Raw genomic sequence first — 57671 nt, 5'->3', positions numbered from 1 at the left:
CCTCGTGCAGCGCGGCGCGACGTCGGCATACCCGTGCCCGAAGCACAGTCCCGTCATGCGGTCGCCGGCCCGGAAGCGGGTGACGCCCGCGCCGGCGGCCAGCACCTCGCCGGCGATCTCGCCGCCGAGCGGGATCGGCTCGGCGGCCTCGGTGACCTTGCGTACGACTGGCAGGGTGACGCCGACGGCCTCGCAGCGCACGAGGAGCTCACCGGGGCCCGGCTCGGGAAGCGGGACCTCTTCCAGGAAGAGGGGGCCGCCAGTGGATTCGTACCGGATGCGGCGCATCGCACCTCCAGAGGGCGCAGGGGCTCGACAGGGATCGTTGGAACCTTCGAAATCGTTGGGCGTCCCAACGGTAGCCACGATTCGTAGAGAAGTCCAATGACTTTTTCGTTAGGCTTCCGTCATGGCCGAAGCCCAAGCCCCCCTCGCCGCGATCCGCTCCCTCCCCAGCTGGCTCCTCGGCCGGGCCGCCGCCCGCGGCCGGGCCCTGGTCGCCGAGGCGCTGGCCGCGGAAGACATGAAGATGTGGCACCACGTGGTGCTCTCCGCCGTCCGGGACCTCGCCCCCGTAGCCCAGGCCGACCTCGGCCGCAGCGTCGGGCTCGACCCCAAGGACCTGGTCGGCGTCCTCAACGACCTGCAGTCCGCCGGCCTCGTCGTGCGTGAACCGGACCCGAAGGACCGGCGCAAGAACGCCGTGTCCCTCACCGACGAGGGCGGGCGGCTGCTGACCCGCTGCGAGAAGGCGGCGCGCGAGGCGAACGACGCGCTGCTCGCGCCGCTGTCCGCGGCCGAACGGGACCAGTTCATGGGCATGTTGACCCGGATTTCCGGCACGGACGGGTGACGGCGGCTAACGTTCCGTCATGACCGCACCTGACGCACTCGATCCCGCGCGCTGCGCCCTCGTCCTCGTCGATCTGATGGACCGCATCGTCGCGCTGCCCCTGGAGCCCCGGAAAGGCACCGAAGTCCTCGCCGTGGCCGAGGAACTCGCCGCCGCCTTCCGCGCGGCCCGGGCGCCCGTCGTACTGATCCGCGTGGAGCGCCCCGGCGTCGCCGAGCAGCCGCCCGGCAGCGGACTCGCCCCCGGACTCCGCCACGACGGCGACCTCGAGATCGTGAAGCGGACGATCGGCGGCTTCCACGGCACCGGCCTGGACGAACGCCTGCGCGAGCGCGGCGTCACCACCCTGGTGTTCGGCGGCATCGCCACCAACCTCGGCGTGGAGTCCACCGCCCGCGCCGCCGCCGACCTCGGCTACGACCTCGTCTTCGTCGAGGACGCCATGGCCGCCTTCACGTCGGCCGAGCACGAGGCGTCGGTCGGGCTCGACTTCCCCCGGCTGGGATCGGTGGTGCGCGCGGCCGGCGTACGCTTCGCGACCGGGTGAGCCGCCGGAACGGGCAGTGAACCCGACAGCGGCCCGGCGACCGTCACACCAGCACGCCGCCGCCGTCCACGACCACCACCGTCCCGGTGCTGTAGCCGCCGCGCATCAGATACAGGTACGCCTCGGCGACGTCCTCCGGCTCGCCCACCCGCCCCACCGGCAGCGACTCGGAGGACGACCGGAACAGCCCGTCGCGCTCCGCCACGGGCAGGTCCCGCCACAGCTCGGTGCGGACCACTCCGGGCGAGACCACGTTGACCCGGATCGGTGCGAGCTCCAGGGCCAGCGCCCGGGTGAGCGACTCCACCGCCCCGCACACGCTCGCCGCAACCGTCGTGCCGGGCATCGGCCGGCGCCCCGCGGTCCCCGTGGTCAGCACCACGGAACCGCCCTTGCGGATCGACCAAGCACCGTGCTTCACCGCCGTGTACGCGCCCCACAGCCGGGTGTCCAGGAAGCGCCGGGCCCGCGGGAGGTCCGACTCCGCGAGGCTCTCCAGCAGCAGCGACTCGCCGGCCGTGTAGACCAGGTGGTCGAAGCCGCCGATCCGCCCGAAGAAGGCACGCACCGCCTCCTCGTCGGTCGCGTCGAGGACATCGCCCCCGGCGCCCTGCGGCAGCTGCTTCAGCGCCGCGTCCACGCTCTCCTGCCGCCGGGAGGCGACCACCACCTCGGCGCCCTCCCGCGCGGCCGCCTCCGCGACCGCGAGCCCGATGCCCGACGTACCGCCGATGACGACGACGCGCTGTCCTTGCAGGCCCATGAGGGTTCCCCTTTCTCGTTCGTCCGACTTTCTCGTTTGTCCGACGTGATCCAGCCTGCGGGCGGCGACGCCCGCCCGTCCAAGACCTCTTTCGGCAGCGGCGATACCCTCGAGGTATCGCCACCGGTCGACGGAAGGGGCGGCCATGGACCTCGACCTGCGAAAGGTCGGCTACTTCGTGACGGTCGCCGAGCTGCTGCACTTCGGGCGCGCCGCGGAGCGGCTGCACATCGCCCAGCCGGTGCTGAGCCGTCAGATCCGGGCGCTGGAGAAGGACCTGGACGCCGAGCTCTTCGTACGCGACGGCCACGGCGTGACCTTGACCGCGGCCGGACGTCAACTCCTCGACGACGCCCGCACCTTGCTCGCGTCCGCCGACGCTACGCGCCGCCGGGTGCACCGTGCCGCCCGGGGACCCCGTCGCCTGGTCGTCGGCTTCCGGGCCGGGGTCGTCGTCACCCACGCCCTGCGCGCCTTCGGCGCCGCCCATCCCGACGTCGAGGTCAAGGCGCGCCGGGTCGAGTGGGATGACCAGGAGCAGCTGATCCTCGACGGAACGGTCGACCTCGCCTACGTCCGCCGGCCGATCCGGGAGCAGGGCCTGACCCTGCTGCCGCTGTTCACCGAGGAGCGCGTGGCGATGCTCCCGGCGGACCACCGGCTTGCCGGGAAGCAGGAGCTCGCCCTGGCCGACCTGGACGGCGAGACCTGGCTGCGCTACTCCGACCCCCGACCGGAGGACCTGCCGATCCGCACCATCGAGGAGAAGTTCGAGTGCGTGGCGGCCGGGACCGGCATCACCCTCGTACCGCAGTCGGTCGCCGAACAGTACTCCCGCCCCGACATCACCTACGTGCCCGTGCCGGACGCGCAGCCCGACCAGGTGTTCCTCGCCTGGGAGGCCGGCCGCCGCTCACCCCTGATCGCCGCGTTCGCCGAGGTGGCGCAGGCGCGGGGCTGAGGCGGGGCCCCTGCGGCGGAGGGGGCGCTTCCCGCCGGTCGGGGCCCCGCCGCCGTGTCGCGGGGAGCCGGTCAGCCCTGGGCGGCCGCGGCCCGCAGGGCGATGCGGTTCTCGCCCGCGTACACGTTCATGGAGCTGCCCCGCAGGAAGCCCACCAGGGTCAGGCCGGTCTCCGCGGCCAGGTCCACCGCCAGCGAGGAGGGCGCCGAGACCGCGGCCAGCACCGGGATGCCCGCCATCACGGCCTTCTGCGCCAGCTCGAACGAGGCCCGGCCGGAGACCAGCAGGATCGTCCGGGACAGCGGCAGGCCGCCGTTCTGCAGGGCGCGGCCGACCAGCTTGTCGACCGCGTTGTGCCGGCCCACGTCCTCGCGTACGTCCAGCAGCTCCCCGTCCTCGGCGAACAGGGCCGCCGCGTGCAGGCCCCCGGTCCGGTCGAAGACCCGCTGGGCCGCCCGCAGCCGGTCGGGGAGGCTCGCGAGCAGTTCGGGGCCGACGCGAACCGGGGGAGTGTCGGCGATGGGCCAGCGGGCCGTCGTACGGACCGCGTCCAGGCTCGCCTTGCCGCACAGGCCGCAGGAGGAGGTCGTGTAGACGTTGCGTTCGAGGGTGATCTCCGGGATGGCGACGCCCGGGGCCGTCTTCACGTCCACCACGTTGTACGTGTTCGAGCCGTCCGCGGTCGCGCCCGCACAGTAGACAATGTTCAGCAGATCGGATGCGGCGGCCAGCACGCCTTCGCTGACCAGAAAACCGGCGGCCAGCGCGAAGTCGTCGCCGGGCGTGCGCATGGTGATCGCGAGCGGTTTGCCGTTCAGCCGGATCTCCAGCGGCTCCTCGGCGACCAGCGTGTCCGGGCGGGACGAGACGGCGCCGTCCCGGATGCGGATCACCTTGCGTCGTTCCGTGACTCGTCCCATGTTGTCCTTCAGTCCCGGTTCTGTACGTGCTGGTAGCCGAAACGGCCCTTGATGCAGAGGTTGCCGTGGGTCACCGGGTTGTCGTGCGGTGAGGTGACCTTGACGATCTCATTGTTCTGCACGTGCAGGGTGAGATTGCAGCCCACTCCGCAGTAGGCGCAGACCGTGGTCGTCCGCGTCTGCGCCGACTCGTCCCAGGTACCCGCCGCCCGCATGTCGAACTCCGACTTGAACGACAGCGCCCCCGTGGGGCACACCTCGATGCAGTTGCCGCAGTACACGCACGCCGAGTCGGTGAGCGGCGCGTCGTGCTCGACCGCGATCCGGGCGTCGAAGCCACGCCCGGAGACGGAGATGGCGAAGGTGTTCTGCCACTGCTCGCCGCATGCGTCCACGCACTTGTAGCACAGGATGCACTTGTCGTAGTCGCGCACGTACAAGTCGTTGTCGATCTTCGGTTCCTCGTTGAGCCGGGCCGCGTCCGGGCCGAAGCGGTCCGGCTTCGCCTCGTACTCCTTGATCCACTCGGCGACCTTCGGGGTCGTCGACAAGTCGACCGACGAGGCGAGCAGCTCGAGGACGATCTTGCGGCTGTGCCGGACCCGTTCGGTGTCGGTCCTCACCTCCATGCCGGGTTCCGCCGTGCGGGAGCAGGCCGGGACGAGGGTCCTGGACCCTTCGACCTCGACGACGCAGACGCGGCAGGCGTTCTTCGGGGTGAGCGTGTCGCCCTGGCAGAGGGTCGGGACGTCCTTCCCGGCCGCCCGGCAGGCATCGAGGATGGTGGATCCCTCGGGGATCCTGGCCTCCTGCCCGTCGATGGTGAACTCCACCAGCCGGCGCGGCACGCCCAGTGGTACGGCGGTCATACAGCGCCTCCTGTGCGGCTGATCGCGGTCATTCGTACGCCCCCAGACGGTCGATGGCGGATTCCACGGCGTTCCATGCGGTTTGCCCCAGACCGCAGATCGAGGCGTCCCGCATGGCGCGGCCGACCTCTCGGAGCAGGGCGATGTCGTCGGCCGCCGCCGGACCCGAGCGCTCGACGATCCGGTGCAGCGCCTCCTCCTGGCGTACGGTTCCGACCCGGCAGGGCACGCACTGACCGCAGGACTCGTCGCGGAAGAACCCCGCGATCCGCAGGAGGAGCCGGGGGAGCGGGACCGTGTCGTCGAAGGCCATGACCACCCCCGAGCCCAGCGTCGTGCCCGCCTCCCGGGTGCCTTCGAAGGTGAGCGGGATGTCCAGCTCGTCGGGGCGTACGAAACCGCCGGCCGCGCCGCCCAGCAGCACTGCCCTGAGCCGCTCGCGCACCCCGGCCAGCTCCAGCAGCTCGCCGAGGGTGGCGCCGAACGGCAGCTCGTAGATGCCCGGCCGGTCGACGCTCCCCGACACGCAGAACAGCTTCGGCCCGGTGGACCTCTCCGTGCCGATCGCCGCATACGCCTGCGCGCCCGTCGTCAGAACGGGCAGGACGTTGACCAGCGTCTCCACGTTGTTCTCGACGGTGGGTTTGCCGAACAGGCCCTTCTCCACCGGGAAGGGCGGTTTCGACCGGGGCTCCCCCCTGTACCCCTCGATGGAGTTGAAGAGGGCCGTCTCCTCGCCGCAGATGTACGCGCCCGCACCCCGGCGGATCTCGATGTCGAAGGCGTACCCCTGGCCGAGGATGTCGTCGCCCAGCAGCCCGCGCGCGCGTGCCTGCGCGATGGCGTGCTCCAGTCGGCGCAGCGCCCGGGGGTACTCGCCGCGCAGATAGAGGTAGCCCCGGTGCGCGCCGGTCGCGTACGCGGCGATCGTCATGGCCTCGACGAGCGCGTACGGATCGCCCTCCATGATCACGCGGTCCTTGAAGGTGCCCGGCTCGGATTCGTCGGCGTTGCACACCAGATAGTGCGGATGGTCGGGCTGGGACGCCGTGGCCTGCCACTTGCGGCCGGTGGGGAAGGCGGCGCCGCCGCGCCCGACCAGGCCGGAGTCGGTGACCTCGCGGATGACCCCGGCGGGGCCGAGCTCGAAGGCCCGGCGCAGGGCCGCATAGCCGCCGTGGGCGCGGTAGTCGTCCAGCGAGGACGGGTCGACCACGCCGACGCGGCGCAGCAGGACGAGGCCGTCCCGGCCGGCCTGGGGAACCGCCATCGCGGCCGGCGGCTCCTCGGGTGCCGAGTCGGGTGCGCTCGCTGCGAGGACGGCTCGGTCAACGGTCGCCGGCGCCGACACGGCCGTACGCACCGGATCGCCCGCCTTGATCGCGAGCGCGGCCGGGGCCCGCTCGCACAGGCCCAGGCAGGGGCTGCGCTGCACCGAGACGCCGCTGCCCAGGCCCAGCCGGGACTCGATCCCGGCGCACAGGTCCAAGGCCCCCGCTGCCGTGCACGCGAGGTCCGTGCAGACGTGCAGCACGGTCGCCGGGCGGGGCTTGACCGAGAACATCGCGTAGAAGGTGGCGACGCCGTACGCCTCCGCGGGCGGCACGGTCAGCCGCCGGCACAGGTAGGCGAGGGCGCCCTCGCTGACCCAGCCGATCCGGTCGTTGAGGGCGTGCAGCCCCGGCAACAGCAGGTCGCGGCGGTCCCGGGCCTCACGCCCGCCGCGGGCCCACCTGAGGTCGGCGTCGGAGCGGTCGGCACCCTCCCACGAGGAGTCCGGAGGGCCGAGCAGGGCGTCGACGGCCGCCCGTTCCTCGTCCGTGGGCTTGCTGTCGCCGAAGTGCAGGTCCACGACATCACCTCACACAGGTCGGGGCCGGAAGCTTCTCGATCCGGATCGCCGACGCCTTGAACTCCGCCGTTCCCGCGATCGGGCAGTTGGCCTCGACCGTGAGCTGGTTGGTGTCCACCTCGTCGGGGAAGTGCATGGTCATGAAGGCGAGCCCGGGGCGCAGGGCCGTGTCGATCCACACGGGCGCCACCACGGATCCACGCCGTGAGGTCACCCGGACCTCCTCGCCGACGACCACCCCGTAGCGCTCGGCGTCCTCCGGGCACAGCTCGATGTGCTCGCCGCGCCGCAGCGGGGAGGCGAAACCGCCGCTCTGCACCCCGGTGTTGTAGGAGTCCAGGCGTCGTCCGGTGGTGAGCCGGATGGGGTACGTCTCGTCGGTGAGGTCGACGGGCGGATCGTGCTGCACGATCCCGAAGGGCGCGGGCATGCCGCGGCCGGCAGGGTCGGTCTCCCACAACCGGCCGTGCAGGTAGGTCGGTTCGAGCTTGTCGGTGCTCGGGCACGGCCACTGGATGCCCTGGTACCGCTCCAGCCGTTCGTACGTCATCCCGTAGTGGTCCGGCGACACCGACCTGAGCTCGTTCCAGACGGCCTCGGCGTCGGCGTACTTCCAGTCGTGGCCGAGCCGCGCCGCCAGGTCGCAGATGATGTCGATGTCCTCGCGGGCCTCACCGGGCGGGGTCACGGCCCGGCGGACGCGCTGAACCCGCCGTTCGCTGTTGGTGGTTGTGCCGTCGGTCTCGGCCCAGCCGGCGGTCGCGGGCAGGACGACGTCCGCCAGCTCGGCGGTCTTCGTGAGGAAGATGTCCTGGACGACGAGGAAGTCCAGCTGCTTCAGCCGTCGTACCGCCTGCCCGCTGTCCGCCTCCGACTGCGCCGGGTTCTCGCCGATGCAGTAGACCGCCCGGAGGCTGCCCTCCTCCATCGCCTCGAACATCTCCGTCAGGTTCAGCCCGTAGTGCGGCTGGATCACGGTGTCCCAGGCGGACTCGAACTTGTGCCGGGTCTCGGGGTCGAGGATGTCCTGGAAGCCGGGCAGGCGGTTGGGGATGGCGCCCATGTCGCCGCCGCCCTGCACGTTGTTCTGTCCGCGCAGGGGCTGCAGTCCCGAGCCGTAGCGGCCGACGTGGCCGGTGAGGAGGGACAGGTTGATCAGCGCGCGGACGTTGTCGGTGCCGTTGTGGTGCTCGGTGATGCCGAGGGTCCAGCACAGCTGGGCGCGCTCGGCGCGGGCGTAGGCGTGCGCCAGCTCCCGTATGGCGCGGGCCGGTACGCCCGTGACCTTCTCGGCGAGCGACAGTGTCCACGGCTCGACCAGCGCCTTGTACTCCTCGAAGCCGGTCGTCGCCCGCTCGATGAACGCCTCGTTCGCCAGGCCCGCGTGGATGATCTCGCGGCCGATCGCGTGCGCCATCGGGATGTCGGTGCCGACGTTCAGGCCGAGCCAGCTCTCCGCCCACTCGGCGGTCGACGTACGCCGTGGGTCGACGGCGTACATCCGGGCGCCGTTCCTGATCCCCTTGAGTACGTGCTGGAAGAAGATCGGATGCGCGAAGCGGGCGTTGGAGCCCCACATCACGATCACGTCGGTGTGCTCGATCTCCTCGTACGACGACGTCCCGCCGCCCGAGCCGAACGCGGCCGACAGCCCGGCGACGCTCGGCGCGTGGCAGGTGCGGTTGCAGGAGTCGACGTTGTTGGTGCCCATGACGACCCGGGCGAACTTCTGCGCCACGTAGTTCATCTCGTTCGTCGCACGGGCGCAGGAGAACATGCCGAACGCGCCGCGGTTGCGGTGCAGGCCCCGGGCGGTGCGGTCCAGCGCCTCGTCCCAGGTGGCCGGGCGGAAGGGTTTGTCGCGGGAGTCGCGGACGAGCGGGTGCGTGAGCCGGGTGTAGGTCCTGGGTTCGCGTTTCCTCATGCGGCGCTCCTCAGCGCGAGCAGGTCCGAGATGGCGTGCACGGTGCGCAGGGTGGGCACCTCGACGCCGGTGATCTCCGCCAACTCGACGACCGCGGCGAGGAGTACGTCGAGTTCGAGCGGTTTGCCGCGCTCCAGGTCCTGGAGCGTGGAGGTGCGGTGGTCGCCGACGCGCTCGGCGCCCGCGAGGCGCCGTTCGACGGAGACGCCGACCTCGCAGCCGAGAGCCTCGGCGACGGCGAGCGTCTCGCGCATCATGGTCTCGATGACCCGGCGGGTGCCGCCGTGCAGACACATCTGCCGCATGGTCGCGCGGGCCAGCGCGCTGATCGGGTTGAAGGAGATGTTGCCGAGCAGCTTGACCCAGATGTCGTTGCGCAGGTCGGGCTCGACCGGGCATTTCAGACCGCCGGCCTGCATCGCCTCGCTGAACGCCAGACAGCGCGCCGAGACGCTGCGGTCGGGCTCGCCGATGGAGAACCGGGTGCCTTCCAAGTGGCGTACGACGCCCGGTGCTTCGAGCTCGGTCGCCGCGTAGACGACGCAGCCGACGGCCCGTTCGGGCGCGAGCACCGCACTGACCGCGCCGTCCGGGTCCACGCTCTCGACGCGGTGGCCGTCGTAGGGGCCGCCGTGCCGGTGGAAGTACCACCAGGGGATGCCGTTCTGGGCGGCGACGACCGCCGTGGTGTCGTGCAGCAGCGGCTCGATCAGCGGCCCGCACGCCGCGTACGAGTGGGCCTTCAGGCCCAGGAAGACGTAGTCGACCGGGCCGATCCCGGCCGGGTCGTCGGTGGCGTGGGCGCGGGCGGTGAAGTCGCCGCGCGGGCTGCGCACCTGCACTCCGTGCTGCCTCATGGCCGCCAGATGCGGTCCACGGGCGATGAGGTGCACGTCGGCGCCCGCGCGGTGGAGCGCGGCGCCGACGTAGGCGCCGATCGCACCGGCGCCGAGGACTGCGACTTTCACGGGAACACTCCGTTCGGTTTGAGGGATACCGCGGAGGTGGTCGGGGGTGCTCTGGGTGATCGGAGGTGGTCGGGGGGATCGGGGGTATCGGGGTGATCGGGGTGATCGGAGGCGATCGGGGATGGCCGGGGCGGCCCGCGAGAGTTGAGTGCCGTGTCCGGGAATCCGTCGACGAAATATTGTCTACAGTATGGAGGTTGCGTCAGCAAGAGTTCGTACAGCACCGGTTGTCCGCTCCGGAAGCCGGCCGGTCCGACCGTTCGTCGCGTGCTGCATACCGCTCACCGCATACGGTCGACCCGACTCCTTCCCCCATTCCTTTGTCGCTTCCTACCGTTCGGGGTCATGAGCCCCCCGGTCGCACCCCCGGGATGGAGCCGCTGGCTGGTGCCGCCCGCCGCGCTCTCCGTCCACCTCTCCATCGGCCAGGCCTACGCCTGGAGCGTCTTCAAGCCGTCCCTCGAATCCGCACTCCACCTCGACGGCACCCAGAGCGCGCTGCCCTTCCAGCTCGCCATCGTGATGCTCGGTCTGTCGGCCGCGTTCGGCGGCACGCTCGTCGAGCGCAACGGGCCGCGCTGGGCCATGACGGTCGCCCTGGTCTGCTTCTCCTCCGGCTTCCTGATCTCCGCCCTGGGCGCGCGGACGCAGCAGTACTGGCTGATCGTCCTCGGCTACGGCTTCGTCGGCGGAATCGGCCTCGGCATCGGCTACATCTCACCCGTGTCCACCCTGATCAAGTGGTTCCCGGACCGGCCCGGCATGGCCACCGGCATCGCCATCATGGGCTTCGGCGGCGGCGCGCTCATCGCCTCGCCCTGGTCGGCGCAGATGCTGCAGTCGTTCGGCGCCGACCACTCCGGGATCGCCCTGGCGTTCCTCGTCCACGGTCTGTCGTACGCAGTCTTCATGTCGCTCGGTGTCCTGCTGGTCCGGGTGCCGCGCACCGACAAGCCCGTCGACGGCGGCCCGAGCGCGGTCGAGGGGGTGCAGGTGTCGGCCCGCAGCGCCGTGCGCACCCCGCAGTTCTGGTGCCTGTGGATCGTGCTGTGCACGAACGTGACCGCCGGCATCGGCATCCTGGAGAAGGCCGCCCCGATGATCACGGACTTCTTCGCGGACACCTCCACCCCGGTCTCGGCCTCGGCGGCCGCGGGCTTCGTCGCGCTGCTGTCGGCGGCCAACATGGCGGGCCGCATCGGCTGGTCGTCCACGTCCGACCTGATCGGACGCAAGAACATCTACCGCCTCTACCTGGGCGTCGGCGCGCTGATGTACCTGCTGATCGCCCTGTGCGGGGACACGTCGAAGCCGCTGTTCGTGCTGTGCGCGCTGGTGATCCTCTCCTTCTACGGCGGTGGCTTCGCCACGGTCCCCGCCTACCTGACGGACCTCTTCGGCACCTACCAGGTCGGCGCGATCCACGGCCGGCTGCTCACCGCCTGGTCGACGGCCGGCGTCCTCGGGCCGCTCATCGTCAACTGGATCGCCGACCGCCAGGAGGCGGCCGGCCGGCACGGTTCGTCCCTGTACGGGCTGTCGTTCGCCATCATGATCGGGCTGCTCATGGCCGGCTTCGCCGCCAACGAACTCGTCCGGCCCGTCCACGCCCGCCACCACGTCCCCGCTCCGAGGAAGGACGCCGATGTCGCACGACAGCAGCCCGAGTCCGCCTGACCGGCGGGCGTTGACCGCCTTCGCCTGGCTGTGGGTGGCGGCGCCGCTCGCGTACGGGCTGTACGAGCTCGTACAGAAGGCGACGCAGCTGTTCAGCGGGTAAGTGTTAGGGCGTCCGAGTGTCTGACGGAAGCCGACAAGCCGGGCGCCCGATTCCTGTGGCTTCGCCTGCCGCCCTACCCGCGAGTCACTGATCAGACTGGTGGATCCCGCTACCCACGGCAACGAGGGGGACCACCCAATGAACGGCTCGCGCATCGCCGCCGTCGGCCACTACCAGCCCGCCAAGGTGCTCACCAATGAGGACCTGGCGGGCATGGTCGACACCAGTGACGAGTGGATCAGATCCCGGGTGGGCATCCGGACGCGCCACATCGCCGGGCCCGACGAGCCCGTCGACGAGCTGGCCGCGCACGCCGCCGCCAAGGCGCTCGCGGCGGCGGGCCTCGCACCCGGCGACATCGACCTGGTCCTGGTCGCCACCTCCACGGCCGTCGACCGCTCCCCGAACACGGCCGCCCGCGTCGCGGCCCGGCTCGGCGTCCCGCAGCCGGCCGCGATGGACGTCAACGTCGTCTGCGCCGGCTTCACCCACGCCCTGGCCACCGCCGACCACACCGTGCGTGCCGGTGCCGCGGCGCGGGCGCTGGTCATCGGCGCCGACAAGATGTCCGACGTGACCGACTGGAGCGACCGGTCGACCTGCGTGCTCGTCGGCGACGGGGCGGGTGCCGCCGTGGTCGAGGCGTGCTCTCCGGGCGAGGAGCCCGGGATCGGGCCGGTGCTGTGGGGCTCGGTGCCGGAGATGGGGCACGCGGTGCGGATCGAGGGCACGCCGCCGCGGTTCGCGCAGGAGGGGCAGAGCGTCTACCGCTGGGCCACCACGCAGCTGCCGCCCCTGGCCCGGCAGACCTGCGAGCAGGCGGGAATCGAGCCCGAGGACCTCGCCGCGGTCGTCCTGCACCAGGCGAACCTGCGCATCATCGAACCGCTGGCCGAGAAGCTGGGGGCCGTCAACGCGGTGGTCGCCCGCGACGTCTCGGACTCCGGCAACACCTCGGCCGCGAGCATCCCGCTCGCCTTCTCCAAGCTCGTCGAGCGGGGCGCCGTCACCACGGGCGACCCGGTGCTGCTGTTCGGCTTCGGCGGCAACCTGTCGTACGCCGGGCAGGTCGTGCGCTGTCCCTGAGCTGCGGCGCCGCGGACCGTGTGCCGTGGTGCGACGGCTTCACACAGTGGTGTGATGCTCCCAACTCCCGCTTTCCCTGGCCTTTGTGCACTGTAGACTGTAGACGAAAGACAATCGATACTGGCCTACCAGTGAACCGGCTTTCCGCCTGCTGTGCACGGCCCGGCCGAGGAGGGGACCGCGATGTTGTCGACAGGACTGCCGCAGGGGGCGGTGCCCAAACTCGAACGGCCCGGCCCGCTGCGCGAGCGCGTCTACGAGGCGCTGCTCGAACTCATCACCACGCGCGCCCTCCAGCCTGGCCAGCACCTCGTCGAGAGCGAACTCGCCGGACATCTCGGGGTCTCCCGGCAGCCGGTGCGCGAGGCGCTGCAGCGCCTGAACACCGAAGGGTGGGTCGACCTGCGCCCCGCGCAGGGCGCGTTCGTGCACGAGCCGACGGAGGAGGAGGCCGACCAGCTCCTCAGCGTTCGTATGCTCCTGGAGGCCGAGGCCGCCCGGCTCGCCGCGGCGAACGCGGACAGCGACGGTATCGCCGCCCTGGAGGGGCTGGTGACGCAGGGGCTGACGGCCGTCGCCTCCGACGACGTGGACGCCGCCGTCGCCCTGAACGCCCGCTTCCACGCGAAGATCATGGAGCTGGCCGGCAACGCCGTGCTCGCCGAGCTCGCCGCGCAGGTGGACCGCCGGGTGCGCTGGTACTACACGCCGGTCGCCCGCCTGCGCGGAAGGCAGTCCTGGAGCGAGCACCGCGACCTGATCGCGGCGATCGCCGACCACGACGAGCAGCGCGCCACGCAGTTGATGCGCGAGCACACCGAGCACACGCGACGGTCTTATCACGAGCGGGCGAAGTCCTGAACCTGAACCCTCCGGTCGGAGACGCTCCAGCGCGCCCCGGTGCCGGGCATCGCCACCAACACGCCGACGACAGCGAGGAGTTCGGCGACCGCTGACACGCGGACGTAGAGCAGCGCCGTGGCCGGGGTCACGGCGACGCCGAGCAGCGCCGTGGCCGGGGTCACGGGGGCCGCCGCGATGCGGAAGTGCGCGGGAAGCAGGCGCATGGCCGCGCCGAAGGCCGCGTCCCGGGCAGGAAGAGCGCGACCCCGCCCGTCGGCGCCGCAGAGGTGTGCAGGTGCTCGTTCATGCGGTTTCCCCCTCGGCCGATCGGAGCGCCGATCGTAGGGGGACGCGCGTTCGCGGAGCGGCTTTGTCCTGTGAGTGGAGAAAGTTGGCGGCAATTCGTGCGTGACTTCTTCCCACTCCCGGCAGCCGCTGCTACGTTCCCCTCGAAAGCAAGCCGGCGATGTGGCCGGAACCCGGTGCGTACAGGCCGAATCGAGGCGGGGAGGGGCTCGTGAGACGCATGACGGCACGACCCGCCAACGCGCACCAGGCCCGGCTGCTGAAGCTCCTGCGCGACGGGGGACCCAGCTCCCGTGCGCAGCTCGGCGACCGGGTCGACCTGTCGCGGTCGAAGCTGGCCGTGGAGGTGGACCGGCTCCTGGAGACGGGACTGGTCGTCGCCGACGGGCTCGCCGCCTCGCGCGGCGGCCGCCGCTCCCACAACGTCCGGCTCGCGCCGGGCCTGCGCTTCCTGGGCGTCGACATCGGCGCGACCTCGGTCGACGTCGCGGTCACCAACGCCGAACTGGAGGTGCTGGGGCACCTCAACCAGCCCATGGACGTGCGCGAGGGCCCCGTCGCGGTCTTCGAGCAAGTCCTCACCATGGCGGCGAAGTTGAAGACGTCGGGGCTCGCGGAGGGCTTCGACGGCGCCGGCATCGGCGTGCCCGGACCGGTCCGCTTCCCCGAGGGCGTCCCGGTGGCGCCCCCGATCATGCCGGGCTGGGACGGCTTCCCCGTGCGGGAGGCACTCAGCCAGGAACTCGGCTGCCCGGTCATGGTCGACAACGACGTGAACCTCATGGCGATGGGGGAGCAGCACGCGGGCGTCGCCCGCTCCGTGGGCGACTTCCTCTGCGTCAAGATCGGCACTGGCATCGGCTGCGGCATCGTCGTCGGCGGCGAGGTCCACCGCGGTACGACGGGCAGCGCGGGCGACATCGGGCACATCCAGGCCGTGCCCGACGGACGACCGTGTGCCTGCGGCAACCGGGGCTGCCTGGAGGCCCACTTCAGCGGCGCGGCCCTCGCCCGCGACGCGCTGGAGGCGGCCCAGCAGGGCCTGTCGGCGGAGCTCGCGTCCCGGCTGGAGACCAACGGCAGCCTCAGCGCCGTCGACGTCGCCGCCGCGGCCGCCGCGGGCGACGCCACCTCGCTCGACCTGATCCGTGAGGGCGGCACCCGCACCGGCCAGGTCATCGCCTCACTCGTCTCCTTCTTCAACCCGGGCCTGGTGGTGATCGGCGGCGGGGTGACCGGCCTCGGCCACACCCTGCTCGCCGCGATCCGCACCCAGGTCTACCGTCAGTCGCTGCCGCTGGCGACCGGCAACCTGCCCATCGTCCTGGGCGAGTTGGGCCAGAAGGCCGGCGTCATCGGCGCGGCCCGGCTCATCAGCGACCACCTGTTCTCGCCCGCGTAAGCCCTCGCTCGCCCGCGTAAGCGCCCGTAAGCCCCCGTAAGCCCCCGTAGCCCCCGTAAGCCCCCGTAAGGCCTCGTCAGCCCTCGTTCGAAGACGCGACCGTACGGCTCACCAGCACAGCGCCCTGCTCTGCCCTGCCCGGAAACCGCCTGCCCAGCAGGTGGAGACGCCCTGAATCAGGCCCGCATGCCCGCCGAGGGGAACCACATGGCACCAGAACCACCGCTGCTCAGCATGTCCGGCATCACCAAGTCGTTCCCCGGAGTCCGGGCCCTGGACGGCGTCGACCTCGACGTCCAGGCCGGTGAAGTGCACTGCCTGCTCGGTCAGAACGGGGCCGGGAAGTCCACCCTCATCAACATCCTGGCCGGCGCCCACCAGCCCGACACCGGCATGATCCGCTGGCGCGGCGAGCCGGTCACACTCCGCTCGCCGATCGCCGCGATGCGCCTCGGCATCGCCACCATCTACCAGGAGCTCGACCTGGTGGAGCATCTGTCGGTGGCCGAGAACGTCCACCTCGGCCACGAACCCACGGCCGCCGGCTTCGTCGTCCGCCGAAAGGCGGCGCGCACGTCAACGGCCGCTCTGCTGAGGCGGCTTGGGCATCCGAAGATCGACCCGGCGTGTCTGGTCGGGGAGTTGTCGGCGGCGCAGCAGCAGATCGTGTCCATGGCGCGGGCGCTGTCCCACGACGTACGGCTCATCGTGATGGACGAACCGTCCGCCGCCCTCGACCCGGAGGAGGTCGACAACCTCTTCCGCATCGTCGGCGATCTGACCGCCGACGGCGTCGCCGTCGTCTACATTTCGCACCGCCTGGAGGAGATCCGTCGCATCGGCGACCGGGTGACCGTCCTGAAGGACGGGCGGGCCGTCGCGGGCGGGCGGCCGGCCAGGACGACGCCGACCCGCGAGGTCGTGGCACTGATGACGGGACGGAACGTCGAATACGTCTTCCCGGAGCGGCCCGCGACGCCGCCGCGCGGCACACCGGTGCTCGAGGTGCGGGGGCTGGCCCGGGAGGGCGAGTTCGAGCCGCTCGACCTCCAGGTGCACGCCGGGGAGATCGTCGGGCTGGCCGGACTGGTCGGCTCCGGCCGTTCCGAGATCCTGGAGACCGTGTACGGCGCGCGAAAGCCCACCGCCGGTCACGTCGTGGTCGACGGCCGACCGTTGCGCCCCGGCAGCGTACGCGCCGCGGTCCGCGCCGGACTGGGGCTCGCCCCCGAGGAGCGCAAGGCGCAGGCCCTCCTCATGCTGGAGTCCGTCACCCGGAACGTCTCGGTCTCCTCCCTGTCCCGCTTCTCGCGCGTCGGCTGGATCGACCGGAGCGCCGAACGGGGCGCGGCGCGGGCGGCGACCCGCGAGCTGTCGCTGCGGCCCGACGACCCCGCCGTGCCGGTCCGCACGCTCTCCGGCGGCAACCAGCAGAAGGCCGTCCTGGCCCGCTGGCTGCTACGAGGCTGCCGGGTGCTGCTGCTGGACGAACCGACCAGGGGCGTCGACGTCGGCGCCCGCGCCGAACTGTATGCAGTCGTCCGCCGACTGGCCGACGAGGGCCTCGCGGTGCTGCTCGTCTCCAGCGAGGTGCCCGAGGTGCTCGGCCTCGCCGACCGCGTCCTTGTGCTGCGCGAGGGCCGCGTCGTGCACACCGCACCCGCCCGCGACCTCGACGAACACCGCGTACTCGACCTCGTCATGGATGCACACCCCGTGGCCAGTGAAGGGAGCCCGGCGTCATGACGCAGCACGTGTCCCCGCCCCGGGGCAGCACCGACAAGGTGGCAACAGCGGATCATCTCCCCGCCTGGCGCGGCCTGTTGGCCCGCGCCGACGTCCGCACCCTGTCCCTCCTCGGGGTGCTCGCCGCGCTGGTCGTCATCGGCGGGATCACCAAACCGGAGGAGTTCCTCGACACCCGAAACCTCCAACTCGTCCTCACCCAGGCCTCCGTGATCGGCGTCGTCAGTGTCGGCATGACCTTCGTCATCACCTCCGGGGGCATCGACCTGTCCGTCGGCGCGATCGTCGCCCTCGCCTCGGTGTGGGCGACCACGGTCGCCACGCAGGAGTACGGCTTCGCCGGCATCCTGTTCACCGCGGTGGTCGTCGGTCTGGGCTGCGGCCTGGTCAACGGACTGCTCATCGCCTACGGCGGGATGGTCCCGTTCATCGCCACGCTCGCCATGCTGGTGTCGGCGCGCGGCCTCGCCCTGCAGATCACCGACGGCAAGACGCAGATCGTCACCGTCGACGGCATCCTGAAGCTCGGGGAACGCGACTCCTACGTGTTCGGCATACCGCCGCTCGTGCTGGTCTTCGCGGTCGTGACCGTCATTGGCTGGCTCCTGCTCAACCGCACCACCTTCGGCCGCCGCACGGTCGCCGTCGGCGGCAACGCGGAGGCGGCCCGCCTCGCCGGCATCGACGTACGCCGCCAGCGGCTGTACCTCTACCTGCTGTCCGGGCTGTGCTGCGGCATCGCCGCCTTCCTGCTGATCATCCTGTCCGGCTCGGGCCAGAACACCAACGGCAACCTCTACGAGCTCGACGCCATCGCGGCCGCGATCATCGGCGGCACGCTGCTCAGCGGCGGACGCGGCACCATCACCGGCTCGGTGCTCGGCGTCCTGATCTTCACCACGATCACCAATATCTTCGCCCTGAACAACCTGCAGAGCGACGTCCAGCAGATCGCCAAGGGCGCGATCATCGTCGCCGCCGTGCTGGTCCAGCGCCGTACCGCAAGCACGACCTGAGGAAAGGGTTCACCGCCATGCCACAGCTCACGAGCCGCAGAGGGCTGCTCTTCGGGACCGCCGCCGTCTCCGCCGGTGCCCTCCTCGCAGGTTGCACCAGCAACGAGCCCAAGGACGAGAAGTCGGCCGCCAACGACGGGCCGGCCGCCGACGACAAGCCCGGCAAGCACGTCACGATCGGCTTCGCCGGCCCGCAGGCCGACCACGGCTGGCTCAACGCGATCAACGACAACGCCAAGAGCCGCGCCAAGAAGTACCCGGACGTCACGCTGGAGATCACCGAGGGCTCCAACGACACCGCCGCGCAGATCGGCCAGATCGAGACGCTCATCAACAAGAAGGTCGACGTACTGGTCGTGCTGCCCGCCGACGGCAAGGCGCTCACCCAGGTCGGCCTGAAGGCGATGCGCGCGGGCATCCCGGTCGTGAACCTCGACCGCATCTTCAACACCCCGCAGGCCTACCGCTGCTGGATCGGCGGCGACAACTACGGCATGGGCCTCAACGCCGGTCACTACATCGGCGAGAAGCTCAAGGGGAAAGCGAACGCCCGCGTCGTCGAACTGGCCGGCCTGGACAACCTGGAGCTGACCAAGCAGCGCACCCAAGGCTTCGACGACGCGCTGAAGAACTACCCGAACATCAAAAAGGTGGGCCGCCAGGCCGCCGATTTCACCGTCGAGTCCGGGCAGGCAAAGATGGCCCAACTCCTCCAGGCTCAGCCGAAGTTCGACGCCCTGTGGAACCACGACGACGACCAGGGCGTGGGCGCGCTGCGCGCCATCGAACAGGCCGGACGGGACGACTTCCTGATGGTCGGTGGCGCCGGCGCGCTGTCCGCGTTCCAGGCCATCAAGCAGGACAACGGCGTCCTGAAGGCGACCGTCCTCTACCCGCCCACCATGGCCGCCTCCGCGATCGACCTCGCCCGCGCCCTCGGCCAGGGCAAGGGCGTCGGCGGACTCGCCGAATACGAGATCCCGGCGACGATCACGCTCTACTCGGCCGTCGTCGACAAGGACAACGTCGACCAGTACATGCCCACCGGCTTCAGGTGACACGTTCCGCCCGCACCCCCCACCACGGCGCACCACGACGAGGACGAGGAGGACCTTCCGCATGGGACAGCCGCAGCAGTCAGCAGACGCGGAGAGCGAGAAGCCGGACAGGGCCGGCGGCGAGGGCACGTCGGCCGGGCCCGGCGGTGCCGGCCATGTGCCGCTGTCCGTCGACAGGCCGCCGCTGCGCGTCGGCATGGTCGGCTACGCCTTCATGGGCGCCGCCCACTCCCAGGGCTGGCGCACCGTGGGCCGCGTCTTCGACCTGCCCCGGCGCCCCGTTCTCGCCGCGATCTGCGGCCGGGACGCGGCCGCCGTGCGCGCCGCCGCCGACCGGCACGGCTGGGCGGCGGCCGAGACCGACTGGCGCGCCCTGATCGCCCGGGACGACGTCGACCTCGTGGACATCTGCACCCCCGGCGACAGCCACGCCGAGATCGCGCTGGCTGCGCTGGCCGCCGGCAAGCACGTCCTGTGCGAGAAGCCCCTCGCGAACACCGTCGCCGAGGCCGAGGCGATGGCGCAGGCCGCCGAGGAGGCCGCTGCGCGGGGCCAGGTGGCGATGGTCGGCTTCAACTACCGCCGCGTACCGGCCACGGCGCTCGCCCGGAGGATGGTCGCCGAGGGCAGGCTCGGCACCCTGCGGCACGTGCGGGTGACGTACCTCCAGGACTGGCTGGTCGACCCGGACTTCCCGCTGACCTGGCGGCTGCGCAAGGAACTCGCCGGATCCGGCTCGATCGGCGACCTCGGGGCGCACATCGTCGACCTTGCGCAGTACCTGGCGGGGGAGCCGCTGGCCGGCGTGTCCGCGCTCACCGAGACCTTCGTACGGGTCAGGCCGCTGTCCGTGGCAGCCACCAGCGGCCTGACCGCGGTCTCGTCGTCCGGCACCGGACAGGTCACCGTGGACGACGCCGCCCTGTTCACCGGCCGCTTCACCTCCGGCGCCCTCGCTTCCTTCGAGGCCACCCGCTACGCCACCGGCCGCAAGAACGCCCTGCGCATCGAACTCAACGGCGAGCGCGGCTCGTTGGCCTTCGACCTGGAGCGCCTCAACGAGCTGTCGTACCACGACGGCACGGAGCCCGGCGCCCGGGCCGGCTTCCGCCGCATCCTCGTCACCGAACCCGACCACCCCTACCTGGACGCCTGGTGGCCGCCCGGCCACGGCCTCGGCTACGAGCACACCTTCGTCCACCAGGCCCGCGACCTGGTCCAGGCGATCGCCGAAGGCCGCAGGCCGGAGCCCTCCTTCGCCGACGGACTGCAGGTGCAGCGCGTCCTCGCGGCGGTGGAGGAGAGCGCCGAGAAGAACTCCGTGTACACCCCGATAGCGGTCTGAGGAGGCCGAGCCAGATGCCGCGCAGATTCACGCTCTTCACGGGCCAGTGGGCCGACCTCCCGCTTGAGGAGGTCTGTCGCCTCGCCCGCGACTTCGGCTACGACGGGCTTGAACTCGCGTGCTGGGGCGACCACTTCGAGGTCGGCAAGGCGCTTGCCGACCCGTCGTATGTGACCTCCCGGCACCAACTCCTCGACAAGTACGGCCTGAAGTGCTGGGCCATCTCCAACCACCTGGTCGGCCAAGCGGTCTGCGACGCCATCATCGACGAACGGCACCGGGCGATCCTGCCCGCCCGGATCTGGGGCGACGGCGATGCGGAGGGCGTACGGCAGCGCGCCGCCGCCGAGATCGCGGACACCGCGCGGGCAGCGGCAGCCTTCGGTGTCGACACCGTCATCGGGTTCACCGGCTCCGCCATCTGGCATCTGGTCGCCATGTTCCCGCCCGCCCCCGAGGCGATGATCGAACGCGGCTACGAGGACTTCGCCGAGCGCTGGAACCCGATCCTCGACGTCTTCGACGCCGAGGGTGTGCGGTTCGCGCACGAAGTCCACCCCAGCGAGATTGCGTACGACTACTGGACGACCCACCGCGCACTGGATGCAGTCGACCGTCGACCGGCCTTCGGCCTGAATTTCGACCCCTCGCACTTCGTGTGGCAGGACCTCGACCCGGTCGGCTTCCTGTGGGACTTCCGCGACCGGATCTACCACGTCGACTGCAAGGAGGCCCGCAAGCGCCTCGACGGACGCAACGGCCGCCTCGGCTCCCACCTGCCCTGGGGCGACCCGCGCCGCGGCTGGGACTTCGTGTCCGCCGGACACGGCGACGTCCCCTGGGAGGACGTCTTCCGCATGCTGCGCTCCATCGGCTACCAGGGCCCCGTCTCCGTCGAGTGGGAGGACGCCGGCATGGACCGGCTCCAGGGGGCGCCCGAGGCCCTGACCCGCCTCAAGGCGTACGACTTCGAGCCGCCGTCGGCCTCCTTCGACGCGGCGTTCGGCAGCTGACCTCTTCTGCCCTCCGGGATGACGGCGCATCCCGGCGCACCGCACCCGCCCGTACAACCGGCCCCATTCTGGAGGCATTCGTGCACGGGAACGACCGCACCACCAGCACCGGCAGAACCGAGATCCACAGACGACGCCCCTCCTTCCGCAAGGCACTCGCCCTGCTCAGCACCGCACTGCTGGCGGGCGCCACCCTCACCCTCACCACCCCCCGGGCCGGCGCAGTCGTCGCCGACCCGGCAGCCGCCCCGGCGGCGTCCGCCGCCGAGGACTTCCAGCAGGTCACGCTCGCCAAGGGCGCGGCGGAGGTCGGCGAGCCCATGTCGCTGGCCGTCCTGCCGGACCGCTCCGTCCTGCACACCTCGCGCGACGGCGAACTCCGCATCACCGACGCGGCCGGCAACACCAGGCTCGCGGGCAAGCTCGACGTCTACTCCCACGACGAGGAAGGCCTCCAAGGCGTCGGCGTCGACCCGGACTTCACCAGCAACCGCTTCATCTACCTCTACTACGCGCCCCCGCTGAACACCCCCGCCGGTGACGCCCCCGAGACCGGCACCGCCGCCGACTTCGCGCCCTTCGACGGCGTCAACCGCCTCTCCCGCTTCGTCCTGAAGACCGACGGCACCCTCGACGCGGCGAGCGAGAAGAAGATCCTCGACGTCCCGACCACCCGAGGCCTGTGCTGCCACGTCGGCGGCGACATCGACTTCGACGCGGCGGGCAACCTCTACCTGTCGACCGGCGACGACACCAACCCCTTCCAGTCGGACGGCTTCACCCCCATCGACGAGCGGCCCGACCGCAACCCGGGCTTCGACGCCCAGCGTTCGGCCGGCAACACCAACGACCTGCGCGGCAAGATCCTGCGCATCAAGGTGAACGCCGACGGCTCGTACTCGATCCCCGACGGCAACCTCTTCCCGCCGGGCACCGACAGGACACGGCCCGAGATCTACGCCATGGGCTTCCGCAACCCGTTCCGCTTCAGCGTCGACAAGAAGACCGGCATCCTCTACGTCGGCGACTACGGCCCCGACGCGGGTGCCGCGGATCCGAAGCGCGGACCGGCCGGCCAGGTCGAGTTCGCCCGCGTCACCGGGCCCGGCAACTTCGGCTGGCCGTACTGCACGGGCGCCAACGACGCCTACGTGGACTACGACTTCGCGACGAAGACGTCCGGCGCGAACTTCGACTGCAACGCGCCCAAGAACACCTCGCCGCACAACACCGGCCTGACCGACCTGCCCCCGGCGCAGCCCGCCTGGATCCCGTACAACGGCCCGTCCGTGCCCGAGTTCGGCGACGGCTCCGAATCCCCGATGGGCGGCCCGGTCTACCACTACGACGCTTCGCTCGACTCGCCGGTGAAGTTCCCGCAGAGCTACGACGGGAACTTCTTCGCCGGGGAGTTCGGCCGCCGCTGGATCAAGCGGATCGTGAGCGACGCCGGCGGCACCGTGCAGTCGATCAACTCCTTCCCCTGGACCGGCACGCAGGTGATGGACATGGCCTTCGGGCCGGACGGGGCGCTGTACGTACTCGACTACGGCACCGCCTGGTTCGGCGGCGACGACAACTCGGCCCTGTACCGCATCGAGAACGCGACCGACGGCCACTCGCCGGTGGCGCAGGCCGCGGCCGACCGCACCTCGGGCCAGGCCCCGCTGAAGGTGCGTTTCTCCTCCGCGGGGACGAGCGACCAGGACGGCGACGCCCTCACCTACAGCTGGGACTTCGGCGACGGCGGGACCTCGACGACGGCCGACCCGACGCACAAGTACCAGAAGAACGGCACGTACACGGCCACGTTGACGGCGAAGGACCCCTCCGGCCGTACGGGCAGCGCAAGCGTGCAGATCGTGGTCGGCAACACCGCTCCCAAGGTGATGCTGCAACTCCCGCTCGACGGCCAGCTGTTCGACTTCGGTGACGCGATCCCGTTCAAGGTGAAGGTCACCGACCCGGAGGACGGGGCGAACGTCGACTGCTCGAAGGTGAAGGTCACCTTCATCCTCGGCCACGACACCCACGGCCACCCGCTGACCTCCGCCAACGGCTGCTCCGGCACCATCCGGACCAGCGCCGACGGAGGCCACGACGAGAACGCCAACATCTTCGGCGTCTTCGACGCCGAGTACACCGACGGCGGAGGCGGTGGCCAGGCCCCGCTCACCTCGCACGACCAGAACGTCACCCAGCCCCGGCACCGTCAGGCCGAGCACTTCGGCAACGGCTCCGGCGTCTCCGTCGTGACCAAGGCGAGCGCGCACGGCGGCAAGACGGTCGGCGACATCGACAACGGCGACTGGATCTCCTTCACGCCGTACGCCCTGGGCAACGCCCAGAAGATCACGGCGCGCATCGCCTCGGGCGGCGCCGGCGGCACCCTCGAGGTCCGCGCGGGCTCGTCGACCGGCACCCTGCTCGCCAGGGCGACCGTGCCGGTGACCGGCGGCTGGGAGAACTTCCAGGACGTCACCGCCGACATGTCCCGCGCACCGCGCGGCACGACGACGCTCTACCTGGTCTTCAAGGGGAGCACCGGCAACGGCGCCCTGTTCGACGTCGACGACTTCACCTTCACGACGGGCTGAGGGGAGGACACGTGATGCGCTCAACCGCTCGACTGGCGACCGCGGTCGTGGGAGCGGCGCTGCTGCTCGGCTGCGTGTCGGGGCCCGCCGCGTCGCACAGCGGAGACGGTACAACGCACACCGAAACCGGCAGATCGCATACCGCGGACGGCAAACGGGTGCTCGTCTTTACCAAGACGGCCGGCTTCCGGCACGACTCGATCCCCGACGGCATCGCAGCGGTGAAGCAGCTCGGCGAGACGGGCGGCTTCACGGTCGACGCGACGGAGGACGCGGGCGCCTTCACGACCGCGAACCTACGGCGGTACGACGCGGTGGTGTTCCTGTCCACGACGGGAGACGTGCTCGATCCGCCGCAGCAGAAGGCCTTCGAGAGCTACATCCGCCACGGCGGCGGCTACGTCGGCATCCACGCCGCCGCCGACACCGAGTACGACTGGGGCTTCTACGGCGGCGTCGTCGGCGCGTACTTCCAGTCGCACCCGGCGATCCAGCCGGCGACGGTGAACGTCGAGGACCGCGCCCATCCGGCCACCTCGGGACTGGGCCCGACGTGGGACCGTACGGACGAGTGGTACAACTACCGCTCCGATCCCCGGGATCGCGTCCACGTCCTGGCCTCGCTGGACGAGTCGTCGTACACCGGCGGCACGATGAACGGCGACCATCCGATCGCCTGGTGCCAGGCCTACCAGGGTGGCCGCGCCTTCTACACGGGCGGCGGTCACACCAAGGAGTCCTACACCGAACCGGCCTTCCGCCGGCACCTGTTGGGCGGGCTTCGGTATGCGATCGGCGATGTCCGGGCGGACTGCCGACCCGAGAACGGCTACCGTCCGCTCTTCGACGGCACGGCCGGTTCGCTGGACGGCTGGAAGCAGGCGGGCCCCGGCTCCTTCGCCCTGGACGACGACGGCACCCTGACGTCGACGGGCGGCATGGGCCTGCTCTGGTACGCCGCGTCGGGCTTCACCTCGTACTCACTGAAGCTCGACTGGAAGGTGGCCGGTGACGACAACTCCGGTGTCTTCGTGGGCTTTCCGCCGTCCGACGACCCGTGGTCGGCCGTCGACAGCGGCTACGAGATCCAGATGGACGCCACGGACGTCCCCGAGAAGACCACCGGGGCCGTCTACGGCTTCCAGTCCGCCGACCTGAAGAAGCGCGACCGTGCGCTGAACCCGCCGGGGGAGTGGAACACGTACGAGATCCGCGTGGAGGGCGAGCGCCTCCGCGTCTGGCTCAACGGCGTGAAGATCAACGATTTCACCAACACCGACCCGGCCCGGAGCCTGCGCGACGGACACATCGGCATCCAGAACCACGGGGCCGACGACCAGGTGTCCTTCCGCAACATCCGGATCAAGGAACTGCCCGCGAAGGGCGACTGAGCGGCGGCGGGCGGGGGACGCCGGACTCCCGCCCGCCGTCCACCCGACTTCTCGTCCGGAGTTCGCGTACGCCAAGGAGGCTGCCCATGTCCGTGTCCGTCTCCCCACCCCGCGTCGGCGTCTGGCTGGTCGGGGCCCGCGGCTCCGTCGCCACGACGGTCGTCGCCGGGTGCGCCGCCGTCACCGCGGGCCTGCACCCGCCCACCGGCATGGTCACCGAGACGCCCCTCTTCGCCGACTCGCATCTGCCCGCCCTGTCGTCCCTGGTCTTCGGCGGTCACGACACCGCGGACTGTCCGCTGCCCAAGCGCGCCGAGGCACTGACGGCCGGGGGCGTGCTGCCCCACGGAGTCGCAGCCGCCATGGCGGCTGAACTCGCCGCGGCCGACAGGGAGATCAGGCCGGGCGGCCCCGTTCCCGGCGACACACGGGACGAGGAGCAACTGATCAGCGCATACGCCGCGGACATACAGGACTTCGTACGGCGGTGCGGGCTGGCGCGGGCGGTGGTGGTGAACGTGGCGTCCACCGAACCCCCGGTTAGGGCCGGCGCACTGCCGCCGAGCTCGCTGTACGCGGCGGCCGCCCTGCGCGCGGGCTGCCCGTACGTCAACTTCACCCCGTCGACGGGCCTGCACCACCCGGCGCTGGCGTCGGCGGCGGCTGACGGCGGTCTGCCCCACGCGGGCCGCGACGGCAAGACGGGCCAGACGCTGCTCCGCTCGGTCCTGGGCCCCATGTTCGCCCAGCGCGCGTTGGCGGTGCGGGCCTGGTCGGGCACGAACCTGCTGGGCGGCGGCGACGGTGCCGCTCTGGCCGACCCGGGCGCGGCGGCCGCCAAGAACGCCGGCAAGGAACGCGTCCTGACCGACACCCTAGGCGCCACGCCCGAGGGAGAGGTCCACATCGACGACGTTCCCGCGCTCGGCGACTGGAAGACCGCCTGGGACCACATCGCCTTCGACGGCTTCCTCGGCACCCGCATGGTCATGCAGACCATCTGGCAGGGCTGCGACTCGGCTCTGGCGGCGCCGCTCGTCCTCGACCTGGCCCGGCTGGTCGCGCGCGCCCACGAGGCGGGGCTGTCCGGCCCGCTGCGCGAACTGGGCTTCTACTTCAAGGATCCGGTCGGCGAGGGGCCGTCGGGACTGGCGGAGCAGTACGCGGATCTCGAGGGGCTGGCGCGGCGACTGCGGGCGCGGGGCCGGCAGACGGGGGAGCGGCGGTGAGCCGGGGCAGGGGCGACGCCAGGAGGCCGGCCGGCATACGAGCCTGGGCCGAACTGCTCCGCCTCCCGGCCCTCTTCACCGTCCCCGGCGACGCACTGTCCGGCGCGGCCGCGGTCTCGGCGCGCCCTGACTCCCGCACGCTGCTGGCCATCGGCTCCTCCCTGTGCCTGTACGAGGCGGGCATGGCCCTCAACGACTGGGCCGACCGCGCCGAGGACGCGGCGGAACGCCCGCACCGCCCCCTCCCCTCGGGCCGCATCCACCCCACCGCGGCCCTCACGGCAGCCTGTGCCTTCACGGCGGCGGGCCTGGCCCTGGCCTCGCGCGCCGGCCGCCCCGCGCTGGCGGTCGCCGCTCCGCTTGCGGCCACCGTCTGGGCGTACGACCTGGCCCTGAAGCGCACCCCGGCCGGCCCGTTCGCCATGGCGGCGGCCCGTGGCCTTGACCTGCTGCTCGGCGCCGCGGCCACCGCGGGCCGCACCCGAGCAGCGCTCCCGTCGGCCGCCCTCCTCGGCACCCACACCCTCGCGGTCACGGCAGTGTCGCGCCAGGAAACCAGGGGCGGCTCACCCCTGGCACCCCTGGCGGGGCTGGCCACGTCCGCCGCGCTGACCGGCCTGCTGAGGCGTCGTCGCACGTCCGCCCACCGCACCGCGGGGGAGGCGCCGAGCGGAGCCGTCACCACGGGAGCCGCGCCCGAGGGAGGGCAAGCCCGCACCCCCCAAGGCGTCGTACGGGGAGCCCTCACGCCGGGAGGCGCCCTACCCGCACTCCTCACCACCGCCTATGCCACCACCTCCACCCGCCCCTACTTCCACGCCACCCTCAACCCCTCACCCCCGCTCGTCCAACGAGCCGTCGGCGGCGGCATCCGCGCCACCATCCCGCTCCAGGCCGCGCTGTCCGCCCGCTCCGGCGCCCCCGTCAGCGCGCTGCTCACCGTGGTCCTGGCCCCGCTCGCCCGGACGTTCGCGAGGAGGGTGAGCGTCACATGAGCCCCCAGGCACCCGCACGCCGAAATGTCCCGGCCCCTGACAAGGCCGCCCGCTCCACCCCCCTCCGCTTCGGCTACGGCACCAACGGCCTCGCCGACCTCCGCCTCGACGACGCCCTCGGCCTGCTCGCCGACCTCGGCTACGACGGCGTCGGGCTGACCCTCGACCACATGCACCTCGATCCGCTCGCCCCCGACCTCGCTGCCCGCACCCGCCGGGTCGCGCACCGGCTGGACGCGCTCGGCCTGGAGGTCACCGTGGAGACGGGCGCCCGGTATGTGCTCGACCCGCGCCGCAAACACGGCCCGTCCCTCCTGGACCCGGACCCGGACGACCGCGCCCGGCGCGTCGACCTGCTGCTCCGGGCCGTGCAGGTGGCCGCCGACCTCGGCGCCCACGCCGTGCACTGCTTCAGCGGCATCACTCCGCCGGGTACCGGCGAGGACACGGCGTGGAAGAGGCTGGCCGAGGCACTCGGCCCCGTCCTGGACGCCGCCACCGCCGTCGGCATCCCCCTCGCCGTCGAACCCGAACCCGGTCACCTCCTCGCCACCCTCGCCGACTTCCACCGCCTCCGCCGCGACCTCGGCGACCCCGAGTACCTCGGCCTCACCCTCGACATCGGCCACTGCCGGTGCCTCGAACCCCTCCCTCCCGCCGACTGCGTCCTGGCCGCCGCTCCCTGGCTGCGCCACGTCCAGATCGAGGACATGCGCCGCGGCGTCCACGAACACCTCCCCTTCGGGGACGGCGACATCGACTTCCCTCCCGTCCTTAAAGCCCTGGCCGCCACCGGCTACCGGGGCCTGACCGTCGTGGAACTGCCCCGCCACTCCCACGCCGGCCCCCACTTCGCCGAACTCTCCCTCCCGTTCCTCCACCGGGCAGCGGCGACCGCCCTACCGCCCTGCGAATACCGGCTCCAGCCCACCTTGGCCGCCCCGCCCGTCCCTCCCGCGCGCGCCGGGCAGCCCGTCCCTCCCGCGCGCGCCGGGCAGCCCGTCCCTCCCGCGCCCGCCGGGCAGCCCGTCCCTCCCGCGCCCGCCGGGCAGCCCGTCCCTCCCGCGCCCGCCGGGCAGCCCGTCCCACCGGACACCCTGCCCGTCGCCCCACCCCCCGGCGAGCCTCCCGCCACCCCCGAAGGGAGCACCCGATGACCCACCCGCACGGCACGCCCAAAATCCCCGCGGCCGGCACCGCCCTCGCCCTCACCCCGCTGGACGAGCTGTACGCCCACCTGGGCGCTCGCCTCGGCGGAGCCGCCCGTGCCTGGCTCGACACGGCCCTGGACGAGGCCGCCGCCCACCCCGGCATGCACGGGCCGATCTCGGTGTGGGAGTTGCGCCTCGCCGAGGCGGGCCGCCGCTGCGGTCCCGCCGACACGGACGCCGCCCGCGTCCTCATCCTGCACGCGGCCCGCGCCGATGTGGACGCCCTCACCCGCGTCTACCGTCAGGGCACCGCCGACGAGCGCCGCGCCGTCCTGCACGCCCTGCCGCACATCGTGTCCGGCCCCGACGCCCTCCCGCTCGTCGAGGACGCCCTGCGAACCAACGACACCCGGCTCCTCGCCGCCGCGGTCGGCCCGTACGCCGCCCGGCACCTGCCGCCCCACCCCTGGCGGCACGCCGTCCTGAAGTGCCTGTTCACGGGCGTGTCCGTGGACAGCGTGGCGGATCTTCGCCGCCGCGCCCGCGGGGATGCCGAACTCGCCCGCATGCTCGGCGACTACGCGGCCGAACGCACCGCCGCGGGCCGTCCCGTACCCGAGGACCTGCACCGCGTCCTGGCCCTGACCGAGTCCGCAACCCCACCGCACGACCCGGTCGACCCCCACGGCAAGGAGTCCTGATGCGCATCTTCGACCCCCACATCCACATGACGTCCAGGACCACCGACGACTACGAGGCCATGCACGCCGCTGGCGTCCGCGCCGTCGTCGAGCCCTCCTTCTGGCTCGGCCAGCCCCGCACCTCGCCCGCCTCCTTCCTCGACTACTTCGACTCGCTCCTCGGCTGGGAACCCTTCCGCGCCGCCCAGTACGGCATCGCCCACCACTGCACCCTCGCCCTGAACCCGAAGGAGGCGAACGACCCGCGCTGCGTCCCCGTCCTCGACGAACTGCCCCGGTATCTCGTCAAGGACCAGGTCGTCGCCGTCGGCGAGATCGGCTACGACTCGATGACGCCCGCCGAGGACGCCGCCCTCGCCGCCCAGCTGCAGCTCGCCGCCGAGCACGAACTGCCCGCGCTCGTCCACACCCCGCACCGCGACAAGCTCGCCGGCCTGCGCCGCACCCTCGACGTCGTCCGGGAGTCGGCGCTGCCCCCGGACCGCGTCCTGGTCGACCACCTCAACGAGACCACCGTCAAGGAGGCCAAGGACAGCGGCTGCTGGCTCGGCTTCTCCGTCTATCCCGACACCAAGATGGACGAGGAGCGGATGGTTGAGATCCTGCGCGCATACGGGCCCGAGCAGGTGCTGGTGAACTCCGCCGCCGACTGGGGCCGGAGCGACCCCCTCAAGACCCGCAAGGTCGGCGACCTCATGCTCGCCGAGGGCTTCAACGACGACGACGTCGACCAGGTGCTGTGGCGCAACCCGGTCGCGTTCTACGGGCTCAGCGGCCGCCTGAGCCTCGACGTGGCCGCGACGGAGGCCACCCACGAGGGCAACTCCGTTCTGCGCGGCACCCCCGAGGACGGCGCCGCCACCCCGGAGGCGTGAGCCATGCGCTTCCGTCACCCCGACGGCTCCACCGTCCACCTCGCCTACTGCACCAACGTCCACCCCGCCGAAACCCTCGAGGGCGTTCTCGCCCAGCTCCGTGACCACTGCGAGCCCATCCGCCGCCGCCTGTGCCGCGACCGCCTGGGCATCGGCCTCTGGCTCGCCAGGGACGCCGCCCGCACCCTCGTCACCGATCCGTCCGCCCTGCGCGGCCTGCGCACGGAACTCGACCGGCGGGGGCTGGAGGTCGTCACCCTCAACGGCTTCCCGTACGAGGGCTTCGGCGCCGAGGAGGTCAAGTACCGCGTCTACAAGCCGGACTGGGCCGACCCGGAACGCCTCGACCACACCACCGCCCTCGCCCGCGTCCTCGCCGGCCTCCTCCCGGGCGACGTCACCGAAGGCAGCATCTCCACCCTGCCCCTCGCCTGGCGGACCACCCTCCCGCCCGCCGGAACCGGGAGGACCACCTCGGCCACCGCCCGCGCTGCCACCGCCCGCGCTGCCACCGCCCGCGCTGCCACCGCCCGCGCTGCCACCGCCCGCGCTGCCACCGCCCGCGCTGCCACCGACCGCGCTGCCACCGCCCGCACCGCCACCGCCCGCACCGCCCTGCGTGCCCTCGCCGAACGCCTCGACGCCCTGCAGGAGCTGACCGGCCGCTCCATCCGCGTCGGCCTGGAACCGGAACCTGGCTGCAGCGTCGAGACCACCGGTGACGCCCTCGCGGCACTCGCCGCGATCGGCCACGACCGCATCGGTATCTGCGTCGACACCTGCCACCTCGCCACCTCCTTCGAGGATCCGCACACCGCCCTGGACGCACTCGCCCGGGCCCGCGTACCCGTCGTCAAGTCCCAGCTCTCCGCCGCCCTGCACGCCGAACACCCCCATCTCCCCGAGGTCCGCAAGGCCCTCGCCGCCTTCGACGAACCCCGCTTCCTGCACCAGACCCGCACCGTCACCGCCACCGGTCTGCGCGGCACCGACGACCTCGGCGAGGCCCTCGACGGCCACGCCCTGCCCGACACCGCGCCCTGGCGTGCCCACTTCCACGTCCCCCTGCAAGCGGCCCCCGCCGCGCCCCTCACCTCCACACTCCCGGTCCTGAAGTCGGCCCTGACCCGGCTCGTCGGCGGCCCGCACCCGCTCACCCGTCACCTCGAGGTCGAGACCTACACCTGGCAGGCCCTGCCGCCCGAGCTTCGCCCCCGCGCACGCGCTCATCTCGCCGACGGCATCGCCGCCGAACTCGCCCTCGCCCGGGGCCTGTTGACCGACCTCGGCCTGAAGGAACTGCCGTGACCCACCAACCGGCACCGACACCCCCGTCCGACCACGGCCGCCCCAGCCCTCTTCTCGTCCTGGACGTCGTTGGCCTCACCCCTTGTCTCCTCGGTCACATGCCCCACGTCCAAGCCCTTGGCCGGCAGGGCTCACAGGCATCCCTCGGCACCGTCCTGCCCGCCGTCACCTGTGCCGCCCAGTCCACCTTCCTGACCGGCACCATGCCCTCCGAGCACGGCATCGTCGGCAACGGCTGGTACTTCCGCGAGCTCGGCGACGTCCTGCTGTGGCGGCAGCACAACGGCCTCGTCGCCGGCGACAAACTGTGGGACGCCGCCCGCCGCGTGTACCCCGGCTACACGGTCGCCAATATCTGCTGGTGGTACGCCATGGGCGCCGACACCGACATCACCGTCACCCCTCGTCCCATCTACTACGCCGACGGCCGCAAGGAACCCGACTGCTACACCCGCCCACCGGCTCTGCACGACGAACTCGCCGAGAAATTCGGCACGTTCCCCCTCTTCCACTTCTGGGGCCCCGGCGCCGACCTCGTCTCCAGTCGGTGGATCATCGACGCGACCCGCCACGTCCTGCGCACCCGGCACCCCGACCTGACGCTCTGCTACCTTCCTCATCTCGACTACGACCTGCAGCGCTTCGGCCCCGACGATCCGCGCTCCCTCAAGGCGGCCGCCGACCTGGACGCCGCCCTTGCCCCGCTCCTGGACGACGCCCGGGCCGAGGGCCGTACCGTCGTCGCGCTGTCCGAGTACGGCATCACCCGAGCGGACCGGCCCGTGGACATCAACCGCGCCCTGCGCCGCGCCGGACTGCTCGAGGTGCACACCCAGGACGGCATGGAGTACCTGGACCCGATGGCATCCCGCGCCTTCGCCGTCGCAGACCACCAGATCGCCCACGTCTACGTGCGCCGCCCCGAGGACCTCGAGGCCACCTGGGCCGCACTCGACGGCCTGCCCGGCATCGAGCAACTTCTCGACGACGAGGGCAAGAAGACCCACCACCTCGACCATCCGCGCTCCGGCGAGCTCGTCGCCGTCGCGGAGCCGGACGCCTGGTTCACGTACTACTACTGGCTCGACGACGCCCGCGCGCCCGACTTCGCGCGGCTGGTCGAGATCCACCGCAAACCCGGCTACGACCCGGTCGAACTGTTCATGGATCCGCTCGACCCCTACGTCAAGGTCAGGGCCGCGACCGCCCTGGCCCGCAAGAAGCTCGGCCTGCGCTACCGCATGGCGGTCGTGCCCCTCGACCCGTCATCTATTCGCGGCAGCCACGGCCGCCTTCCCACGAGCGACGACGACGGTCCGCTCCTCATCTGCTCCACCCCCCGCGCTGTCGGCGACCGCGTCGCGGCCACCGATGTGAAGTCACTCCTGCTCCGCCTCGCCGGTCTCGCCCGACCGGCCGGCCCACCCGACCTGTCGGATCCCTCGGATCTGTCGGATCTGTCGGATCCCTCGGATCTCTCCGATCCGACTGGTCATAAGTGAAGCACTCACCACTGACAACGCCCTCCGACACCGAGGAGTTCCAGGCATGAGCCGCGTCTCTCCGACCGACCCCGAACTCAGCCACCGCCTCAGCAGACGAGGCATGCTCGGCGTCGCCGCAGGCGCCACTGCCGCCGCGTTGCTGGGCGCGGTCTCGCCTCCTGCCACCGCCGCCACCGGGACTGCGTCGGCTCCCGCCAGCCGCGGCCGCCCCCTCCTGCCTCCCGGCCGGCTCGGCATCCAGCTCTACAGCCTGCGCGACAAGGTTGCCACGCTCGGCTTCGCCCCCGTCTTCGCCGAGCTGGAGAAGTACGGCTACGACGAGGTCGAGTTCGCCGGCTACACCCAGGGCTCGGCGGGCCCGATCACCCTCGCCCAGCTCAGGCGGCTGGCGAAGGACCACGGCCTGACCCCGATCGGCAGCCACGTCGGCTACTACTCCGACGACCCGAACGCGTACACCTTCGCGCAGAACCTCACCAAGGTCCTCGACGACGCCGAGGCCCTCGGCCTGAAGCACATCGGCACCGCCTCGGGCCCGTTCCGCTACGGCTCCACCGTCGACGCGTGGAAGCGCGCCGCCGAGGAGTTCAACACCTACGGCGCCGCGGCGAAGGCGCGGGGCATGAAGTTCTACCAGCACAACCACTCCGACGAGTTCTCCTTCGCCAGTGACAACCCCAAGGTCCGCCTCTACGACGTGCTGCTCGCCGAGACCGACCCCGACCTCGTCCACCTGGAGATGGACATCTTCTGGGCGTACGCGGGCCAGTTCCGCTTCTCCCGGCGCCCCGACGGCACACCCGCGCCCTTCGAGCCTCTGGACTACGTACTGAGGCAGCCCCACCGCTACCCGCTCTTCCACGTGAAGGACGGCGTGAGCGACCCGTCCAACCAGTTCGGCTACCGCATGGTGGACGTGGGCGACGGCGACATCGACTACCAGCGGTTCATCTCGGCTGTGACCCGGCTGCGTGGCGAGCGCCTGGCCCACCACTGGCAGACCGAGCACGACAACCCGACCGAGTCCTTCACCTTCGCCCGCCGCTCCAGCGCGTATCTGCACTCGTTGCGGGAGAAGTGCTGAGAGACCAGGTGAGACGCCAACCGTAGGCGCACATGAGGAGGCCCTCCCCGAACCCGGGAGGGCCTCCTCACCTGCCCGACGCCGTCAGCCCGCGGTCTGCGGCTCGGGAGCCGACGCAACGTTTCGGCTGCGCCCCGGCTGCCGCAGCAGCAGCGCGATCGCCGCAGCCACCATCGAGACCCCGCCGGCCAGCGCGTACGCGCCGTTGTAGCCCCATGCACCGACCACCATGGAGCCGAGCCCGCCCCCGAACAGACCGCTGACCAGCTTGCCGCTGTACACCAGCCCGTAGGTGGTGGCGTTGTAGTTCTCGCCGAAGTAGTCCGGGGTGAGCGCCGCGAACAGCGGGTAGAACGCGCCGCCGCCGAAACCGGAGAGGAAGGCGAAGAACAAGAACAGCCACTCGCTCTTGACGTCGCCCGCCCAGATCACCCCGAACTGGGCGAGGCCGAGCACCACGATGACGAACACCAGGGTCGGCTTGCGGCCCCACCGGTCGGACATCCACCCCACGACCCCGCGGCCGATGCCGTTGATGACCGCCATGACGCCCATCGACGATGCCGCCACCAGCGGGCCGAAGCCCACCTCCTTGGCGAAGTCGACCTGGAAGGAGATTCCGAAGATCGACACGCCTGCGGTCATCACGATGGAGATCCACATCAGGGGCAGCATGCCCGTCCGGATGGCCTCCTTGGGCGTGTACTGCCTGACCGCGGGCGGGTTCTTGGCGAGGCTCGCCGCGTTCTTCCGGTTGCCGGAGTAGGTCAGCGGATCGATGTCGGCGGGCCACCAGTTCTTCGGCGGGTCCTTGAAGAAGAACGCGCACCCGAACACGACGATCAGGATGTAGCAGCCGATGAGGTCGAGGACCCGGTGGTAGTTCCCGGTGTCGAAGGCGTAGTTGAAGATGAAGATGAACGGCAGCGAGCCGTACGCGAACCCGCCGTTGACGAACCCGGTCCGCGCGCCGCGCCGCTCGGGGAACCACTTGCCGACCATGTTGATGCAGGTCGCGTAGACCAGGCCGGCGCCGACGCCGCCGACGACGCCGAAGCCGAGGATCGCGAGCCATACGTTGCTCAGGTGGGACAGGGCCAGGAAGCCGACGAGGCACATCCCGGAACCGGCGTACATCGCCTTGCGGGCGGTCAGGATGCCCCGCTCTCTGAGCCAGCCCGCCGGGAAGGCGATACCGGCCTGGAAGAACACCCAGACGCTGAGGATCCAGAAGGTGTTGCTCTGCGTCCAGCCGTGCGCGCGGGAGAGGGTGTCCTCCGCGGAGCCGTACGCGTACTCGAAGACGCTGATGGCCATCATGGCGATCCACGGCAGGTACACCATGAGCTTGCGCGAGTGGCCGAGGATGTCCCGGTCGGTCTCGCCGATGCGGTAGACGCGGCCGTGCGCATCGGTCACTTCCCGGTAGGGGCGGTCCGCGGCACCGGGACCGGCCGGCGAACTGTTCGTTGCTATGGGGTCTGCAGTCATTTCACGCCATCTCCTCGCCGAGCGGGTGCGGGTTGGGGACGATGCGCCGGACGTTGGGCCTGCCCGGTGCCTTGAGGAAGAGGGCCAGTACTGCGGAGGCCAGCCCGATGGAGCCCGCCAGGACGAACGCGCCGTGGTAGTCCCACTCACCGACGACGACCGCGCCCAGGCCGGAGCCGACGAGCCCCGAGATCAGCTTCGAGCTGTAGACCATCCCGTAGTTGGTGGCGTTGTTGTTCTCGCCGAAGTAGTCCGCCGTCATGGCCGCGAACAGCGGGAAGATCGCCCCGCCGCCGAAGCCGGAGACCATGGAGCACAGCAGGAAGAACGGCATGCTGCCCATCTGTCCCGACACCAGCACGCCGAACTGCGCCGTACCGAGCACGACGCAGACGATGATCAGCGTGTTGCGGCGTCCGTAGCGGTCGGATATCCAGCCGATGACACCGCGCCCGGTGCCGTTGACAAGGGCCTTCAGGGACATCGCCGTGGCCACGATCCCGCCCGCGAAACCCATGTCCTTGCCGAACGGCACCTGGAAGGCGATGCCGAAGATGTTGATGCCGGCCGTGCACAGCAGACAGAACCACATCATCCACAGGACGGGGGTGCGGGCGGCCTCCTTCGGGGTGTACTGCTTGATTGCCGGCGGGTTCTTCTCCAGCGCCCGGCGGATCTTCGGGTCGTCGGTGACCTTCAATGGGTCGACGTGTGCGGGCCACCAGTTCTTCGGCGGATCCTTGAAGAACCAGCCCGCCACGGCCACCACCAGGCACAGCCCCACACCGACCGTGGACAGTACGGCCCTGTAGTTGCTCAGGTCGAGCACGGAGGTGAAGAGGAAGACGAACGGCACGGACCCGTAGGCGAATCCGCCGTTGACGAAGCCCGTCTTGCCGCCCTTGCGTTCCGGATACCACTTGCCGACCATGTTCACGCAGGTCGCATACACAAGACCGGCGCCGATACCACTGCACACACCGAAGCCCAGATAGGCGACCAGCACGTCCGGCGCGAAGGCCAGCGCCAGATAGCCCAGCAGGGTGCCGAGCGCGCCGAGCAGCATCGCCGTACGCGCGGGGAGGCGGCCGCTCTCCCGCAGTTGTCCCGCCGGGAAGGCCACGGCCGCCTGGAAGAACACCCAGACGCCCATCAGCCAGAAGATGTGTCCGCTGCTCCACAGATGCGCCTCGTGGAGCGTGTCCTCCGCCGACGTGAACGCGTACTCGGCGGAACTGATGCCCATCATGCCCACCCAGGGCAGGACGACCATCCAGGTGCGTGTACGGCCCATGATGTCGACGTCGGACTCGCCGATCCGGTACACGCGGCCGTTGCGGTCCGTCACCTCCCTGCAGGGGACGGACGTCGATAGATCGGTGGATGTCATGTTGTCTTGCACCCCTTGCGTCGAAAGTTCTGGCCAGCGCCCCCTGTCCAATGCCTTTCGTGCGCGCACGGGTCCTCGGGGCCCGCCGACGCGCACCGTCGGCCGGCCCCGTGTTCGCTCACCTCATGAACCGCCCCCCAACAACCCGCCCGTCTCCCGCCACCGCGTCGGCGGAGGGGCCGTCGGCCCCCAGCCTTCCTGCCGCCCGCGCCCAGCGGTACTTCGCGCCGAGTACGGCCACCGGCTTCTCCGTCGTGTACGGGTATGCCACGACGCCCCGCTCGTAGAGGTACTGGCAGGCCTCCTCCACCTCGACATCACCCGCGAGCGACGCCACCACCGGCTTCTCGATCCCGCGCTCCCGGAACTCGGCCACCACGCGCGCGGTGAGCTCGGCGAACACCATGGGAGGGGTCACGATGGTGTGCCAGTAGCCGAGGACCAGCGCGTGGATGCGCGGATCCTGAAGACCGAGCCGGATCGTCGCCTCGTACGTCGACGGCGGCTCGCCCCCGGTGATGTCGACCGGGTTGCCCGCGGCCCCGAAGGGCGGGATGAACTTCCTGAAGGACGCGTCGAGGTCCGGCGGAATCTCCATCAGGGACAGGCCGTTGTCGGTCACCGCGTCGGAGAGCAGGACGCCGCTGCCGCCGGCCCCGGTGATGATGACGACGTTGTCGCCCTTGGGGGTGGGAAGCACCGGCAGTGCGCGCGCGTACTCCAGCATGTCGTTCAGACCGGGCGCCCGGATGACACCGGCCTGCCGGAGGATGTCGTCGTAGACGGCGTCGTCGCCGGCCAGCGCGCCGGTGTGCGAGCCCGCGGCCTTGGCGCCCGCGGCCGTACGCCCCGCTTTGAGGACCACGACCGGCTTCTTGCGGACGGTGTCGCGCGCCGCCTCCACGAAGGCTCGTCCGTCCTTGAGGTCCTCCAGGTGCATCGCGATGCACTCGGTGTGCGGGTCCTCGCCGAACCAGGTCAGCAGATCGTCCTCGTCCAGGTCCGACTTGTTGCCGAGGCCGACGATCGCCGACACGCCGGTCTTCGTCGTCCGAGCGAAGCCCAGGATGGCCATGCCGATGCCGCCGGACTGCGAGGTCAGCGCCACACCGCCCTTGACGTCGTACGGCGTGCAGAACGTGGCGCACAGGTCCTGCCACGTCGAGTAGTAGCCGTAGATGTTCGGCCCGAGCAGCCGGATGCCGTACCGCTCGGCGATCGCCACGATCTCCGCCTGGAGCGCGTGTTCGCCGGTCTCCGCGAAGCCGGAGGGGATCAGTACGGCATTGGGGATCTTCTTGCGTCCCACCTCCTCCAGCGCCGCGGCCACGAACTTGGCGGGAATGGCGAAGACGGCCACATCCACCTCACCAGGAACGTCCGTGACACTCTTGTACGCCTTGCGGCCCAGAATGTCATCGGCCCTGGGGTTCACCGGGTGGATGTCCCCGGCGAAACCGCCGTCGATGAGGTTGCGCATGACCGAGTTGCCGATCTTGCCCTGCTCGTTGGAGGCGCCGATCACGGCGACGGAGGCCGGCTGCATCAGCCGCCGCATGGATGTGAGGATCTCGTCGCGGGTGTACCGCCGGCGGGACGGCGGCTGCGACTCGGCGAGGATCACCCGGATGTCGGCGGCCACCGCTCCCTCCGGCGTCGCGATCACCGGATTGAGGTCCACCTCGGCGATCTCCGGGAAGTCCGCCACCAGTTGGGAGACCCGGCGGATCTGCTCGGCGATCGCCCACCGGTCCACGCCCGCCCGGCCGCGCACCTTGCGCAGGATCTCCGCCGACCGGATGGAGTCCAGCATGGACAGCGCCTCGTCGGCGTCCACGGGCGCGAGGCGGAACGTCACGTCCTTGAGGACCTCGACGAGCACCCCGCCGAGCCCGAAGGCGACGACCTTCCCGAAGGTGGGGTCGGTCACCGCGCCGACGATGACCTCCTGCCCCTGCGGCAGCAGTTCCTGCACCTGGACGCCCTCGATCCGGGCGTCGGGGCTGTACGCGCGCGCGTTCTCGATGATCCTGCAGAACGCGGCCCGTACGTCTGCCGCTCCCTCCACCCCGACGACCACACCGCCGGCGTCGGTCTTGTGCAGGATGTCGGGGGAGACGATCTTCATCACGACGGGTCCGCCGAACCGCGCCGCGTACGCCACCGCCTCGTCGACGTCCCTCGCCAGCTCCTCGCCGGGTACGGCGATCCCGTACGCGTCGGCGAGCACCTTGCCCTCGGGCGCGGTGAGCGCGGTGCGGCCCTCGGCCCGCACGGAGTCGAGGAGGGCGCGCACCTGCAGCACCCGGTCTTCGGCCATCACGTCAGATCACTCCGTTCGACTTGAGCAGGCGCAGCTCCTCGTCGCCGAGGCCGAGCTCGCCGATGTAGACCTCTTCGTTGTGCTCGCCGAGCAGGGGTGAACTGGTCACCTCGACGGGGGAGTCGGAAAGCTTCAGCGGGCTGCCCACGGTCACGAACTCGCCCCGCTCCGGATGCGGTACGCGGACCACCATCTCGTTGGCGACCAGCGACTCGTCCTCGATGATCTCCTTGGTGGACAGGATCGGCCCGCACGGGATGTTGTGGGCGTTGAGCCGCTCCAGCACCTCCCACTTGGGCAGGGTCGAGGACCACTCCTCGATCAGCTGGAACATCTTGTTGAGCTTGGGCAGCCGGGCCTCCGGCGTCGCCCACTCGGGGTCGTCGGCCAGCTCCGGCCGGCCGATGAGCTCGCTGATCGGCTTCCAGCCGACGGGCTGCACGATGACGTACACGTAGTCGTTCGGGCCGCCTGGCGCACACTTGACCGCCCACCCGGGCTGGCCGCCGCCGGAGGCGTTTCCGGACCGGGGAACCTCATCGCCGAAGTCGTCGTTGGGATATTCGGCGAGGGGTCCGTGTGCCAGGCGCTGCTGGTCGCGCAGCTTCACCCGGCAGAGGTTGAGCACCGCGTGCTGCATGGCCACGTTCACCCGCTGCCCGTGCCCGGTGCGCTCCCGCTGGTACAGCGCCGCGAGGATGCCCGCCACGGCGTGCACGCCCGTGCCCGAGTCGCCGATCTGGGCCCCCGTCGCCAGCGGCGGCCCGTCCTCGAAACCGGTGGTCGACATCGACCCGCCCATGGCCTGCGCGACGACCTCGTACGCCTTGAAGTTGGTGTACGGGCCCTCGCCGAACCCCTTGATGGAGGCGTAGACGATCCGTGGATTGATCTCCTTGATGCGGTCCCAGGTGAAGCCCATCCGGTCGACCGCGCCCGGTCCGAAGTTCTCGACCATGACGTCGGAGCGCCGGATCAGCTCGGTGAGGAGCTCCTTGCCGCGCTCGGTCTTGGTGTTGAGGGTGATGCTCCGCTTGTTGCAGTTGAGCATCGTGAAGTAGAGGGAGTCGACGTCCGGGAGGTCGCGCAGCTGCTTGCGTGTGATGTCACCGGTCGGCGCCTCCAGCTTGATGACGTCCGCGCCGAGCCAGGCGAGCAGCTGGGTCGCGGAGGGCCCGGACTGGACGTGGGTCATGTCCAGGACGCGGATGCCGTCGAGAGCCTTGGTCATGACAAGCGCTCCTCACTTGTACATGGTCTGGTTCATGGTTCCGGGGGCGTACGCGTCCGGGTCGACCCAGACGTTGATCAGCGAGGGTTTCCCGGACTCGCGGGCCCGGCGCAGCGCAGGACCGATGTCGGCCGGGTCACGGACCTCCTCGCCGTGACCACCCAGCATCTGCGCGAACTTGTCGTAGGGGACGTCGCCGAGGGTGTTGCCGACCCGCTCGCGCTCCTTGCCGTACTTGGCGGCCTGGCCGTAGCGGATCTGGTTCATCGAGGAGTTGTTGCCGACGATGCCGACGAAGGGGAGGTTGTAGCGGACGAGGGTCTCGAAGTCCCAGCCGGTCAGCGAGAAGGCGCCGTCGCCGAAGAGGGCGACGACCTCCTTGTCGGGGCGTGCCTGCTTGGCCGCGAGCACGAAGGGGATGCCGACGCCGAGCGTGCCCAGCGGGCCCGGGTCCATCCAGTGGCCGGGCGACTTGGGCTGGACGACCTGCCCGGAGAAGGTGACGATGTCGCCGCCGTCGCCGATATAGATGGAGTCCTCGGTGAGGAAGTCGTTGATCTCGCTGACCAGGCGGTACGGGTGGATCGGTGAGGCGTTCGACCGCAGCTGGGGCAGCCGCTTCTCGACCGCCGTCTGCTCGGCGGCGCGCAGCTCGTCCAGCCACTCCTTGCGCCTGGACGCGCCGCCGTTGAGCCGCCCGGAGGCTGCCTCGGTCACCGACTTCAGCACCAGGCCCGCGTAGCCGACGATGCCGAGGTCGATGTCGCGGTTCTTGCCGACGGTGCGGTAGTCGAGGTCGATCTGCACGACGGTCGCGTCCGGCGACAGCCGCTTGCCGTAGCCCATGCGGAAGTCGAACGGGGTGCCGACGATGACGATGACGTCGGCGTTGGAGAAGGCGTACCGCCGCGACAGCTGGAAGTGGTGCGGGTCGCCGGGCGGGAGCGTGCCGCGTCCGGCACCGTTCATGTACGCGGGGATGTTGAGGGTCCGCACGAGCTCGATGGCCGTCTCGGTGCCGCGGGTCGTCCACACCTGGCTGCCCAGCAGGACCGCCGGCTTCTCGGCGTGCACGAGCAGATCGGCGAGCTTCTCGATCGCTTCTGGGTCGCCGGCCGAGCGGGTCGAGGCACGGTAGTGGCCGGCCTTCGGGATGCGCGCCTTGGCGAGCGGCACCTTGGCGTCCAGGACGTCCCGCGGAATCTCCAGGAAGGACGGCCCGGGCGCCCCGTGGTAGCACTCGCGGAACGCCATCGACACCATGTCCGCCGCGCGCGCGGTGTCCGGAACGGTCGCCGCGAACTTGGTGATCGGCGTCATCATGTCGACGTGCGGCAGGTCCTGCAGGGACCCCATCTTGTGCTGGGTGAGGGCCCCCTGACCGCCGATCAGCAGCATCGGGGACTCCGCGCGGAAGGCGTTGGCGACACCGGTGACGGCGTCGGTCGTACCGGGGCCGGCGGTGACGACCGCGCAGCCGGGTGTGCCGGTGATGCGTGCGTAGCCGTCGGCTGCGTGGGCGGCGACCTGCTCGTGGCGTACGTCGACGACCTCGATGCCCTCGTCGACGCAGCCGTCGTAGATGTCGATGATGTGGCCGCCGCACAAGGTGTAGATGACCTTCACACCTTCCGCTTTGAGCGCCTTGGCGACGAGATGCCCACCCGAGATGAGCTCTTCGTTCTGGTCGCGGCTGTCGTCAGGCATGGCGAAGTCCTGTCCCTTCGTAGGGGTTGGAACGCTCTCGCGGTACATTGCATACAGTCGACGAATACTGTATGAAGCTTGTTATCCCGCATCCGATGGGTGGTGTCCAGGGGGCGTGCGGCACTTTTCAGTCATCGGAGTTCGGCCTCTCGATGACTTGGCGACGACTTCCGATGACTTCGCAGACAGGAGCCGAGATGGACCTGTACGAACACCAGGCAAGGGAACTCTTCGAGGATCACGGCATCGTGGTGCCGAGGGCCGAGGTCACGGACTCGCCCAAGGAAGCGCGTGAGATCGCCCGCAGGCTCGGCGGCCGCGTCGTCGTCAAGGCGCAGGTCAAGACCGGCGGGCGCGGCAAGGCCGGCGGGGTGAAGTTCGCGGCCGACCCGGCCGCCACCGAGCTGACGGTGCGCCAGATCCTCGGCATGGACATCAAGGGCCACACCGTCGGCAAGGTGATGCTGGCCCAGCCCGTGGACGTGGAGAGCGAGTTCTACGTCTCCTACGTCCTCGATCGCGCGGCGGGTCGCTTCCTCGCGATCGCCTCCGCGGAGGGCGGCATGGAGATCGAGGAAGTCGCCGCGAACCGGCCGGAGGCCGTGGCACGCATCCCCGTCGACCCGGCCGAGGGCGTCACCTCCGCGAAGGCGGCCGAGATCGCCGCGGCGGCCGGTCTGCCGCCGCAGACCGTCGACGTCCTCGTACGGCTCTGGCAGGTACTGGTCCGCGAGGACGCCCTCCTGGTCGAGGTCAACCCCCTCGTCCGCACGCAACAGGGCTGGATCGTCGCGCTCGACGGCAAGGTCACCCTCGACGACAACGCCCGTTTCCGGCAGACCCGTTGGGGTGCCGAGGATGCCGAGTACGACGACCCGCTGGAGGCCGTGGCCGCTGCGCGCGGCCTCAACTACGTCAAGCTGGACGGCGAGGTCGGCATCATCGGCAACGGCGCCGGCCTGGTCATGTCGACGCTCGACGTGGTCGCCGGCTGCGGCGCCCGCCCCGCCAACTTCCTCGACATCGGCGGCGGGGCATCGGCCCAGGTCATGGCCGACGGGCTGTCCGTCATCCTCTCCGACCCGGCCGTGAAGTCCGTCTTCGTCAACGTCTTCGGCGGGATCACCGCCTGCGACGCGGTCGCCGAGGGCATCGTGCAGGCCCTGGACACCGTCCAGTTGACCAGGCCGCTGGTCGTGCGCCTCGACGGCAACAACGCGGCCCGCGGCCGCGCGATCCTCGACGAGCGCGCGCACCCCCTGGTCCAGCAGGCCACCACCATGGACGGCGCCGCCGGCCGTGCCGCCCAACTCGCCCACGCAGCCTGAGGAGACGGGACATGGCGATCTACCTCACCAAGGAGAGCAAAGTCCTCGTCCAGGGCATGACCGGCGGCGAGGGCATGAAGCACACCCGCCGCATGCTCGCGGCCGGCACGAACGTCGTCGCCGGAGTCAACCCGCGCAAGGCGGGCCGCACCGTCGACTTCGACGACCGTGCCGTCCCGGTCCACGGATCGGTCCGCGAGGCCATGGAGGCCACCGGCGCGGACGTGAGCGTGGTCTTCGTGCCCCCGGCCTTCGTCAGGGCGGCGGTGATCGAGGCCGCCGACGCCGGCATCGGCCTCGCGGTCGTCATCACCGAGGGCATCCCCGTCCACGACTCCGTCGCCTTCACGGCTTACGCGAAGTCGAAGGGCACCCGGATCATCGGCCCCAACTGCCCCGGCCTGATCACCCCGGGCCAGTCCAACGCGGGCATCATCCCGGCCGACATCACCAAGCCCGGCCGCATCGGCCTGGTGTCGAAGTCCGGCACGCTCACCTACCAACTCATGTACGAGCTGCGCGACATCGGCTTCTCGACGTGCGTCGGCATCGGCGGCGACCCGGTCGTCGGCACCACGCACATCGACTGCCTGGCCGCCTTCCAGGACGACCCCGACACCGACCTGATCGTCCTCATCGGCGAGATCGGCGGCGACGCCGAGGAACGCGCGGCCGCCTACATCCGCGAGCACGTCACCAAGCCGGTCGTCGGCTACATCGCGGGCTTCACGGCACCCGAGGGGAAGACGATGGGGCACGCGGGCGCCATCGTCTCCGGCTCGTCCGGCACGGCACAGGCGAAGAAGAAGGCACTGGAGGCGGCCGGGGTCAGGGTGGGAAGCACACCGACCGAGACGGCGCAACAGGTGCTCGCCCTGCTGGCAGCGGAGGGTGACGTCGTTCATAGTTGACGTGAGGTGACTGTCGCGCGTCATTACGCGTCGGTAGCTTCCTTCGTACGACCCTCCACGGCGACCGCCGCGACGTCCAGCACCCTTCACCGCACCTTCGCGAACCCTCTCACGACCTCCGGCTCACGGCACTGCGAGCCGTGAGCCGGACGGGGGCCACGCACCTCCCGCCCACCCGTTGCCCACCACCACCCTTTCAGGGAGGGCCCTACGGGCCCTTTTCTCTCGACTGTGCACCGAGAGCGGAGCTCTTCAATGGCACCCAGCCTCACCCTCAAATCCGGCACGTCCTGGACCGACGCTTGGCAGCGCTGCCTTGCCGTGGCCCCCGAGGCGTTCCGGGACGACCGCGTCCTCAACCTCTGGAACGCCGCCTGGCGGGCCGACGGCCGGGCGCTGCCCGCCACCAGCCCGGTCGACGGCAGCCCGATCGCGGGCCCGCCCCGCCTCGACCGGGCAACCGCCCACCAGGCCGTACGGGCCTCGCTCGACCAGCACCGCGCCTGGCGGCACGTCCCGCTCGACGAGCGCCGGGCCCGGGTCGCGGCCACCCTCGACGCCCTCACCGAACACCGCGAACTCCTCGCCCTGCTGCTCGTCTGGGAGATCGGCAAGCCGTGGCGGCTCGCGCAGGCGGACGTCGACCGGGCCATCGACGGCGTGCGCTGGTACGTCGACGGCATCGAACCGATGGTGGCCGGCCGGGCCCCGCTGGACGGCCCGGTGTCGAACATCGCGAGCTGGAACTATCCCATGAGCGTGCTCGTTCACGCATTGCTGGTACAGGCACTGGCAGGCAACGCGGTCATCGCCAAGACCCCGACCGACGGCGGTGTCGCCTGCCTCACTCTGGCCTGCGCGCTCGCCGCCCGCGAGGGCATCCCCGTCACCCTCGTCAGCGGCAGCGGAGGCGAACTGTCGGAGGCGCTGGTGCGGGCGCCCGAGATCGGCTGCGTCTCCTTCGTCGGCGGCCGGGACACCGGCGCCGCGGTCGCCACGGCCGTCGCCGACCTCGGCAAGAGGCACGTACTGGAACAGGAGGGCCTGAACACCTGGGGCATCTGGAACTACTCGGACTGGGACTCACTCACCGCAGTCGTCCCGAAACTCTTCGACTACGGCAAACAGCGCTGCACGGCCTACCCGCGCTTCGTCGTCCAGCGTGAACTGTTCGACGCGTTCCTGGCGGCGTACCTCCCGGCGGTGCGCACCCTCCGGGTCGGCCACCCGCTGGCGGTGGAGAAGGGTGACGACCCATACCCGCAGCTGGACTTCGGCCCAGTGATCAACGCGGCCAAGGCCAAGGATCTCCAGGACCAGGTCGCCGAGGCCATCGACCGGGGCGCCGTCCCGCTGCACAGGGGCGGCCTGTCCGACGCCCGCTTCCTGCCCGGCCAGGACACGTCTGCCTACGTCCAACCGGTCACGCTCCTCAACCCGCCTCGCTCCTCCCCCCTGCACCACGCCGAACCCTTCGGCCCGGTCGACACGATCGTCCTGGTCGACACGGAGGCGGAGCTGCTCGCCGCCATGAACGCGTCCAACGGCGCCCTGGTGGCCACCCTCTCCACGGACGACAAGGCCACCTTCGACCGCCTCGCCCCGCAGATCCGCGCCTTCAAGATCGGCCACGGCAAGCCCCGCTCCCGCGGCGACCGCGACGAGCTCTTCGGCGGCTTCGGCGCATCCTGGCGCGGTGCCTTCGTCGGCGGCGAACTGCTGGTGCGGGCGGTGACACAGGGGCCGACGGGGGAGCGGCTGCCGGGGAACTTTCCGGAGTACCAGCTGATGCCGTGACGGCAGGCCGCGTGCGATGACGCCCGACCGCGCGCCGTGACATCCGGCGGTGCGGCACCCGCTCCATGGGTGCCGCACCACGACACTCTCGCAGAGTGATGAGCATGTCACTGTTCGTGTAGGAGGTCGGTCCGGGCGCCGCGCCGCCCCGATCCCGGCGTTCACGGTACGGATACGCAGGTGAAAGGCACTCCGAAACCTTGGTATTGTTGTTCCTGCCGCCGCGGGGAAGCCCCCCGGCCAGGCGGCAGACACCTAGTCCGGGTGGCGGAATGGCAGACGCGCTAGCTTGAGGTGCTAGTGCCCTTTATCGGGCGTGGGGGTTCAAGTCCCCCCTCGGACACTCCTTATAGCGATACGGAAGCGAGGGCCTCGACCTGACGGTCGCGGTCCTCGTTGCGTTGTCGTAGGTGATCCTGATGCCCCAGAGGCTAGAAGAGGTGCACTCGTCCGGCTGTGACACCAGAGCGGTGGTGTCCGCAGCCGGTGTGTCGGCGGGCGCGGCGTCGGATGTGGGCTGGCCCGGCTTCTTGGTGGTGGGGGGCACGCCGGGAGTGGGGCCAGGGCCGGTGTGTGTGGCGCGCCAGAGGTCGGGGCGGCGGCTGGGGCCGTTCGGGATGCCCCGTTCACGGTGGGCGAGTCCCCGCTTTTGGAGGGAGGCGAGGGCCTTGAAGCTGCTGGAACAGGCAGTTTCCGTGGCCTGGGCGATGTCGGCGACGGGGGCCGGATCTGTGAAGGCCACCAGTTGCGTGTAGACGTGGATGACAGCCGGGGACAGCCCCGTCAACTCGTTGGTCATCGTCGTGCCGGACATGGAGAGAGCCTTGCTTCCCAGAGGGCGTAAACAGTGAGGTCCCCGGACCGCTGGTGTCGCCGGCGCGTGCGCACCGCGGTGTTCCGGGCTGACAGAGCTGACGCCGTGCGGGATCGCGTGGTCCGCACGGCGGTCGGTCGCGACCATGGACGCTCGGAAGCACACATGAAGTCAAGCGCTGGTCAGCCGATCGGTGATGTCGCGGGTTGAAATGACTGGCGGGGGGAGCGTGCTGACTCTGTCCACGGGCGTGTGCGGCGTTGTTTTCCTGCTCAGCCATTGCAACCTGCCCTCATGTCGCGGGCGGCATCCGCATCTCGGGACCTACGAGCCGAACGGCTGCGCACAGGAGCCCGTCCTGATGGTGGCGGGCGCCTCCAACCAATGGTTCCCGCTCACCCTCAGCGCGCTGGCCCTGCCCAAGGCGCAGGGCGGAGACATCGACAAGCTCCTCGACGACCACTGGCCCGACCTCGAACTCATCGAGGACCGGACCCAGTTCGACTTCATGGCGCGCATGCCCAAGTTCGCCTTCCTCAACGACTTCGACGCCGGCGCGGTGGTCGCGGCCATCGCAGAGCGCAAACAGGGGACGGCCGGACCGGCCCCCTCCGCGCCCGACGTCCAAGCCGACCTCTTCGGACCGGAATGGGACGCGCTCTCCGGACCCGTCCCCGCTCCCAGCGACGACTTCGCGCTGCGGCAGGTCCCGGTGCCGGCCCGCCTGAGCGAGCTATTCGCCGACGTCAGGCAGGTCGAGCGGCTGCGCGAGGCACGGGCGCTGATCGGTTTCACCCGGCTCGACGCACCCGACCCGGAATCCCCGGAGATCGCCACGCGCGTCGATCTGTCCCGCGGAGCCCGGAACTGGGTGCCGGCGAGTGAGGTGCGCGGCGAGGGTGTCTTCCTGCGCGTACGGGACGGTCTGATGGCGGAGTGGGTCGTCCGCATGGAGAAGTCCGCGCAGATGGAGGCACACAGAGAGGCCTACGCACGATTTCGGGCGAACCGGAAGTCGGACCGCAAGACGAGTGGCTTCGACCCCTACTACGGCTGGCCCGGAGCACGGTACATCGCCCTGCACACCCTGTCCCACCTGCTGATCCGCACCATCGCCCTGGAATGCGGGTACAACTCCGCCTCGCTCGCCGAGCGAATATACGTGGGAGACGAGCAGAACCCGAGGACGGGCATCCTCATCTACACCGCGGTTCCGGACTCCGAGGGCACCCTGGGCGGTCTGGTCTCCCTCGCCGAGGAACGCGAGTTCGACCGGATCGTGCGCCGGGCCCTGACCGACGCCGGTCACTGCTCGGCCGATCCGCTCTGCGCCGAGCGCCTGCCGCACGACCCGGCCGACTTCCTCCACGGAGCCGCGTGCCACGTCTGTCTGTTCGTGTCGGAAACGACGTGCGAACGCGGCAACCGGTTCCTAGACCGTCGGTTCCTCGTCCCGCTGGCTGGGGACAAGGAACCGGTGCTGACGCCGGTCGGCCTGCTGCCGTGAGCCGACCCGCTTTCGAGGCCGCTGCCGAGGCCGCCGTCGCGGCCCTCGGCCTCTCCCGCAGCAAGGACCTCGTCGGGCTGCTCGCCCAGGCACGCTCCAGGGAACGAATACTGACCGCACTGGCGGCACCAGCGGTCGGCGAGGCCGTAACGCGACTGTGCGACGCGATCGAGTCGGAGTCGGTGCCGCCGACCGAGGCGGCTGCCTATCTGCGCGGCTACGTCGCCGCCCGGCAGAAGGCCCGGGACACGGTCCGGGTCCGCACGGTGTGGAGTGGTCCCTCCACACCCGCCGTACCCGTCCGGGCCACCGCCCAGGTGCTCATCGAGGTCATCAGTGCGGCCCAGCACGAACTGCTGGCCATGACGTACGCGGCTCGTCCCTACCCGGCCCTGGCACAGGCTCTGACCGAGGCCCTGGACAAAGGCGTGCAGACGCACGTCGTGGTCGAGACCTTGGCCGGCGCCGGCGGACTCCTCTCGGGGAAGGAACCCGCCGACGCGTTCGCGTCGGTGCCCGGAGTGAAGTTGTGGACCTGGGCCAGGGACCCGGCCCGACAGGCGCGCTCTCGTCAACACGCCAAACTCGCCGTTGCCGATCGCCACACACTCTTCCTCGGTAGCGCCAATCTGACCGAGTCCGCCGCTCGGCGCAACATCGAGGCCGGTGTGCTGATCACCGGCGGGGAAGCACCGCGACGTGCAGCCGAACACATCCTGGAGTTGCAACGCCTGGGCGTGCTGAGGCCTCTTCGGCACTGATCGGCCTAGTTGTAAGCCTGGATGTCGGCGTCGATGGTGGTGACGGTGGTGCGGGCGAGCGCGGCACCGAGGTCCTGTGAGCAGGGCTTTCTGCCACAACCGCACGCCTTGGCGGCGACCCACGGTCGTGGGGCCCGTGTAGGTGCCGTGCGCTGCGAGTGCGGCGGGCTCTCGCAACAGGCGGATGAGATCGGTGCTGGGTGGTCGTCGGCGGGGATCGTGCTGCAATGCGGCCATTACGGCAGGCATGAGAGCGGGAGGCAGTCCCACCAGATTGGGCGGTGTGTGCTGGATGCGGTAGGCCAGTGCTTCGGCGGGGCCGGTACCGAACGGGTGACGGCCCGAAGCCGCGGACGCGACCACAAGTCCCCAAGCGAACACGTCAGCCGGCGCATCCGAACTCCCAGTGGCAAGCTGCTCGGGCGCCAGGTATCCGGGGGTGCCCAGCCGCCAGCCCGTTCGGGTCACCGCGGCCTCGTCGGCCAACTGCGCGATACCGAAGTCGATGAGCTTCGGCCCTTCGGCAGCCAGGAGGACGTTCGATGGCTTCAGGGCGCGGTGGATGATTCCGGCGGCATGGATCACCTCCAGTGCACGTGCCAGCGCTTCCGCGAGGTCAATGGCCTCTTCCAGAGGCAGCGGACCGCTGCTCAGGCGCTCGGCGAGCGAGCCACCTGGAACATACTCCGTGACGAGGTACGGGGTCTCTCCCTCCTCCGAGACCTTGATCATCTCGACGACGTGCGGGCTGCTGACTGCGGCAAGTGCACGAGCCTCACGATGAAAACGCTCGCGGAAAGCGGCGTCGTCCGCGTACTCGGAACGCATGATTTTCACGGCGGCTTGCCGACCGGCGTGGTCCTCACCCAGATAGACCACGCCCATACCGCCGGACCCCAACCGACCCAGCAGCCGAAAACCTTCGCACTCTCGCGGATCCGATCTTCCCAGCTCTTGCACTTCCCACCCCCAATGACCGCCGCACCTCAGGCCACGGCACTCCCCGACACATCATGACGCAAGCAACGGCACACAGGGCCCTTTCCCGGCGTCCGGTGTAGGCGCCCTCAAGGCGAGGGAAGTTCAGGGCGGCGAATACGAGGCGGGTCGGGCTGAGAGTCGATGACCAGGTGGCAGAGCGGTCGAAGCGACGGCGCCGTGTTGTGTGTCTGCTGTTGCAGCCAGGTGGAGCTGTGACGGCATCGGGGTCCGGCGGCGCCCCAGACCCTCACACGGGCGAGCAGATCCAGTGTGGTCGGCCAGCCCTCGGTGGGGCTGAGGTGCAGGATGATGCGCGGTGGGTGGGACTGCGGGCACGTCGACCGCGGCCAAATGCCCGCTCACGTCCTGACCGTCGATCACGCTGGCGTATGAGCGTCCGTCGAACGTGAGCTGGAACCAGTTCGGCGTTTTCACCGGCGGAGCCTTGAGCCACAAGCGCCCCGGTCACGGCCTGTGAGAGAACTCACGAGCAACTCGCGCGTCTTTGCTTCCCTTTTGCGTCCTCGCGGTCGTGAAGGAAGACATGAGAGCTAGGGTCGAACATCCGGGCAGTCAACGGAGGGGGAAACGCCAAGTCATGGGTGACAGCGGCAAGATACTCGACATCAAGATCGCTGACCTCAAGGCGACCGCGCCGCACTTCCACGATGAAAGTGTTGCCCTTGCACACGCCCTGACCAAGCTGAAGCACGGCTTGGAGGCAGCCGGGGCGCCGTGGGGTGACGACGAGCAGGGCCAGAAGTTCCACAAGGTGTACGGCCCGCACGTGAAGAAGATCGAGGACGCCACCAAGATCCTCGTCGACGGTCTGGCCAGCATCCGCGAGGCCATGGTGGACATGGCGGATGGCCACATCGACAACGACGAGCTGGTCCGCAGCATGTTCAGCCGGATCCACGTCGACCACGGCGGTGAGGGCGCGCACCGGTGAGCACTGCGGACAAGGCCCGCAAGATCGTCCAGGACATGACCGGCATGTGGTGGCCGGCTGCGGACGAGGGCGGCCTGCGGCATGCCGCGAAGACGTGGCGGGACTTCGCCGACGACGTGGAGAAGGTCACGTCGGGTGCCAACAGGGCGGCCCGCACCATCATCGAGCACAACAAGGGCGAGGCCATCTCGGCCTTCGACGACCCGTACTGGCGTCGCTACTACTACGACGGGCGCGGCTGGCTGAAGGACCTGGCCGATGCCGCCCGTGCCATGGCCAAGGCGCTGGACGGGTACGCGGACTTCATCCACGGGGTGAAGAAGAGGCTGGAGCACGAGCTGGAGATCGCCGGTGCGACGCTCCTGGTCGGCGGGGCCCTGTCCATCGTCACCTTCAGCCTTTCCGCGGACGCCGCCGCGGCGGTGGCCGCCGGGATCGCGGACCTCGCCGCCAGCCTGGGTGTCGCGGTGACGGAGGAGATCGCGACCATCGCGGCCACGACGCTGGCGTCGGCGGCGTTCGCCGGCGTCGAATCGATCACCGTGAACCTCGCCCTGACCCAGCCGATGTCCATCGCGCTCGGCGAGCAGAAGGGCGGACTCAGTCTGGCTGAGGCCCGCCAGGCGGGCGTGGACGGCGCCCTCCTCGGCGGCCTCCTCGGAGGAGCTGGGTCGACGGCGCAGGCCGTACGGAATGCCGGAGGCATCACCGAACTGCTGGGCGGGGTCCGCATGTCCGGCCTGGGGCCCGCACTCGCGGTGCCTGAGGGAGCATCTCCCGGTCTCGATGACCTGAGCCTCCTCATCAAGGGCGACGGCGAACCCAACGCCTGGCCGCGCAGCAAGCGCAGGGGGCGGCTGAACCCCAGGTACCGGGCAGATGTGGCCGGTGACGAGGGACAGAACGGCGCGCACACTCTGGCCAAGCACGCGAACGTCACCTCGCGGGAGTTGCGTGCACGACTGCGGGCAGAGCCTGAGAGGGACCGGGTCTCCCGGTACGTTGACGAAACCTCCGCGCAAAAGTACACCGGACGGTGTGGTGCTCCAGCGCCAGAAGGAAATCGAAGCCTGGCTCGCCAAGAACAAGGCCCGGAAGCTTGAGCTCGAAGCACATTTCGACGAGAACACCGGGTTGAGTCTGTCCCGGGAGAACTTTCGCAACGGATTGCCGCCGGAGTGGGTCAAGGGTGCCAGAGTGATCCTCAAGCGCGACCCATCAGCCGCAATGGGCTACCGCGTACTGACGTCCTATCCCGTCCCCTAACACCAGAACAGGTTCGACAGCACCATGACACCGGTGGATGACCGTTTCCAGGAGCTGCGTCAGCTCCTCCAGGCGTACGAGCAGCCGGGTTACACCTTCGACGACACGCTCGAAGCCCCGGGAACGGCGCTGAGCGCTTACCTTCGGGTGGCCGCCTTCGCTCCGGAGCGCGCGGCGGCGGCCGTGCGGGAGATCCAGGACCTCCTGGCCGTGGGCCTGTTCAGTGACGAGATCGCTGAGGACGTTGAGTTGCTGCCCCACATCCGTCCGCCACGAGGTGTAAGCGTCGAGGACTGCCTTGGGGTCATCCAGACGCATCTTGAGAGTTTCCTGGCGGCTCCACCACCGCCCCGGTCCACGGTTCGACCCAAGATCGCCTGGGAATGGAGGAAACGGTTCCCGGCGCTGGCTCACTTCCTCGGCGCCTACTTCTACCAGGACAGCCTCATGGTGGAGTACTCCTCACATGCCGAGGCAGTCGACGACTACCTCTCCGGCGAACCGCAGGAGGATGTCGAAAAGACCGCGGCGGAAATCGGCGAGTTCCTGACGCTCAACCCGTCAGACGAGGAACTGGACGAGGCAGCGACCACACTCGGCCTCTACGAGCCTCCGCCGGCAGGTGTTTCTCTCCGCCAGTGGCTCATGGACGTCAGGGACATCATCGTTCACCGCTATCCCCACGACTGAGTCACCTATGGCGTGTCGGCCCAGCCCGCCGTTGCTCTCCGTGCTCAGACCCTTCCGTTCGCGACCCCGCCCACCAGCGCCCCCACCGCCGCCCGTGAGAACACCAGCGGACGGAGACCGATGTCCTTGGAGTCGCGCACCGCGACACGGTCCCCCAGTTCCGCGATCTCCACGCAGTCGTTCGCACCCCCGCTGTATGAGCTCTTGCGCCACTGCGCGTCGGTGAGGTCGGCGTCGGGCGACGGGACGGTCGTGCGGGACGTGCTCACTGGTCGAGCTCCTTGCTGATCTGGGCGATGCGGGTACGAGTCTCCGACGGGTCGAGGGCAGTGGCCCTCAGCTGGTCGAAGATGTCCGTGTAGTCGTCCACGTCCTCCAGGGACTCGAGATACACGGAATTCTTGGGGTTCTCCAGCCACACCAGGTTCGGCGTGGGGTCCGGGAAGGTCAGGATGACGAAGGGGCCGTACAGCCCGGGATGCGCCCCGAGCGAGAAGGGCAGCAGCTGCACGGTGACGTTCGGCAGCTCGCTCGCCTCCACCAGCTTCCGCATCTGGTCGCGCATCACCGCGCCGGAGCGGATCGTTCTGCGTAGCACGGCTTCGTCGAGGATCGCCCAGAGCCTTGCGGACGCCTCACCGCCCAGGCGGCTGGTCTGGCGCTCCATGCGGACCCTGACCAGGGACTCGACCTGCGGCGGGGACAGGTCCTTCCTCATCTGGGAGATCACCGCACGGGCGTAGTCCTCGGTCTGGAGAAGTCCCGGCACGAGCATCGGCTGGTAGTTGGCGAGGTGCGTCGCGCCGGCCTCCAGCGCGAGGTACCCGTCGTAGCGGGTCGGGGTGAGCACCGTCGAGTACTTCCGCCACCAGGGCTTCTGCTGCTCCTTGTCCGCCCGTACGAGATCCAGCACGTCGGCGCGCCGGTCCTCGTCCTTGACGCCGTACAGGTCCAGCAGCGCCCGGACGAGGATCGGTGTCGTACCGCGTTCGCCGTTCTCGATCCGGCTCAGTGACCCCTGGTTGACTTCCAGTTGATCGGCGACCTCGGTGAGGGTGAGCCCGGTCGCGTCGCGCAGCTCCTTCAGCCGTGCCGCGAGCTGTCGCCGGTACACGGATTGCGGGACCAGGCTTCTCTTCAAGGCCATGCCGGAAGTCTCTCCGTATCGGCGACGCCTCTACAACCCATACGGGTCAACTTCTTAAGACATATTGCCTAGTTGGTGGTTGCGTCGGCATGCTGTCAGGAGTCATGGCGCGCGTCCGTAGGGGCGTGTGCAACAGTCGACCGATGGGCGACGCATCGCCACCACCCGGCTATCCGGCACGCGCCTCCGCGTCGGTCCCGCACGCCGCACCGGGAGGGTGGCCCATGCCACGGACAACGCTGCTCCGGCAGTTGCTCCAGCAACGGCACCTGACGACGCACGAGGCTTTCGCCGCCCAGTACGAGCGGGCCGCCGCCCAGCTGGCGGAGCTTGACCGTGACCCCCGCCTGGCGTCCCTCCAGGTCTTTCCACGCCAGTTCGACCGCTGGTACGGCGGGGAGTTACTGACTCTGCCCCGCCCGGACGCCTGCCGGGTGCTGGAGCACATGCTGGGCAGACCAGTGTCCGAGCTGTTCTCCACGGCGTACGACAGCGACTCCCCGCACGACCGCTCCGGTGACCTGCCCACACGCCGACAAGCCCCGAGTTCGCCTCCGCTGCGCGAGGACGACGAGAACCCGCTGGACATTGAGACCCGGATCCGGCAGCTGACGGCCAGCAACGCCGACGACGCGACGCTCGATTTCCTCGGCTCCTCCCTGGAGGGCATCACCAGCCGGTACGAACAGGACGGGCCGTACGTCCTCCGCCGCCAGCCCCGTCAGGCTCGGCAGCTCGCCCACACGCTCCTCGACGGTCGCCAGCCCCCTCGTGCGCGCCGGGAGCTCTTTCGCCTTGCCGCCCGCGCCTCCGGCCTGCTCGGCTACATGGCGGTGAACACGGGCGACTTCGCGCTCTCGGAGGCGTACTGCACCGAAGCCCGAGACCTCAGCCGTGAGATCGGCGACCTGGACACCGAGCTCTGGGCGTGCGGCACCCTCTCCTTCAGCCTTTACTACGCCGGCCGGTACGACGAGGCGGACGCCTGCGCCGCCGCGGCCACCGAGCGGGCGCCACGCCACGCCCAGTCCATCCGCCTGCTCGCCAACGGCCGGGCCCGGGCCCTCGGCAAGACCGGCGACCGGCGCGCTGTCGAACAGGTCCTCGGACAGGCACTCCGTCTCTCCGACCTCCACGAGGTACCGGTCGGGCTGACCTCCTGCATCTCCTTCGAGCCGTACGGATGGGCCCGCATGCCGGCCAACGCCGTCACGTCACACGTGGCGCTGCGCAACACGGCCCAGGTACTGCGCGACGCCGAGCACATCGACGATCTGGTGGAGCACTCGAGCTCCTCCTGGAGCCGTTCGCTCGTACGTCTCGACGTCGCCACCGCCCTGCTGCAGCAGCGCACACCCGACATCGACCAGGCGATGGCGCTGGGCCACGAGGCCCTGTACCTGTGCGGAGAGACTCCGATCAGCTCCGTCTACCAACGCTCGCGCGACCTGCACGAACAGGCCGGGCCGTGGCGTGATCACCCGGCGGTACACGATTATGGCGACGAGTTCCGGACCTGGAGCTCGCAGCCAGCGGCCCTGGCCATGACGTCATCCGCGTCGTAGGCGCCGCCGGGTGGCGTCGTACTCCGGGGCCGTGTGAAGCCGATGGAGTACGTTCGGGTGTCCCTGCTCAGTGCCGACCCCGCCGCGTTCCCCGCCGAGCCCCCCGCCGACACGCACGACCCGGCGGTCACCGCGGCCCACGACTGGGCGGCTTTCAGCGCACTCGACGAGATGACCGACCACTGGGCGCGCCCCGGCTGGTCGGACGGCAGCCGGGCGTACTACTGGATGCTGACCTTCCCGGACGACAAGCGGCTCGTGGATCTCGCCGGGCACTGCCAGGAGGAGCTGGCGCCCCTCGGCCTAGACCCGGTGCCGACGGACGGGCTGCACATCACCCTCGCCCGAGTGGGAACGCCGGACGTCGTCACCCCCAGCCAACTCGACAGCCTGGCGCGGGACGCCGAGGCGCTGCTGCCCTCCGCGTTCTCCGTACGCGCCATGCCGCTGGCCGGCTCCCGAGGCGCCGTCCGCCTGTCCCTCGGCCCCTGGGAACCCCTGCTCCGGCTGCACCACGCGCTGGCCAAGGCAGGGAGCAGCGTCGGTCTGGCCCCGAAGAAGCCGACGTCCGCCTTCCGACCGCACCTGAGCCTCGCGTACAACAACCGCCGGCGCCCCGCTGCCCCGGTCGTGGAGACGGTGTCAGCGCTCCGCGTTCTCCCGGCCTTCGAACTCTCCGTAAGTGCTGTTCAGTTGGTGGAGCTCCGCCGTGAGGGGCGGACGTACCGCTGGGACGTACGGAAGAACGTCCCGCTCGGATAGCCCACCGGCGCCCAGGGCGAGAACCACGACCACTTCCTTGCCGATCGCGGTCGGCCGGACCGACCACCCGGAGGCCAACTCCCGGACGAGCAGTAGTCCCAGGCCACTGTCCGCCAGCTCATCCAGTGACATTCCTGCGGACCGTGCCCTGACCCTGGACACATCCCGTCCCGCATCGTGGACCCGCAGCACCGCGGCGTCCCGGTAGACCTCCACGCACATGCAGTCCGGACCGCTGGCTGTGCCTGAGCGCGTTGCCCACGAGCTCGGAGGCGACCAGAACGGCGTCGTCGACCCGCTCCGGCAGGGCACGTCCCTCGAGGGCCTCGCGTACACGCCTGCGCGCGAGGCCCGAAGGCTCAGCGCAGTCGGTCAACTTCACCCAATGACGCCGTACTGGTGTCCGCCTGCAGAGGTGCTCTTCGTCCACCGCGTCCATCGTCGCTTCTCGTTTCCGGTAGGCACTGGACCGATCAGCCTCGCCACGCGTGAGGCGCGGCGGTACGCCGCGCCTCCGCCTCTTCGCGCGCCGCCGGACGGCGAACGAACGACGTGCTGACGGCGTACCGCCGCCGACCGCCCCCGGCGAGGCTCCTCGTCGAGACCCGCATCAGCTTCCCTCCCGTGCTGGACGCCGTCAAAGGTTCCGTCCGGGCGGCCTTTTTCCCCCTGAACTCCTCGCACAGGCCCTGCGCTTCCTCATAGTCGACCTCCCCAACATGCTCATCCGCGACCGGCCCCCAAGAACCGCACCCCGCAAGACCAAGCGCCCCCACCTCAGCTACCAAACGCGCAGCTCAACCGACCCCGGAACCCGACTCGTCACCCGCACCATCGTGCTCCACCAACTGAAACCCCACAGCATCTAAGACCGTGTCCTATGTGGTGAGGCGGAGCAGTCGCTTGTAGCAGCACAGGGCTGCGGCGAGTCCGAGAAAGGCCAGGTAGTTGCGGGGGTCG

Annotated in this window: 49 protein-coding genes, 1 tRNA gene and 2 pseudogenes (1 of these 52 running past the window's edge); 35 read left to right on the top strand and 17 right to left on the bottom strand. The window is 70.5% G+C overall.

Going from position 1 to position 57671, the window contains the following annotated elements; genetic code table 11:
- Positions 1-288 (bottom strand): annotated as a pseudogene (locus tag ABZV31_RS03920) (zinc-binding dehydrogenase) (it extends 632 nt beyond the left edge of the window).
- A 121-nt stretch (positions 289-409) separates the two neighbouring features.
- Between ABZV31_RS03920 and ABZV31_RS03915 the strand changes: the two are divergent.
- Complete coding sequence (locus ABZV31_RS03915; protein WP_355887752.1) at positions 410-853, top strand: MarR family transcriptional regulator; 444 nt, start codon at positions 410-412, stop codon at positions 851-853.
- Between the two features lie 19 nt (positions 854-872).
- Entirely contained in the window at positions 873-1400 is a 528-nt protein-coding gene (locus ABZV31_RS03910; protein WP_355887750.1) for an isochorismatase family protein, read from the top strand.
- A 43-nt stretch (positions 1401-1443) separates the two neighbouring features.
- Here ABZV31_RS03910 and ABZV31_RS03905 read toward each other — a convergent pair whose 3' ends face one another.
- On the bottom strand, positions 1444-2163 hold the full coding sequence (locus ABZV31_RS03905; RefSeq protein ID WP_355887747.1) for an SDR family oxidoreductase: 720 nt from the start codon (positions 2161-2163) through the stop codon (positions 1444-1446).
- Between the two features lie 145 nt (positions 2164-2308).
- Here ABZV31_RS03905 and ABZV31_RS03900 point away from each other — a divergent pair, with 145 nt between their 5' ends.
- Complete coding sequence (locus ABZV31_RS03900; RefSeq protein WP_355887744.1) at positions 2309-3124, top strand: LysR substrate-binding domain-containing protein; 816 nt, start codon at positions 2309-2311, stop codon at positions 3122-3124.
- Positions 3125-3195: 71 nt separating this feature from the next.
- On the opposite strand, the gene fdhD is transcribed toward ABZV31_RS03900, so the two are convergent.
- Genes fdhD through ABZV31_RS03875 form a run of 5 tightly spaced genes read right to left on the bottom strand, consistent with a single transcriptional unit; the run spans position 3196 to position 9657 of the window.
- A complete protein-coding gene (fdhD, locus tag ABZV31_RS03895; protein WP_355887741.1) occupies positions 3196-4044 on the bottom strand; it encodes a formate dehydrogenase accessory sulfurtransferase FdhD in 849 nt (282 codons plus the stop codon).
- Between the two features lie 8 nt (positions 4045-4052).
- Positions 4053-4913: a 2Fe-2S iron-sulfur cluster-binding protein gene (locus tag ABZV31_RS03890; protein WP_355887738.1), complete on the bottom strand. Its 861-nt coding sequence runs from the start codon at positions 4911-4913 to the stop codon at positions 4053-4055.
- Between the two features lie 28 nt (positions 4914-4941).
- Positions 4942-6765, bottom strand: coding sequence for an NAD(P)H-dependent oxidoreductase subunit E (locus ABZV31_RS03885; RefSeq protein ID WP_355887735.1), 1824 nt, complete (start codon positions 6763-6765; stop codon positions 4942-4944).
- Between the two features lie 4 nt (positions 6766-6769).
- Entirely contained in the window at positions 6770-8689 is a 1920-nt protein-coding gene (locus ABZV31_RS03880; RefSeq protein WP_355887732.1) for a molybdopterin-dependent oxidoreductase, read from the bottom strand.
- Positions 8686-9657 (bottom strand): 2-dehydropantoate 2-reductase, encoded by a 972-nt coding sequence (locus ABZV31_RS03875; RefSeq protein WP_355887729.1) that lies wholly within the window; start codon positions 9655-9657, stop codon positions 8686-8688. Before ABZV31_RS03875 ends, ABZV31_RS03880 begins: the two co-directional genes overlap by 4 nt.
- Positions 9658-10002: 345 nt before the next feature.
- Here ABZV31_RS03875 and ABZV31_RS03870 point away from each other — a divergent pair, with 345 nt between their 5' ends.
- From ABZV31_RS03870 to ABZV31_RS03855, 4 genes are all read left to right on the top strand, one after another.
- Positions 10003-11334: an OFA family MFS transporter gene (locus ABZV31_RS03870; protein WP_355887727.1), complete on the top strand. Its 1332-nt coding sequence runs from the start codon at positions 10003-10005 to the stop codon at positions 11332-11334.
- Positions 11303-11437, top strand: coding sequence for a hypothetical protein (locus tag ABZV31_RS03865; protein WP_355887724.1), 135 nt, complete (start codon positions 11303-11305; stop codon positions 11435-11437). Before ABZV31_RS03870 ends, ABZV31_RS03865 begins: the two co-directional genes overlap by 32 nt.
- Positions 11438-11575: 138 nt before the next feature.
- Complete coding sequence (locus tag ABZV31_RS03860) at positions 11576-12523, top strand: beta-ketoacyl-ACP synthase III (protein ID WP_355887722.1); 948 nt, start codon at positions 11576-11578, stop codon at positions 12521-12523.
- Positions 12524-12706: 183 nt separating this feature from the next.
- Positions 12707-13384 carry a GntR family transcriptional regulator gene (locus ABZV31_RS03855; RefSeq protein WP_355887719.1) on the top strand — a complete coding sequence of 226 codons (678 nt, stop codon included), beginning with the start codon at positions 12707-12709 and terminating at the stop codon, positions 13382-13384.
- On the opposite strand, the gene ABZV31_RS03850 is transcribed toward ABZV31_RS03855, so the two are convergent.
- Positions 13363-13590, bottom strand: coding sequence for a hypothetical protein (locus tag ABZV31_RS03850; protein WP_355887716.1), 228 nt, complete (start codon positions 13588-13590; stop codon positions 13363-13365). The two genes, ABZV31_RS03855 and ABZV31_RS03850, sit on opposite strands and share 22 nt — an antisense overlap.
- A 302-nt stretch (positions 13591-13892) precedes the next feature.
- Between ABZV31_RS03850 and ABZV31_RS03845 the strand changes: the two genes are divergently transcribed.
- The 16 genes from ABZV31_RS03845 to ABZV31_RS03770 all read left to right on the top strand — a co-directional run bounded on the left by ABZV31_RS03845 (position 13893) and on the right by ABZV31_RS03770 (position 34088).
- Positions 13893-15074 carry an ROK family transcriptional regulator gene (locus ABZV31_RS03845; protein WP_355887714.1) on the top strand — a complete coding sequence of 394 codons (1182 nt, stop codon included), beginning with the start codon at positions 13893-13895 and terminating at the stop codon, positions 15072-15074.
- Between the two features lie 207 nt (positions 15075-15281).
- Positions 15282-16820, top strand: a complete 1539-nt coding sequence (locus tag ABZV31_RS03840) for a sugar ABC transporter ATP-binding protein (RefSeq protein WP_355887711.1) — start codon at positions 15282-15284, stop codon at positions 16818-16820.
- The gene (locus ABZV31_RS03835; RefSeq protein ID WP_355887709.1) at positions 16817-17836 is read left to right on the top strand and encodes an ABC transporter permease; all 1020 of its coding nucleotides are present in this window, start codon (positions 16817-16819) and stop codon (positions 17834-17836) included. Before ABZV31_RS03840 ends, ABZV31_RS03835 begins: the two co-directional genes overlap by 4 nt.
- A gap of 17 nt (positions 17837-17853) precedes the next feature.
- A complete protein-coding gene (locus ABZV31_RS03830; RefSeq protein WP_355887706.1) occupies positions 17854-18894 on the top strand; it encodes a substrate-binding domain-containing protein in 1041 nt (346 codons plus the stop codon).
- A gap of 61 nt (positions 18895-18955) precedes the next feature.
- Complete coding sequence (locus ABZV31_RS03825; RefSeq protein WP_355887703.1) at positions 18956-20239, top strand: Gfo/Idh/MocA family oxidoreductase; 1284 nt, start codon at positions 18956-18958, stop codon at positions 20237-20239.
- Between the two features lie 14 nt (positions 20240-20253).
- On the top strand, positions 20254-21252 hold the full coding sequence (locus ABZV31_RS03820; protein WP_355887701.1) for a sugar phosphate isomerase/epimerase family protein: 999 nt from the start codon (positions 20254-20256) through the stop codon (positions 21250-21252).
- A gap of 80 nt (positions 21253-21332) precedes the next feature.
- Positions 21333-23849, top strand: a complete 2517-nt coding sequence (locus ABZV31_RS03815) for a PQQ-dependent sugar dehydrogenase (RefSeq protein WP_355887699.1) — start codon at positions 21333-21335, stop codon at positions 23847-23849.
- 14 nt (positions 23850-23863) lie between these two features.
- A complete protein-coding gene (locus ABZV31_RS03810) occupies positions 23864-25240 on the top strand; it encodes a ThuA domain-containing protein (RefSeq protein ID WP_355887696.1) in 1377 nt (458 codons plus the stop codon).
- Between the two features lie 86 nt (positions 25241-25326).
- Entirely contained in the window at positions 25327-26469 is a 1143-nt protein-coding gene (locus ABZV31_RS03805; protein WP_355887693.1) for an inositol-3-phosphate synthase, read from the top strand.
- A complete protein-coding gene (locus tag ABZV31_RS03800) occupies positions 26466-27464 on the top strand; it encodes an SCO3242 family prenyltransferase (RefSeq protein WP_355887690.1) in 999 nt (332 codons plus the stop codon). The genes ABZV31_RS03805 and ABZV31_RS03800 overlap by 4 nt, the downstream gene beginning before the upstream one ends.
- Positions 27461-28621: a TIM barrel protein gene (locus tag ABZV31_RS03795; protein ID WP_355887688.1), complete on the top strand. Its 1161-nt coding sequence runs from the start codon at positions 27461-27463 to the stop codon at positions 28619-28621. The genes ABZV31_RS03800 and ABZV31_RS03795 overlap by 4 nt, the downstream gene beginning before the upstream one ends.
- On the top strand, positions 28618-29316 hold the full coding sequence (locus ABZV31_RS03790) for an EboA domain-containing protein (protein ID WP_355887685.1): 699 nt from the start codon (positions 28618-28620) through the stop codon (positions 29314-29316). The genes ABZV31_RS03795 and ABZV31_RS03790 overlap by 4 nt, the downstream gene beginning before the upstream one ends.
- Positions 29316-30191: a TatD family hydrolase gene (locus ABZV31_RS03785; protein WP_355887683.1), complete on the top strand. Its 876-nt coding sequence runs from the start codon at positions 29316-29318 to the stop codon at positions 30189-30191. Before ABZV31_RS03790 ends, ABZV31_RS03785 begins: the two co-directional genes overlap by 1 nt.
- A 3-nt stretch (positions 30192-30194) precedes the next feature.
- On the top strand, positions 30195-31499 hold the full coding sequence (locus ABZV31_RS03780; protein ID WP_355887680.1) for a TIM barrel protein: 1305 nt from the start codon (positions 30195-30197) through the stop codon (positions 31497-31499).
- A gap of 98 nt (positions 31500-31597) precedes the next feature.
- On the top strand, positions 31598-33001 hold the full coding sequence (locus ABZV31_RS03775; RefSeq protein ID WP_355887678.1) for a nucleotide pyrophosphatase/phosphodiesterase family protein: 1404 nt from the start codon (positions 31598-31600) through the stop codon (positions 32999-33001).
- 46 nt (positions 33002-33047) lie between these two features.
- Positions 33048-34088 carry a sugar phosphate isomerase/epimerase gene (locus tag ABZV31_RS03770; protein ID WP_355887676.1) on the top strand — a complete coding sequence of 347 codons (1041 nt, stop codon included), beginning with the start codon at positions 33048-33050 and terminating at the stop codon, positions 34086-34088.
- 84 nt (positions 34089-34172) lie between these two features.
- Here ABZV31_RS03770 and ABZV31_RS03765 read toward each other — a convergent pair whose 3' ends face one another.
- From ABZV31_RS03765 to ABZV31_RS03745, 5 genes are all read right to left on the bottom strand, one after another.
- Positions 34173-35579 (bottom strand): OFA family MFS transporter, encoded by a 1407-nt coding sequence (locus tag ABZV31_RS03765; RefSeq protein WP_355887674.1) that lies wholly within the window; start codon positions 35577-35579, stop codon positions 34173-34175.
- Position 35580: 1 nt separating this feature from the next.
- Positions 35581-36969: an OFA family MFS transporter gene (locus ABZV31_RS03760; RefSeq protein ID WP_355887671.1), complete on the bottom strand. Its 1389-nt coding sequence runs from the start codon at positions 36967-36969 to the stop codon at positions 35581-35583.
- Positions 36970-37087: 118 nt separating this feature from the next.
- Positions 37088-39289, bottom strand: coding sequence for an acetate--CoA ligase family protein (locus tag ABZV31_RS03755; RefSeq protein WP_355887668.1), 2202 nt, complete (start codon positions 39287-39289; stop codon positions 37088-37090).
- A gap of 4 nt (positions 39290-39293) precedes the next feature.
- A complete protein-coding gene (gene frc / locus ABZV31_RS03750) occupies positions 39294-40523 on the bottom strand; it encodes a formyl-CoA transferase (protein WP_355887665.1) in 1230 nt (409 codons plus the stop codon).
- A 12-nt stretch (positions 40524-40535) separates the two neighbouring features.
- Positions 40536-42230, bottom strand: coding sequence for a thiamine pyrophosphate-binding protein (locus ABZV31_RS03745; RefSeq protein ID WP_355887662.1), 1695 nt, complete (start codon positions 42228-42230; stop codon positions 40536-40538).
- 197 nt (positions 42231-42427) lie between these two features.
- Here ABZV31_RS03745 and sucC point away from each other — a divergent pair, with 197 nt between their 5' ends.
- The 4 genes from sucC to ABZV31_RS03725 all read left to right on the top strand — a co-directional run bounded on the left by sucC (position 42428) and on the right by ABZV31_RS03725 (position 46609).
- Complete coding sequence (sucC, locus tag ABZV31_RS03740; protein WP_355887659.1) at positions 42428-43558, top strand: ADP-forming succinate--CoA ligase subunit beta; 1131 nt, start codon at positions 42428-42430, stop codon at positions 43556-43558.
- A gap of 11 nt (positions 43559-43569) precedes the next feature.
- A complete protein-coding gene (gene sucD / locus ABZV31_RS03735) occupies positions 43570-44469 on the top strand; it encodes a succinate--CoA ligase subunit alpha (protein WP_355887656.1) in 900 nt (299 codons plus the stop codon).
- Between the two features lie 255 nt (positions 44470-44724).
- On the top strand, positions 44725-46266 hold the full coding sequence (locus ABZV31_RS03730; protein ID WP_355887653.1) for an aldehyde dehydrogenase family protein: 1542 nt from the start codon (positions 44725-44727) through the stop codon (positions 46264-46266).
- Positions 46267-46524: 258 nt separating this feature from the next.
- A tRNA-Leu gene (locus tag ABZV31_RS03725) sits at positions 46525-46609 on the top strand.
- Here the strand turns inward: ABZV31_RS03725 and ABZV31_RS03720 are convergent.
- Positions 46574-47080 carry a hypothetical protein gene (locus tag ABZV31_RS03720; protein WP_355887651.1) on the bottom strand — a complete coding sequence of 169 codons (507 nt, stop codon included), beginning with the start codon at positions 47078-47080 and terminating at the stop codon, positions 46574-46576. The two genes, ABZV31_RS03725 and ABZV31_RS03720, sit on opposite strands and share 36 nt — an antisense overlap.
- Positions 47081-47276: 196 nt before the next feature.
- Here ABZV31_RS03720 and ABZV31_RS03715 point away from each other — a divergent pair, with 196 nt between their 5' ends.
- Together ABZV31_RS03715 and drmC are read left to right on the top strand one after the other, a co-directional pair.
- Positions 47277-48587, top strand: coding sequence for a DUF1998 domain-containing protein (locus ABZV31_RS03715; RefSeq protein WP_355887649.1), 1311 nt, complete (start codon positions 47277-47279; stop codon positions 48585-48587).
- Positions 48584-49348, top strand: a complete 765-nt coding sequence (gene drmC / locus ABZV31_RS03710) for a DISARM system phospholipase D-like protein DrmC (RefSeq protein WP_355887646.1) — start codon at positions 48584-48586, stop codon at positions 49346-49348. Before ABZV31_RS03715 ends, drmC begins: the two co-directional genes overlap by 4 nt.
- Positions 49349-49588: 240 nt before the next feature.
- Here drmC and ABZV31_RS03705 read toward each other — a convergent pair.
- Positions 49589-50233: pseudogene (locus ABZV31_RS03705) on the bottom strand (serine/threonine-protein kinase); the annotation flags it as partial.
- 694 nt (positions 50234-50927) lie between these two features.
- Between ABZV31_RS03705 and ABZV31_RS03700 the strand changes: the two are divergent.
- Genes ABZV31_RS03700 through ABZV31_RS03685 form a run of 4 tightly spaced genes read left to right on the top strand, consistent with a single transcriptional unit; the run spans position 50928 to position 53237 of the window.
- Complete coding sequence (locus ABZV31_RS03700; protein ID WP_355887643.1) at positions 50928-51281, top strand: hypothetical protein; 354 nt, start codon at positions 50928-50930, stop codon at positions 51279-51281.
- Positions 51278-52384, top strand: coding sequence for an RNase A-like domain-containing protein (locus ABZV31_RS03695; protein WP_355887640.1), 1107 nt, complete (start codon positions 51278-51280; stop codon positions 52382-52384). The genes ABZV31_RS03700 and ABZV31_RS03695 overlap by 4 nt, the downstream gene beginning before the upstream one ends.
- A complete protein-coding gene (locus tag ABZV31_RS03690; protein WP_355887637.1) occupies positions 52320-52547 on the top strand; it encodes an RNase A-like domain-containing protein in 228 nt (75 codons plus the stop codon). The genes ABZV31_RS03695 and ABZV31_RS03690 overlap by 65 nt, the downstream gene beginning before the upstream one ends.
- Before the next feature lie 24 nt (positions 52548-52571).
- Positions 52572-53237 (top strand): contact-dependent growth inhibition system immunity protein, encoded by a 666-nt coding sequence (locus ABZV31_RS03685; protein WP_355887635.1) that lies wholly within the window; start codon positions 52572-52574, stop codon positions 53235-53237.
- A 44-nt stretch (positions 53238-53281) separates the two neighbouring features.
- Here the strand turns inward: ABZV31_RS03685 and ABZV31_RS03680 are convergent, their stop codons facing one another.
- Both ABZV31_RS03680 and ABZV31_RS03675 read right to left on the bottom strand, forming a co-directional pair.
- Positions 53282-53506: a DUF397 domain-containing protein gene (locus tag ABZV31_RS03680; protein WP_355887634.1), complete on the bottom strand. Its 225-nt coding sequence runs from the start codon at positions 53504-53506 to the stop codon at positions 53282-53284.
- Positions 53503-54384, bottom strand: a complete 882-nt coding sequence (locus ABZV31_RS03675; RefSeq protein WP_355887631.1) for a helix-turn-helix transcriptional regulator — start codon at positions 54382-54384, stop codon at positions 53503-53505. Before ABZV31_RS03675 ends, ABZV31_RS03680 begins: the two co-directional genes overlap by 4 nt.
- A 224-nt stretch (positions 54385-54608) precedes the next feature.
- On the opposite strand from ABZV31_RS03675, the gene ABZV31_RS03670 reads away from it, so the two are divergent.
- Positions 54609-55949 carry a hypothetical protein gene (locus ABZV31_RS03670; RefSeq protein ID WP_355887628.1) on the top strand — a complete coding sequence of 447 codons (1341 nt, stop codon included), beginning with the start codon at positions 54609-54611 and terminating at the stop codon, positions 55947-55949.
- A gap of 57 nt (positions 55950-56006) precedes the next feature.
- A complete protein-coding gene (locus tag ABZV31_RS03665; RefSeq protein ID WP_355887625.1) occupies positions 56007-56711 on the top strand; it encodes a 2'-5' RNA ligase family protein in 705 nt (234 codons plus the stop codon).
- Positions 56712-57671 lie beyond the last annotated feature (960 nt).

The organism is Streptomyces sp. NPDC005202 (assembly GCF_040608235.1).
Lineage (GTDB): Bacteria > Actinomycetota > Actinomycetes > Streptomycetales > Streptomycetaceae > Streptomyces.
Note: the sequence above shows the minus strand (reverse complement) of the source record. Positions and strands in the feature narration are given on the sequence as shown.

Coding starts and splice junctions, on each gene's coding strand:
- ABZV31_RS03915 (WP_355887752.1), top strand. CDS start 410: ATGGCCGAAGCCCAAGCCCCCCTCGCCGCGATCCGCTCCCTCCCCAGC.
- ABZV31_RS03910 (WP_355887750.1), top strand. CDS start 873: ATGACCGCACCTGACGCACTCGATCCCGCGCGCTGCGCCCTCGTCCTC.
- ABZV31_RS03905 (WP_355887747.1), bottom strand. CDS start 2,163: ATGGGCCTGCAAGGACAGCGCGTCGTCGTCATCGGCGGTACGTCGGGC.
- ABZV31_RS03900 (WP_355887744.1), top strand. CDS start 2,309: ATGGACCTCGACCTGCGAAAGGTCGGCTACTTCGTGACGGTCGCCGAG.
- fdhD (WP_355887741.1), bottom strand. CDS start 4,044: ATGGGACGAGTCACGGAACGACGCAAGGTGATCCGCATCCGGGACGGC.
- ABZV31_RS03890 (WP_355887738.1), bottom strand. CDS start 4,913: ATGACCGCCGTACCACTGGGCGTGCCGCGCCGGCTGGTGGAGTTCACC.
- ABZV31_RS03880 (WP_355887732.1), bottom strand. CDS start 8,689: ATGAGGAAACGCGAACCCAGGACCTACACCCGGCTCACGCACCCGCTC.
- ABZV31_RS03870 (WP_355887727.1), top strand. CDS start 10,003: ATGAGCCCCCCGGTCGCACCCCCGGGATGGAGCCGCTGGCTGGTGCCG.
- ABZV31_RS03865 (WP_355887724.1), top strand. CDS start 11,303: ATGTCGCACGACAGCAGCCCGAGTCCGCCTGACCGGCGGGCGTTGACC.
- ABZV31_RS03860 (WP_355887722.1), top strand. CDS start 11,576: ATGAACGGCTCGCGCATCGCCGCCGTCGGCCACTACCAGCCCGCCAAG.
- ABZV31_RS03855 (WP_355887719.1), top strand. CDS start 12,707: ATGTTGTCGACAGGACTGCCGCAGGGGGCGGTGCCCAAACTCGAACGG.
- ABZV31_RS03850 (WP_355887716.1), bottom strand. CDS start 13,590: ATGCGCCTGCTTCCCGCGCACTTCCGCATCGCGGCGGCCCCCGTGACC.
- ABZV31_RS03845 (WP_355887714.1), top strand. CDS start 13,893: ATGACGGCACGACCCGCCAACGCGCACCAGGCCCGGCTGCTGAAGCTC.
- ABZV31_RS03840 (WP_355887711.1), top strand. CDS start 15,282: ATGGCACCAGAACCACCGCTGCTCAGCATGTCCGGCATCACCAAGTCG.
- ABZV31_RS03835 (WP_355887709.1), top strand. CDS start 16,817: ATGACGCAGCACGTGTCCCCGCCCCGGGGCAGCACCGACAAGGTGGCA.
- ABZV31_RS03830 (WP_355887706.1), top strand. CDS start 17,854: ATGCCACAGCTCACGAGCCGCAGAGGGCTGCTCTTCGGGACCGCCGCC.
- ABZV31_RS03825 (WP_355887703.1), top strand. CDS start 18,956: ATGGGACAGCCGCAGCAGTCAGCAGACGCGGAGAGCGAGAAGCCGGAC.
- ABZV31_RS03820 (WP_355887701.1), top strand. CDS start 20,254: ATGCCGCGCAGATTCACGCTCTTCACGGGCCAGTGGGCCGACCTCCCG.
- ABZV31_RS03810 (WP_355887696.1), top strand. CDS start 23,864: ATGCGCTCAACCGCTCGACTGGCGACCGCGGTCGTGGGAGCGGCGCTG.
- ABZV31_RS03805 (WP_355887693.1), top strand. CDS start 25,327: ATGTCCGTGTCCGTCTCCCCACCCCGCGTCGGCGTCTGGCTGGTCGGG.
- ABZV31_RS03795 (WP_355887688.1), top strand. CDS start 27,461: ATGAGCCCCCAGGCACCCGCACGCCGAAATGTCCCGGCCCCTGACAAG.
- ABZV31_RS03790 (WP_355887685.1), top strand. CDS start 28,618: ATGACCCACCCGCACGGCACGCCCAAAATCCCCGCGGCCGGCACCGCC.
- ABZV31_RS03785 (WP_355887683.1), top strand. CDS start 29,316: ATGCGCATCTTCGACCCCCACATCCACATGACGTCCAGGACCACCGAC.
- ABZV31_RS03780 (WP_355887680.1), top strand. CDS start 30,195: ATGCGCTTCCGTCACCCCGACGGCTCCACCGTCCACCTCGCCTACTGC.
- ABZV31_RS03775 (WP_355887678.1), top strand. CDS start 31,598: ATGCCCCACGTCCAAGCCCTTGGCCGGCAGGGCTCACAGGCATCCCTC.
- ABZV31_RS03770 (WP_355887676.1), top strand. CDS start 33,048: ATGAGCCGCGTCTCTCCGACCGACCCCGAACTCAGCCACCGCCTCAGC.
- ABZV31_RS03765 (WP_355887674.1), bottom strand. CDS start 35,579: ATGACTGCAGACCCCATAGCAACGAACAGTTCGCCGGCCGGTCCCGGT.
- ABZV31_RS03760 (WP_355887671.1), bottom strand. CDS start 36,969: ATGACATCCACCGATCTATCGACGTCCGTCCCCTGCAGGGAGGTGACG.
- ABZV31_RS03755 (WP_355887668.1), bottom strand. CDS start 39,289: ATGGCCGAAGACCGGGTGCTGCAGGTGCGCGCCCTCCTCGACTCCGTG.
- frc (WP_355887665.1), bottom strand. CDS start 40,523: ATGACCAAGGCTCTCGACGGCATCCGCGTCCTGGACATGACCCACGTC.
- ABZV31_RS03745 (WP_355887662.1), bottom strand. CDS start 42,230: ATGCCTGACGACAGCCGCGACCAGAACGAAGAGCTCATCTCGGGTGGG.
- sucC (WP_355887659.1), top strand. CDS start 42,428: ATGGACCTGTACGAACACCAGGCAAGGGAACTCTTCGAGGATCACGGC.
- sucD (WP_355887656.1), top strand. CDS start 43,570: ATGGCGATCTACCTCACCAAGGAGAGCAAAGTCCTCGTCCAGGGCATG.
- ABZV31_RS03730 (WP_355887653.1), top strand. CDS start 44,725: ATGGCACCCAGCCTCACCCTCAAATCCGGCACGTCCTGGACCGACGCT.
- ABZV31_RS03720 (WP_355887651.1), bottom strand. CDS start 47,080: ATGTCCGGCACGACGATGACCAACGAGTTGACGGGGCTGTCCCCGGCT.
- ABZV31_RS03715 (WP_355887649.1), top strand. CDS start 47,277: ATGTCGCGGGTTGAAATGACTGGCGGGGGGAGCGTGCTGACTCTGTCC.
- ABZV31_RS03700 (WP_355887643.1), top strand. CDS start 50,928: ATGGGTGACAGCGGCAAGATACTCGACATCAAGATCGCTGACCTCAAG.
- ABZV31_RS03685 (WP_355887635.1), top strand. CDS start 52,572: ATGACACCGGTGGATGACCGTTTCCAGGAGCTGCGTCAGCTCCTCCAG.
- ABZV31_RS03675 (WP_355887631.1), bottom strand. CDS start 54,384: ATGGCCTTGAAGAGAAGCCTGGTCCCGCAATCCGTGTACCGGCGACAG.
- ABZV31_RS03670 (WP_355887628.1), top strand. CDS start 54,609: ATGCCACGGACAACGCTGCTCCGGCAGTTGCTCCAGCAACGGCACCTG.